The organism is Virgibacillus sp. LDC1 (assembly GCF_025792345.1).
GTDB classification, from domain to species: Bacteria; Bacillota; Bacilli; order Paenibacillales; family Paenibacillaceae; genus Paenibacillus_AQ; species Paenibacillus_AQ lautus.
The window spans coordinates 1,845,488-1,903,158 of sequence record NZ_JAOXLZ010000001.1 but is presented as its reverse complement, the minus strand read 5'-3'; the positions used below and the strand labels follow the sequence as shown (position 1 = coordinate 1,903,158).

The 57,671-nt window shown below is 51.2% G+C and carries 43 protein-coding genes and 1 pseudogene (2 of these 44 running past the window's edge); 37 read left to right on the top strand and 7 right to left on the bottom strand.

The window, feature by feature from the left end; translation table 11 throughout:
• The 10 genes from OHJ21_RS08580 to OHJ21_RS08535 all read left to right on the top strand — a co-directional run.
• A protein-coding gene (locus OHJ21_RS08580; RefSeq protein ID WP_486019823.1) for an alpha/beta hydrolase crosses the window boundary here: on the top strand, positions 1–97 show its final stretch. It extends 683 nt beyond the left edge of the window; 97 of the gene's 780 nt are visible here — the last part of the coding sequence; its start codon lies beyond the left edge, outside the window; it ends in the stop codon at positions 95–97.
• Positions 98–121: 24 nt separating this feature from the next.
• A complete protein-coding gene (locus OHJ21_RS08575) occupies positions 122–2,470 on the top strand; it encodes an ABC transporter ATP-binding protein (protein ID WP_486019822.1) in 2,349 nt (782 codons plus the stop codon).
• On the top strand, positions 2,467–2,997 hold the full coding sequence (locus OHJ21_RS08570; protein ID WP_486019821.1) for a DUF1854 domain-containing protein: 531 nt from the start codon (positions 2,467–2,469) through the stop codon (positions 2,995–2,997). Before OHJ21_RS08575 ends, OHJ21_RS08570 begins: the two co-directional genes overlap by 4 nt.
• Positions 2,998–3,020: 23 nt before the next feature.
• Entirely contained in the window at positions 3,021–5,234 is a 2,214-nt protein-coding gene (locus OHJ21_RS08565; RefSeq protein WP_486019820.1) for an ABC transporter ATP-binding protein, read from the top strand.
• A gap of 235 nt (positions 5,235–5,469) precedes the next feature.
• Positions 5,470–5,616: a hypothetical protein gene (locus OHJ21_RS08560; RefSeq protein WP_486019819.1), complete on the top strand. Its 147-nt coding sequence runs from the start codon at positions 5,470–5,472 to the stop codon at positions 5,614–5,616.
• Positions 5,613–5,816, top strand: a complete 204-nt coding sequence (locus tag OHJ21_RS08555; protein WP_486019818.1) for a hypothetical protein — start codon at positions 5,613–5,615, stop codon at positions 5,814–5,816. Before OHJ21_RS08560 ends, OHJ21_RS08555 begins: the two co-directional genes overlap by 4 nt.
• Positions 5,817–5,952: 136 nt before the next feature.
• Complete coding sequence (locus OHJ21_RS08550) at positions 5,953–6,345, top strand: carbohydrate ABC transporter permease (RefSeq protein WP_486021013.1); 393 nt, start codon at positions 5,953–5,955, stop codon at positions 6,343–6,345.
• Positions 6,342–8,210 carry a beta-L-arabinofuranosidase domain-containing protein gene (locus OHJ21_RS08545; RefSeq protein ID WP_486019817.1) on the top strand — a complete coding sequence of 623 codons (1,869 nt, stop codon included), beginning with the start codon at positions 6,342–6,344 and terminating at the stop codon, positions 8,208–8,210. Before OHJ21_RS08550 ends, OHJ21_RS08545 begins: the two co-directional genes overlap by 4 nt.
• 196 nt (positions 8,211–8,406) lie before the next feature.
• A complete protein-coding gene (locus tag OHJ21_RS08540) occupies positions 8,407–10,305 on the top strand; it encodes a family 43 glycosylhydrolase (RefSeq protein ID WP_486019816.1) in 1,899 nt (632 codons plus the stop codon).
• A 351-nt stretch (positions 10,306–10,656) separates the two neighbouring features.
• Positions 10,657–12,048 carry an ABC transporter substrate-binding protein gene (locus OHJ21_RS08535; protein WP_486019815.1) on the top strand — a complete coding sequence of 464 codons (1,392 nt, stop codon included), beginning with the start codon at positions 10,657–10,659 and terminating at the stop codon, positions 12,046–12,048.
• 95 nt (positions 12,049–12,143) lie between these two features.
• On the opposite strand, the gene OHJ21_RS08530 is transcribed toward OHJ21_RS08535, so the two are convergent.
• The gene (locus OHJ21_RS08530) at positions 12,144–12,926 is read right to left on the bottom strand and encodes a helix-turn-helix domain-containing protein (protein WP_486019814.1); all 783 of its coding nucleotides are present in this window, start codon (positions 12,924–12,926) and stop codon (positions 12,144–12,146) included.
• A gap of 237 nt (positions 12,927–13,163) precedes the next feature.
• On the opposite strand from OHJ21_RS08530, the gene OHJ21_RS08525 reads away from it, so the two are divergent.
• From OHJ21_RS08525 to OHJ21_RS08485, 9 genes are all read left to right on the top strand, one after another.
• Complete coding sequence (locus tag OHJ21_RS08525; protein ID WP_486019813.1) at positions 13,164–13,883, top strand: sugar phosphate isomerase/epimerase family protein; 720 nt, start codon at positions 13,164–13,166, stop codon at positions 13,881–13,883.
• Positions 13,884–13,967: 84 nt separating this feature from the next.
• Positions 13,968–15,236, top strand: a complete 1,269-nt coding sequence (gene xynC / locus OHJ21_RS08520; RefSeq protein WP_100539384.1) for a glucuronoarabinoxylan endo-1,4-beta-xylanase XynC — start codon at positions 13,968–13,970, stop codon at positions 15,234–15,236.
• Positions 15,237–15,584: 348 nt separating this feature from the next.
• The gene (locus OHJ21_RS08515) at positions 15,585–17,900 is read left to right on the top strand and encodes a helix-turn-helix domain-containing protein (RefSeq protein ID WP_486019812.1); all 2,316 of its coding nucleotides are present in this window, start codon (positions 15,585–15,587) and stop codon (positions 17,898–17,900) included.
• A gap of 273 nt (positions 17,901–18,173) precedes the next feature.
• The gene (locus OHJ21_RS08510) at positions 18,174–19,148 is read left to right on the top strand and encodes an ABC transporter permease (RefSeq protein ID WP_207797500.1); all 975 of its coding nucleotides are present in this window, start codon (positions 18,174–18,176) and stop codon (positions 19,146–19,148) included.
• 24 nt (positions 19,149–19,172) lie between these two features.
• Positions 19,173–20,093 carry a carbohydrate ABC transporter permease gene (locus tag OHJ21_RS08505; RefSeq protein WP_015735508.1) on the top strand — a complete coding sequence of 307 codons (921 nt, stop codon included), beginning with the start codon at positions 19,173–19,175 and terminating at the stop codon, positions 20,091–20,093.
• A gap of 53 nt (positions 20,094–20,146) precedes the next feature.
• A complete protein-coding gene (locus OHJ21_RS08500; protein WP_486019811.1) occupies positions 20,147–21,805 on the top strand; it encodes an ABC transporter substrate-binding protein in 1,659 nt (552 codons plus the stop codon).
• Between the two features lie 207 nt (positions 21,806–22,012).
• Complete coding sequence (locus OHJ21_RS08495) at positions 22,013–22,204, top strand: hypothetical protein (RefSeq protein ID WP_394055762.1); 192 nt, start codon at positions 22,013–22,015, stop codon at positions 22,202–22,204.
• Positions 22,205–22,393: 189 nt separating this feature from the next.
• Positions 22,394–22,537 carry a hypothetical protein gene (locus tag OHJ21_RS08490; protein WP_486019810.1) on the top strand — a complete coding sequence of 48 codons (144 nt, stop codon included), beginning with the start codon at positions 22,394–22,396 and terminating at the stop codon, positions 22,535–22,537.
• A 32-nt stretch (positions 22,538–22,569) separates the two neighbouring features.
• The gene (locus OHJ21_RS08485) at positions 22,570–24,879 is read left to right on the top strand and encodes a glycoside hydrolase family 95 protein (protein WP_486019809.1); all 2,310 of its coding nucleotides are present in this window, start codon (positions 22,570–22,572) and stop codon (positions 24,877–24,879) included.
• Between the two features lie 39 nt (positions 24,880–24,918).
• Here OHJ21_RS08485 and OHJ21_RS08480 read toward each other — a convergent pair whose 3' ends face one another.
• Positions 24,919–25,794, bottom strand: a complete 876-nt coding sequence (locus tag OHJ21_RS08480; protein WP_100537259.1) for a helix-turn-helix domain-containing protein — start codon at positions 25,792–25,794, stop codon at positions 24,919–24,921.
• Positions 25,795–25,963: 169 nt separating this feature from the next.
• Between OHJ21_RS08480 and OHJ21_RS08475 the strand changes: the two genes are divergently transcribed.
• The 4 genes from OHJ21_RS08475 to OHJ21_RS08460 are packed head-to-tail and all read left to right on the top strand — an operon-like array spanning position 25,964 to position 31,947.
• Positions 25,964–26,839 (top strand): fumarylacetoacetate hydrolase family protein, encoded by an 876-nt coding sequence (locus OHJ21_RS08475; protein ID WP_486019808.1) that lies wholly within the window; start codon positions 25,964–25,966, stop codon positions 26,837–26,839.
• Positions 26,840–26,864: 25 nt separating this feature from the next.
• Entirely contained in the window at positions 26,865–28,331 is a 1,467-nt protein-coding gene (gucD, locus tag OHJ21_RS08470) for an alpha-ketoglutaric semialdehyde dehydrogenase GucD (RefSeq protein ID WP_486019807.1), read from the top strand.
• A 16-nt stretch (positions 28,332–28,347) separates the two neighbouring features.
• Complete coding sequence (locus OHJ21_RS08465; RefSeq protein WP_009593088.1) at positions 28,348–30,324, top strand: YjhG/YagF family D-xylonate dehydratase; 1,977 nt, start codon at positions 28,348–28,350, stop codon at positions 30,322–30,324.
• Positions 30,325–30,372: 48 nt separating this feature from the next.
• Positions 30,373–31,947: a glycoside hydrolase family 43 protein gene (locus OHJ21_RS08460; protein WP_486019806.1), complete on the top strand. Its 1,575-nt coding sequence runs from the start codon at positions 30,373–30,375 to the stop codon at positions 31,945–31,947.
• A 554-nt stretch (positions 31,948–32,501) separates the two neighbouring features.
• Here the strand turns inward: OHJ21_RS08460 and OHJ21_RS08455 are convergent.
• Entirely contained in the window at positions 32,502–33,989 is a 1,488-nt protein-coding gene (locus OHJ21_RS08455) for an alpha-N-arabinofuranosidase (protein ID WP_486021012.1), read from the bottom strand.
• A gap of 279 nt (positions 33,990–34,268) precedes the next feature.
• Here OHJ21_RS08455 and OHJ21_RS08450 point away from each other — a divergent pair, with 279 nt between their 5' ends.
• The 6 genes from OHJ21_RS08450 (at position 34,269) to OHJ21_RS08425 (ending at position 43,056) form a co-directional block, all read left to right on the top strand.
• Positions 34,269–35,978 carry an extracellular solute-binding protein gene (locus OHJ21_RS08450; protein ID WP_486019805.1) on the top strand — a complete coding sequence of 570 codons (1,710 nt, stop codon included), beginning with the start codon at positions 34,269–34,271 and terminating at the stop codon, positions 35,976–35,978.
• 88 nt (positions 35,979–36,066) lie between these two features.
• Entirely contained in the window at positions 36,067–36,969 is a 903-nt protein-coding gene (locus OHJ21_RS08445) for an ABC transporter permease (protein ID WP_100537252.1), read from the top strand.
• A 12-nt stretch (positions 36,970–36,981) separates the two neighbouring features.
• Positions 36,982–37,860 carry a carbohydrate ABC transporter permease gene (locus tag OHJ21_RS08440; RefSeq protein ID WP_100537251.1) on the top strand — a complete coding sequence of 293 codons (879 nt, stop codon included), beginning with the start codon at positions 36,982–36,984 and terminating at the stop codon, positions 37,858–37,860.
• Between the two features lie 263 nt (positions 37,861–38,123).
• On the top strand, positions 38,124–39,632 hold the full coding sequence (locus OHJ21_RS08435) for a sensor histidine kinase (RefSeq protein WP_486019804.1): 1,509 nt from the start codon (positions 38,124–38,126) through the stop codon (positions 39,630–39,632).
• 3 nt (positions 39,633–39,635) lie between these two features.
• Positions 39,636–41,354, top strand: a complete 1,719-nt coding sequence (locus tag OHJ21_RS08430) for a response regulator transcription factor (protein ID WP_486019803.1) — start codon at positions 39,636–39,638, stop codon at positions 41,352–41,354.
• 442 nt (positions 41,355–41,796) lie between these two features.
• Positions 41,797–43,056 carry an FAD-binding protein gene (locus tag OHJ21_RS08425; protein WP_486019802.1) on the top strand — a complete coding sequence of 420 codons (1,260 nt, stop codon included), beginning with the start codon at positions 41,797–41,799 and terminating at the stop codon, positions 43,054–43,056.
• A 243-nt stretch (positions 43,057–43,299) separates the two neighbouring features.
• Here OHJ21_RS08425 and OHJ21_RS08420 read toward each other — a convergent pair.
• A pseudogene (locus OHJ21_RS08420) lies at positions 43,300–44,089 on the bottom strand (aldo/keto reductase); the annotation flags it as partial.
• A 93-nt stretch (positions 44,090–44,182) separates the two neighbouring features.
• A complete protein-coding gene (locus tag OHJ21_RS08415; protein WP_486021011.1) occupies positions 44,183–45,025 on the bottom strand; it encodes a helix-turn-helix domain-containing protein in 843 nt (280 codons plus the stop codon).
• A gap of 117 nt (positions 45,026–45,142) precedes the next feature.
• Here OHJ21_RS08415 and OHJ21_RS08410 point away from each other — a divergent pair, with 117 nt between their 5' ends.
• From OHJ21_RS08410 to OHJ21_RS08385, 6 genes are all read left to right on the top strand, one after another.
• Positions 45,143–47,395 (top strand): FAD-dependent oxidoreductase, encoded by a 2,253-nt coding sequence (locus OHJ21_RS08410; RefSeq protein ID WP_486019801.1) that lies wholly within the window; start codon positions 45,143–45,145, stop codon positions 47,393–47,395.
• Positions 47,396–47,447: 52 nt separating this feature from the next.
• Positions 47,448–48,992 (top strand): response regulator, encoded by a 1,545-nt coding sequence (locus OHJ21_RS08405; protein WP_486019800.1) that lies wholly within the window; start codon positions 47,448–47,450, stop codon positions 48,990–48,992.
• Between the two features lie 41 nt (positions 48,993–49,033).
• Positions 49,034–50,815, top strand: coding sequence for a sensor histidine kinase (locus OHJ21_RS08400; protein WP_486019799.1), 1,782 nt, complete (start codon positions 49,034–49,036; stop codon positions 50,813–50,815).
• A gap of 283 nt (positions 50,816–51,098) precedes the next feature.
• On the top strand, positions 51,099–52,001 hold the full coding sequence (locus OHJ21_RS08395; RefSeq protein WP_326113766.1) for an ABC transporter permease: 903 nt from the start codon (positions 51,099–51,101) through the stop codon (positions 51,999–52,001).
• Positions 51,995–52,855, top strand: coding sequence for a carbohydrate ABC transporter permease (locus tag OHJ21_RS08390; protein WP_486019798.1), 861 nt, complete (start codon positions 51,995–51,997; stop codon positions 52,853–52,855). Before OHJ21_RS08395 ends, OHJ21_RS08390 begins: the two co-directional genes overlap by 7 nt.
• A gap of 32 nt (positions 52,856–52,887) precedes the next feature.
• Positions 52,888–54,426, top strand: a complete 1,539-nt coding sequence (locus OHJ21_RS08385; protein WP_486019797.1) for an extracellular solute-binding protein — start codon at positions 52,888–52,890, stop codon at positions 54,424–54,426.
• Positions 54,427–54,476: 50 nt separating this feature from the next.
• Here the strand turns inward: OHJ21_RS08385 and OHJ21_RS08380 are convergent, their stop codons facing one another.
• Complete coding sequence (locus OHJ21_RS08380; protein WP_326113627.1) at positions 54,477–55,274, bottom strand: AraC family transcriptional regulator; 798 nt, start codon at positions 55,272–55,274, stop codon at positions 54,477–54,479.
• Positions 55,275–55,394: 120 nt separating this feature from the next.
• Here OHJ21_RS08380 and OHJ21_RS08375 point away from each other — a divergent pair, with 120 nt between their 5' ends.
• Together OHJ21_RS08375 and OHJ21_RS08370 are read left to right on the top strand one after the other, a co-directional pair.
• On the top strand, positions 55,395–56,210 hold the full coding sequence (locus OHJ21_RS08375) for a phytanoyl-CoA dioxygenase family protein (RefSeq protein ID WP_486019796.1): 816 nt from the start codon (positions 55,395–55,397) through the stop codon (positions 56,208–56,210).
• A gap of 960 nt (positions 56,211–57,170) precedes the next feature.
• Positions 57,171–57,461 (top strand): hypothetical protein, encoded by a 291-nt coding sequence (locus OHJ21_RS08370; protein ID WP_486019795.1) that lies wholly within the window; start codon positions 57,171–57,173, stop codon positions 57,459–57,461.
• 57 nt (positions 57,462–57,518) lie between these two features.
• On the opposite strand, the gene OHJ21_RS08365 is transcribed toward OHJ21_RS08370, so the two are convergent.
• Positions 57,519–57,671: the 3' portion of a hypothetical protein gene (locus OHJ21_RS08365; RefSeq protein ID WP_243390883.1), read on the bottom strand. It continues 153 nt past the right edge of the window; only the last 153 of its 306 coding nucleotides appear in the window; its start codon lies beyond the right edge, outside the window; it ends in the stop codon at positions 57,519–57,521.

Sequence of the window (57,671 nt, the reverse complement as noted above, 5' to 3'; positions counted from 1 at the left end):
TCCACATATTTGGTTTGAGGAACCTGGCGGACATGATTGGTCCGTATGGAAGAACGATTTGTATCATTTTTCACAGCACCTTTTTAAAGATAGCTAATGTGCAAGGAAGCCTTGCCCGTTTATGGCCGGGCTTTTTACTTTCAGCCAAAATGAACGAAAGGGTAAAATCATGACGTTACTGCCGAAGGACATCGTGTCCATGTTGGACCGAAACGGTACCACCGAAGCTGCGGATCTGGTGCACTGGATGGCGTGCGACCGGTTGCCGGACGGCGGATTTGCAGACAGCTATCTCGTCTTGTCCCGGGAATATCTCCACATCTTTCGAGGCACCAACATTTCGAAGGAGAAGACGTTTTCGGGTTATGCAGCCAGAAGGAGCAAGGACGCTGGCAAGCCGGGGCAAGATCGTTCCGGCGATTGGGCTTGGGAGCGCATTCCCCTCGAACGACTGGAAGCCTTGACCATCGTCAATCAGGTCGCTTCCGGCATGGTCGTTGCCAAGGAGCAGGAGGAGCGAGTAATCGGTGCATTTACAAGCGGTCAAACGAATCAGGCCGTCCGGTTTGCGCAAGCCTTCGATAAATTGAAGAAAAACGAGTTGTATGAGCACTTTGACCATGGGGAGGAATCGGTTGAGGCTTCCTGCCCGACATGCGGATTGATGTACCCTGAAGAAGGCAGGCCATTTTGCCCGAAATGCATGAAGAGGCATGCCGTCTTCGCACGTTTGCTGTCGTTTGCGGGCAAGTATAAGCTGTCCATCTTTTTTATCGTGTTGTTTATGCTGCTCAATTCGGCGACCGGTCTCGTCATTCCTTATTTTCAAGGCATGGTGCTCTTTGATCAGGCGGTTGCCGGAAGTGGCGCTTTTGCGGGGAAGATCGGTCTTGTCATTGTGATCATTCTCGCATTCCGAACGCTATCGCTGTTATTCGGGGTCTTGTTCGGCACCATTATCGCAAAACTGGCGGCAAAGGTCGCATTCGATTTGAAATCGGCCGTATTTACCGCGTTGCAGCGGTTGTCGCTCGATTTTTTCATGCGTAGGCAGACCGGTCATCTCATGACCCGAGTGAATAACGACGCACAGGAACTGCAATATTTCTTCGTAGACGGGCTTTCTTATTTCATAGTAAATGCGTTGAACATCATCGGCATCACCGCCGTGCTTCTTTGGATGGATTGGCGGCTTACGCTGATTTGCCTGCTGCCGATGCCACTGGTCCTCTGGCTTGTCCGGAGCGCGTTTCCGAAGCTGTGGCGCTTGTCCTGGCGAAGGCACCGCAGGGTGAGCGCCCTGAATTCAATCATCAGCGATTCGGTTCGCGGCTCGCGGGTCGTCAAGGCATTCGGTAAAGAAAAGGTGGAGATCCGCCGCTTTCAGCGGGCGAACGATGCATTCTCCGGGGCCGAACAGCGTTTCAACAAATTGAGCGGAACCGTGTTCCCGGTGCTCAATTTCCTGACGCAGGCGGGCGGGATCTTGATCTGGGCGTTCGGCGGTTGGTACGTGATGCAAGGCCGGATGTCGTTCGGCGCCGTGCTGACGTTCGTCAACTATATGATGATGCTGTACGGGCCGATTCAGTTCATGAACAATATCGTCGGCTGGTGGTCCAATTGCATGGCGGCGGCGCAGCGTATCTTCGAGATCCAGGATGCCGTGCCGGATGTAGCCGAGCGTCCTGGCGCCGTTCATTTGCCGGCGATGAAAGGCGATATCGTGGTCGATAACGTTTCGTTCGGCTATGAGCCGAACAAACCGATTTTGAAGCAGGTGTCCTTTTACGCGAGATCGGGGCAGATGATCGGCGTTGTCGGCCATTCGGGTGCAGGGAAATCGACGCTTGTCAATCTGGTGTCGCGATTGTACGACGTAACCGAGGGGGAAATCCGGATCGACGGCGTCAATGTCAAGGATCTTTCGACAGCTTCACTGCGGCGTCATATCGGGATCGTATCCCAGGATGTCTATGTGTTCTCGGGCAGCATCGCCGAAAATATCGCGTACGCCGATCCCGATTGCCAGGCGGAGGACATTCTGCATGCGGCCAAAATCGCGAATGCGCACGATTTCATCGAAAAGCTGCCGGACGGCTATGATACCCAGGTCGGATCGGGCGGTTACAGCTTGTCCGGCGGGGAGAAGCAGAGGCTTTCGATCGCCAGGGCCGTGCTGCACAACCCAAAGGTGCTCATTCTAGACGAGGCGACCGCCTCGCTCGATACGGAGACGGAGCTGCAAATTCAGCAGGCGCTCGATTCGCTTGTCAAAGGACGGACGACGATCGCGATCGCCCACCGGCTGTCCACGTTAAGGCAAGCCGATTTTTTGGTTGTGATGGATAAAGGTGTCATCGTCGAAGCGGGCACACACGACGAGCTGATGGCGATGGAGGGCGTCTATAGGGAACTGGTCCGCAAACATGACGAAGCGCTCAGAATGAAGGGGGAGATCATCGCATGACGACGATGGACGAACATCGGGGGACAGAGCTGGCGGATGCGGCGGGCATCCGATATTTGACCCCGGGCAATACGGATTTCACGGAGACGAACGGACGTATGCTATCGGTCTGTACCGGGGGCGAAGTGCATTCGCCGGTTTACGTGCATTGTTCCTTTCCGCATACGAACCAGCGCTCATTCTTGTCGATTCGTACGGGTGATAACAAGGAGATCGGCATGATCCGCCATCTTGACGATTTTCCCCAAGGCACGGCCTCCCTGATTGAAAGGCAGATGATAATCCGCTATTTTACGCCGGAAATCACAAAGGTTATTGCCGTAACCGAGGAGTTCGGCTATTCCTATTGGGAAGTTGCAACGACTGCCGGACTGTGCCGGTTTACGGTGCGAAACGGCAGCGGCAACGTCAAGTTCGCCGCGGAGAACCGCCTGCTGATTATCGACGTCGACGGAAACCGATTCGTCATCCCGCAGGTGGACCGTCTGAGCGACAAGGAATACCGAATGGTCGAAATGAGATTATAAACGGCGGTAACGGAGGAAAATCGATGAATTTTAATTTCACGCTTTCAGAGCAGGATCTAGCGGCGGTACGGCAAGTCGTCGGAGCGGAGATCGCTTATTGCGTCCCGGCCGACCTGTCGCTGGAAGGGCGGCGGGTGGAAGGCTATCTTGCGATCGGCGGTGGCAGTTGGGCCTATGTGCAAGACGGCCAGGTGCGAGACGAGGGAAACATCGCGGACGCCAGCGATTATAAGCTGGTGCCGTTCGTTGGCAATGCAGTGCTCGAAGCCACGGAGAACGAGACGAAGCGAATCGTCGTCCGGGTGACGATGCAGCATGCGGCCAGGTACGGCTATATCGCCCAAATCTTGAATGACATGGCTGCCGCTCGCCCCATCCGTATTTATCATGATGAAGCGGATCCGGTTTGTGCAGCTTGCGGACGATCGCTCGTCCCGGGTACGCGGGTGTGTCCCCGATGCATGAGCAGAACAGCCGCTTTCAAACGACTGCTTCTCGTGTCGAGAAGGCACTGGCGAGGCTTAATGTTTGGGCTTGGCGTTCTGATCGTCGCTTCGGGACTGGCGATGGCTGGACCCTATTTCCAGAAGTTACTCGTCAACGCTGCGCTGCTGCCCCTCGCCGGGCAAGAAGCGAACGTTAGGGTGTTCTTCCTTGCCCTCGCCGGGATGCTGTTCGCCCTGGCCTTCGGCGAGCTGCTCGGCATCGCCAAAAACCGGATCATGGCCAGCGTCAGTACGGGCATTGCGGCCGATTTGCGCAAAACGGTATTCGATCGGATTCAGAACATGTCGCTCGGATTTTTGACGTCCCAGCGAGCAGGAGAGCTGATGAACAGGGTGACGGCCGATACGGACCGCATCCGTCATTTGATTCAGGAGATGTGCACAACGGCCATCTACCAACTGATCATCCTGGTTGCGTCAGCGGCTCTGCTCTTTACCGCCGATTGGCGGCTAGCGCTGGCCGTGCTCCTTCCCGCTCCGTTCGTTGCTTATCTGCACTACCATATTTGGAGACACGTGCTGCACAAGCTGTTTCACAAGCAGTGGCGAATCTCCGATAAGGCGAACTCATTTCTTCACGACGTTCTAAGCGGCATCCGGGTCGTGAAGGCGTTCGGCCAGGAAGAGCGGGAAATCCGCAGATTCCGGAAATACAACGGCGAATTTGCCGCAGCCGCGATCAAGAGCGAGCAATTGTACAGCGTTTTATCGCCGATCTCGAATTATTTGATTCAGATCGGCCAATATCTCGTCCTCATGATCGGCTGCTACATGATTATCGGCCGGGAAATGAACGTTGGCGAACTGATTCAGTTCAGCGCTTACGCCGCAATGATATTCGGGCCGATCTCCTGGTTGATGTTCATGCCGCGCTGGATCGCGAATGCCGTCATATCAATGCATCGTGTATTCTCGGTGATCGACGAGCAGCCGGAAGTCATCGATGCAAAGAACGCGGTGGGCCACCGGATTCGGGGCTCGATCGAGTTCCGCGACGTTTTTTTCGGTTACCGATCGTATGAGCCTGTTCTGAAGGAAATCAACCTCACCGTGAAGCCGGGGGAGATGATCGGACTCGTCGGCCATTCCGGATCGGGCAAATCAACGACGATCAATCTGATTTCCCGTTTTTATGATGTGAACGAAGGGGAGATTCGGATCGACGATATCGATATCCGGATGATCCGGCAGGAAGATTTGCGCTCGCAGATCGGAGTCGTGCTGCAGGAGACGTTCCTGTTCAGCGGGACGATCGCGGAGAATATTCAATACTCGAAGCCGGGCGCGAAGCCGGAAGAGGTTATTGAGGCGGCCAAAATCGCCAACGCGCACGATTTTATCATCAGCTTGCCTGACGGTTACGACACGAGGCTGGAAGAGAACGGGAACAATCTGTCGGGAGGCGAGCGTCAGCGGATCGCCATCGCGAGGGCCGTGCTGAACGATCCGAGAATCCTCATTCTGGACGAGGCGACGGCTTCGCTTGATATCGAGACGGAAGCGGCCATCCAGGAGGCACTGAGACGGGTGACGAAGAATCGCACGACGATCGCTATCGCGCATCGTCTCTCTACGCTGCGAAATGCCGACCGGCTTATCGTCCTTGACAAGGGGCGGATCGCCGAAATCGGCACGCATCGAGAATTGATGAAGAAGCAGGGAATTTACTACAATCTGATCTCCGCCCAGCGCGGCATGTCCCGCAAGAGGGACCCTTCCGTGGTGGTATGACGCCGCCAGATGCTTACTGTGAAATAGACGATATGGAAAACACAAAGATGGATCTTTATGAACGTTGGAGAAATTGAGCCAAGTTTCCTATTCTGAGCTGCTGCCCGACATAGTAAAGATTACACTGAACTGTTCATCCGGGTGACCCTAAGTCTGCAAGATAGCCTGGGAAAAAACACGCTGTCGACCGGAAACAGGCTGAAACGGTTTAAGGGAGGGCTGAGAGGATAACGGTTTGATCGAACCTATTTTCAATTCGGCCGATATTTACTTATTACCTCCAGCCAGCCGGGAGTGGATGGATGATTATGAGAAAGTGGTGCCGGGTCATCGCACATTTCCCATTTGTTTGCGTTTTATCCGTGCGAAGGTATTAACGTGAATTCCACGCCCGAGCTGACTGCAGCGGCTCGAACGACATGGATCGCAGGCTGGCTAACGGCGTCGGACATACCGCTGGAGCCGAGCGTGGTTCATCAACTTCTGGGTACAACCGTTGGATGCCGACAAAGCTTACAAATACGTAAGAGCGATGCTCCACCACTCCTCTGGTTTGATCCGTCTGCTGTCCGTTTTGCGTAACAGCTGGAGCGATGGGTAAGTTAGAGGGCTGCTGTCACGCTTATCCCGACTTTTCTCGGCAAATGGTGGTCGAATCCAACAGTTATTTGCCCTTGATTTTGCCAGCCTGGTTCGGTGGCGGAGCGTTTAACATTATATTAATAAGGCAGTTCATAGAACGATCCCTAAATCACTTGACGAAGCAGCTCTTGTTGACGGAGAAGGTTATTTTTACATTTTCACGCATGTTATTTTTCCTTTATCCAAATCGGCCGTCATTGTGGTTGCGCTGTTTCAGTTTCTGGGTGTGTCGAACGATTTTTTGGGCCCGCTTGTTTACATCAACAAGGAATCTAAGTTCACGCTGGCGCTTGGCCTGCAGCAATTTATTGGCTATTACACAGCTCAATGGGAGTTGTTGATGGCGGCGGCCACGATGGTTCTCGTTCCGCCTATTATGCTGTTTATGTCAGGACAAAAGTACTTTATTAAAGGCATTGCGGTATCCGGGCTGAAAGATTCCGACATATCGAAAGGAGGAACTCAATGAAAGCATTGAGAGGCAAACAGGTCATTTTGAAAGAGCAAGAACTGATTCGCAGGGAACGAGCGAACAGAAGCTATCTGATGAAGCTGGACAGCGGTCATCTGTTGTTTAATTATCATTTGGAGGCCGGAAGATTTCATGGAAGAACGATTCCCGAAGGTGCGCACGGCGGTTGGGAAACGCCGGTCTGCCAATTGCGCGGCCATTTTCTTGGTCATTGGTTGTCTGGTGCGGCGTTGCATTATGAAAAAAGCGGCGACATCGAATTAAAGGCCAAACTGGATGCTATTGTGCATGAATTGCATGAATGCCAACGCGATAACGGCGGTCAGTGGGTCGGTCCGATACCCGAAAAATATCTGCACTGGATTGCAAGCGGAAAAAGCATCTGGGCGCCCCAATACAATTTGCACAAAATATTAATGGGGTTGGTCGATGCCTGGCAATATGCCGGTAATCGGCAGGCCCTGGATATCGTGGATCGGTTCGCGGACTGGTTTGTCGAATGGAGCGGCACATTCACAAGAGAGCAATTCGACGATATTCTCGATGTGGAGACAGGCGGAATGCTTGAGGTTTGGGCCGATCTGTTGCACATAACCGGAGCGGACAAATATCGTGTGCTGTTAGACCGGTATTATCGCAGTCGGCTGTTTCAACCCTTGCTGGAGGGCAAGGATCCACTTACGAATATGCATGCTAACACTACGATACCGGAAGTGCTCGGCTGTGCGAGAGCTTATGAGGTTACCGGAGACGACAGGTGGCTGTCCATCGTCCAAGCGTATTGGAATTGCGCTGTAACGGAAAGGGGAAGCCTTGCGACAGGCGGTCAAACCGCTGGAGAGGTCTGGATGCCGAAGATGAAGATGAAGGCACGCCTAGGTGACAAAAATCAGGAGCATTGTACTGTCTATAACATGATCCGACTAGCAGATTTCTTATTTCGTCAATCTGGCGACCCTACCTACGCGCAATATATCGAGTACAATCTATACAATGGCATTATGGCGCAATCCTATTATCAGGAATATGGTTTGACTGGTAGTCAGCATAACTACCCTAGAACCGGCCTGCTGACCTATTTCCTCCCCATGAAGGCCGGTCTGCGCAAGGAGTGGAGCACGGAAACCGACAGCTTCTTCTGCTGCCACGGCACGATGGTTCAGGCGAATGCGGCCTGGAACATGGGAATTTATTATCAGGACGGGGATATCGTCTATATCAGTCAATATTTCGATTCCGAGTTGGACGCAAGTATCGCTGGAACCCTCATACGGATCGTACAGACGCAGGACAAAATGAGCGGTAGCCTCCTATCCTCGTCTAACACGGCCGGGTACCAAGCTATTAATGATACAGCGTCGATAAATGAAAATATACCTACTTTTCGCAAATACGATTTCATCGTATCTGCTGCCGCACCGACAACGTTCACGCTCCGCTTCCGCATACCTGAGTGGATCATGGCGGGAGCATCCGTGAACGTCAATGACGTTCTGCAGGGGACGACTCTGGACAGCGAGAACTTCTATGACATTCACAGAGAATGGAAGGAAGGCGATACCGTCTCGATTATGCTGCCAATCGGCATTCGGTTTGTTCCGCTACCGGACGACGAACGAACAGGTGCCTTCCGATACGGGCCAGAAGTGTTGGCAGGCTTGTGCGAATCAGAACAGCAGCTCTATATGAGGGATGAGGATATTGCGTCCGCTATCGAGAACGAAAATGAACGTGAATGGGGGAGTTGGCGGTATTTCTTCAAGACAGTCAACCAGGAACCTGCCATCACGTTCAAACGAATTCGGGATATCGGGTACGAACCTTATCAAATTTACTTCAAAGTAACGCGTACAAAATTATAGTGAAGAGAGAAAAATAAAATATTCTGTGTGTCCAGCCGATCAACATCCATTCCTGCGATAGATCTAGGCTGATGACTAGTACGATCAAACAGGCGGATACTGAGATCGGTAAAATTGCCATTTCCGTAATGGAGATTTGAGAGATGTAAGCTGTCGGAGGTCTCACATAACGTTCCTGTTCGACGGGACGATCGGAGTGAATATTCATTACTCGAAGCCTACTGCAAAGCTGGAAGAGATTATTCTTGAAAAGCCTTATCCGTTAGGAGGGAAGGAGCAGCGTATGGAAAATGAAATTCTCAGCGTTCTCTGCTATACGAGAGAACCGCTTGAACCGGAAATCTATTCCCCGAAGCTTGCATATAGCATGCATCTCGCTTACACCGAAGACGGGATGAGTTATCGGGAGCTTAATCACAACTCGGGGGTGCTGTTCGCTAAAGCCGCCGAGCTCTCAAACGCCACGCTGTCCGCCAAGAGTTTGAAGAATCCGTACCTGTTCCACATGGCTGACGGAAACTTTGGCGTACTGGCCATTCGGACGGAAGCGGACGGTTCTCCCGATCAGCAGAGCAAGGGCTCGGTGCTTTTGTTCACTTCCCCGGACTTGCTGCAGTATCGGGAGCTCGGTCTGTTGAACCTAACGAACGGGCTTCATGTACAAGATATTATGTGCGAATATGAACATGCTTCCAGAAGGTATATCCTTCGTTGGCGTGAAGAAGACGGAAGGTATTATCAAAGGGAAATGGCGGACGTGACATGCCCGGACGACGCTGCCAAGCCGAAGCCGTGCGAAGCTTTCACGCTAAGCCCGAGACGCGTCGACATTGAAGGAGCAGTGCCCCGCAATGCGATAGGTGTATCGCGAGGCGTGGCTCAGAGGCTGATTCATAAGCTTACGGTACCGGTTCATGTGCGTAATGAACTGCCGGAGCGTGTGGCCGTTACGTCCAAAGAACAGTTACAAGCAGTTAAAGTGACGGCGATATACAGTGATGGCACAACCGCGATCAAGCCGATTGAGTGGGATGCGTCCGAGATCGATTGGAGCCGTCCCGGAACTTATCGCATTTCTGGAAGCATTCGGCAGGATCGCTATACGTTTCCGATGGCGACGAACCTTGCCGACCCTTGCATTGCGCAGTGGGACGGAAGGTATTATTTTGTCGCGACCAATGATGCCGACGGCAACCATACGATATCGATCCGGGAGGCGGATTCCATATTCGGTCTGGTCTCGGCAGAAGAAACCAAAATCCTGGATACAGGCATGCATGATCATCTGAAGCGATTTCTGTGGGCGCCTGAACTTCATGGCATCGGCGGCGATCTGTATATTTTTCTTGCCGGCAGCAGCGGCGAATTCAAAGACATTCAATCGCATGTTATGCGGTTAAAGAATGGCGGCAATCCGAGAATGGCTGCGGATTGGGGGACCCCAATCCGGGTCGCCAGGAATGACGGAAGCCCGCTGTTTCAAGCCGGCATAACGCTGGACATGACCGTATTAGAGCGGAAAGGCCGTTTATATGTGCTCTGGGCGCAAAGGGAATTGGTACCGCATGACCTGGGCTCGTGGATCTATATCGCCGAGGCGGATCCGAGGGAACCGTGGAGACTGATATCGGAGCCTGTCCTGCTGTCCAAGCCCGATTACGGCTGGGCGAACAATCAAACGTTCGTGGAGGAAGGGCCCTTTGCACTCATGACAGACCGGAAGATCTTCGTGACGATATCCGGTGCTCTGGTCGATGCCACGTATTGCGTCGGCATGCTCAGCGTCAATTCTGACGCTGATTTGCTTGACCCGAACCAATGGACGAAGCGAAATTACCCGCTGCTAACCTCCAGAAGCGTGCCGGGCGAATACGGGCCAGGACACAATTCTTATGTGAAGGACGAGGAAGGAACGATCTGGAGCGTATATCACGCTCGTCCAGGCATCGGCCAACCCCGCTGCTCGGGTCTCCGTCGCGTGCATTTCGACGTTGACGGTGAACCAATGCTGGGCTTGACGGAAGAGAAGGACCTGAATCCAGCGCTTGCGTCCGTATACCTGGATGTGCAGGTGGAAGCATTGGTGGAAGGATGACGGAACAACAACTTATCTGGGTTTGTGCGAATTGTTGAACATGAAGAACAAAAGAAGCGCCGTGTTCCCGTGTGCGGGTACGCAGCGCTTCTTTTGCGTTTTGACGACGTGACCCGAGGTTAATCCTTTGCCAATGATGAATTCAGATTGGGCACACCGTCTAGCCGACGCTCATGCTCTTTCCACTTTCCGGCCCTTTGCGTTGCCCAGAGCATCAACACTTTTAGTAATTACAAATCATGTTTAGTTTCTCTCTGGTCCGTTAACGCAAGCAGTTATATGATCTTGGTAGCTACAAAATGTAAGCGCTGCAACATGGATGCAGCCATGACCAAGGGAGGGGAATAACGCATGTGGATGCGAAAGATCAGCCTGCTGTTCTGCAGTCTGATTCTGGTGTTCATGATGGCATGCAGCAGCGGTTCGGGCGGTGATCTGAAGTCGAGCGAACCCGGCATAGCGAATGAGGCCGTCAACGAGCCTGCAGTGAAAGACGAGGAACCGGCAGACCAACCAAGCGGCCAGGAAGACATAACCGGTACGCCGGAAATGGATTTTGATATGGGCGGCAGCACCATCAAATGGGTGTCCTGGTATGACGAGTCCATTCAGGAAGACAACCCTGACAACATTAATCGGAAACGAAATTTGGAAGAGTTAATGGAAAAGCATAATTTTAAAATGGAATACGTAACCGTGGATTTCGGCGAGTATCAGGACAAGGTGACAGCTTCGCTGGTAGCGGGCGAACCGATCGGCGATATCATCCGGGTTGCAAGGCCATGGATGATTCCGACGCTGGTCAATCAAGGTTTGTTCGCGCCAGTGGATGAATACACCAAGAATGAGAAGGTATTCATCCAGCAGTATACGAACGAGTACTCCCAATACGAAGGAAGGGGCTACGGGTTCAGGACGGGGATCAACGGCGCGTCATCCGGCATTTTCTATAACCGCACGTTAATGAATCAATTGGGCATGAAGCCATTGCAGGAATACGTGAACGAAGACAAATGGAATTGGGATACGTTCATTCAAGTCGCGAAAGAAGCGAACAAAGATTCAAATAACGACGGCAAGTTGGATATTTGGGGTCTTGCAACCGCTTCCCTGCTGGTTCCTGCCATGGCTTCGAACGAAGCGAATCTGGTCATTCTCGATAAGCAAGGCATTGAGGATCCAAAAACCTTGGAAGTGCTGAACTTCTTGTCGCGCCTCGCAACCGAGGCGGTCGGGAGACCAACGGAAGGGGGAGACTGGACCGAGCCGGGCCAATTTTTCCGCCAAGGCAACACATTGATGTTTGCAGGCAGCGATTATGAAATGGAAAACTTCAAGAAGGACATGCCGGATTACGATATCGGCTTTCTCCCATTCCCGAAAGGGCCAAGCGCAACAAGTTATCATTCGCATAATACGATCCCAAACTACTTGACGATTCCAAGCGCGGTGGAGCATCCCGAACGTCTGGTCTACATTTATGAGAAAATCAACGATATCGACTCGATCTACGACTATCCGAAACAATCTACGCTGGAGACTTTATTCAGCAACGAGGACGATATTGAAAATGCCAAGATGGCCGGTGAGAGCATTAAAGTGATCGATACCGACAGCGGATATCCATCGATGCCTTATTACGAGTTTATAGGGGAAATCATGGAAGGCATCCCGGTTTCGACGGTCGTCGAGAAATATAAAGGACCGTTCCAGTCAGCGATTGATGCGGTTTGGAAAAAGTGAGCAGGGATCGTCAAGCATAACAGCTGCCCTCGCATCCTCTTTCGATTAGGAGGGCGGCTTCAGGTAAAGCCATTCGTGTTGGAAAGCGATTTCGATTAATGCCTCTTAATGGCAGAGGGAGGATAGCCTTTCGATTCCTTGAACACTTTGCTGAAATAGGAAAGGTCATAAAAACCGCAGCATTCCGCGGCTTCCGTAACAGTACAATTGCCGGTCGCCAGCATGATTTCAGCATTATTTACGCGAACGCGCTGCAGGTATTCCTTGTAGGTCGAACCGGTGTTCAGCTTGAATAGCTTTCCAAGGTAGACGGGGTGGAGATTGAGCTGCTCGGCAAAATCGTTTAACGTCAAGTCTTCCGCATAGTGCTCTTCGATGCATGCTGTCAGTTTCTTGATCCGCGGATCCATCTGCATCGTCGTTTGGCGATGCATGCAGCGGAGCAGCCGATGGAGAATGAGTTCGAACAATGCGCGCGCATGGATCATATAAAACGGTTGTTTATTCATCCACACGAGGTTGAACTCACGGATGTAGGCAAGAATCTCCTTGGTGATCAATTTCTTTGTGACCACGCCAAACGGAAGCCGGATATAATTATGCGGATCGGCCCAGAAAAAATTGAACGGATACGCATGCATGGGCGACTCCTTACATGTATGGGCTTCTCGTACGCTTCCTCCGGGAACGTATACCAGGTCGCCTGCTTCGACTGCAAATTTTTTGCCGTCAATGTAGTAGTTTGCCCGGCCCTCAACAACGAACGTCAAATCATGAAATCCGATTCGGGACTTCTTAATTTTCCAATCCGGATAACATTTACGGTCTACGAACAGAAAGATATTCGGTACGAGATGAGGGTGATATTCAAGCTCCATGCGAAAATCGCCTCCTTTTAAAAAAATTGTAACGTCCTAATGAACTTTTACAACCTGTGATTGGATTGTAATTTTACCATGGAATCGCCGCTTGCTATTATCGAAATTTTCAGCTAAGAAAGGGAATGGTCGAATGATCACGTTAACCGGGTTTGCGGATGAGATCTCCCAGGATTTGGAGGAACAGCTGGATGTCCTTGACTCCGAAAGCATCCGTTATCTTGAGCTTCGAGGCGTATGGGGGAAAAACGTGCTGCAGTTAACGGAAGAAGAGTTGTCTGGCATAAAAGAACGATTATCGCAGCGGGGGGTCGGAGTCTCCTCAATCGGATCGCCGATCGGGAAAATCCAATCACCGACGACTTTGAACCTCATCTCGAACATGCCAAGCATGCCGTTCGTTTGGCTAAGTATTTCCAGGCGCCTTATGTCCGCGTGTTTTCCTTTTACATTCCCGACGGAGACCACGAGAAGTATCGGCTAGAGGTAATACGGCGCATGCTTCGGCTCGCTCAGTTGGCAGAGCAGGAAGGCATTGTACTGCTTCATGAGAACGAAAGCCATATTTACGGAGACACCGGCGAGCGATGCTTGGAGTTGCTTCAATCAGTTTCGTCCCCCCATTTGCGGGCGGCATTCGATCCGGCGAATTTCGTGCAGTGCGGCGTGAAACCCGTAGGCGAGGCCTACCCATTGGTCGGCGACTATACGGCGTATATCCATGTCAAAGACGCCATGATGGGGAAGGGGATGGTCGTGCCCGCAGGCGATGGAGACGGCGAGCTACGTCTGCTCCTTCAAGAGCTTAGCCGCAGGCGGTATTCCGGCTTTCTGTCTTTGGAGCCGCATCTGCGGGCCGCCGGAAGGTTCGAGGGATTCACCAATCCCCAACTATTCGTCGAGGCTTCCAAAGCGATAAAGCGATTGCTAACTGAGGAAGGGATGGAGTGGAATTGAAAGGTCGGATATGAATTCAACCGAGTGCATCCTGACACGAATCCAAAAAAAAATTTTGGGAGGAGCAGTCTCATGAATCGTTTCTTGATTTCACGTTATAAGAAAGCCATAAGTGCATGTTTGGCCCTTGTCCTTGCGTTGTCTCTCATGGCGGCACCTGGCGATGTTGCCGCAGCCAGCGACGCCGTTGTGAATGTATCGTCGGAGAAACAAGTGATACGCGGTTTCGGAGGCATCAACCACCCGGCATGGATCGGAGATTTGACGGCAGCACAGAGAGAAACCGCATTCGGAAACGGAAACAACCAGTTAGGATTCTCGATATTAAGAATCTACGTGCACGAAGACCGAAATCAGTGGTACCGTGAACTGGATACGGCCAAACGAGCGATTGCCCTTGGAGCTATCGTATTCGCTTCGCCATGGAATCCGCCCGCCGACATGGTCGAGACCTTCAACCGCAACGGCGATACGTCGGCAAAGCGACTTCGTTACGACAAGTATGCCGCTTATGCCCAGCATCTTAACGATTTCGTAACCTACATGAGAAACAATGGCGTGAATCTCTACGCGATTTCCGTCCAGAACGAGCCCGATTATGCGCATGACTGGACGTGGTGGACGCCGCAGGAAATGCTTCGCTTTATGAAAGAAAATGCCGGATCGATCAACAGCAGAGTGATCGCACCGGAATCATTCCAATATCTGAAAAATATGTCGGACCCGATTCTAAATGATCCCCAGGCGCTTGCCAATATGGATATTCTTGGCGCTCATCTGTACGGTACCCAAGTTAGCAATTTCGCGTATCCACTATTCAAACAAAAAGGAGCGGGAAAAGACCTCTGGATGACCGAGGTGTACTACCCGAACAGCGAAAACAACTCGGCAGATCGCTGGCCCGAAGCCCTGGATGTGTCCTACCATATCCACAACGCGATGGTAGAGGGAGATTTTCAAGCTTACGTATGGTGGTATATCCGCAGATCCTACGGTCCGATGAAAGAGGACGGCACGATCAGCAAACGCGGCTACAATATGGCTCATTTCTCCAAATTTGTCCGTCCCGGCTATATCAGGGTGGATGCTTCGAAAAATCCAGAAACGAACGTTTACGTATCAGCCTATAAAGGCGACAACAAAATCGTTATCGTTGCCATAAACCGGAACAACTCCGGGGTCAATCAAAACTTTGTCCTTCAGAATGGATCCGTTTCGCAGGTATCCCGATGGATCACGAGCAGCAGCAGCAATCTCCAGCCAGGAACGTCTCTCAATGTAACAGGGAGCAATTTCTGGGCTCATCTTCCCGCGCAAAGCGTTACGACTTTTGTGGGTGAACTCGGACGGTAACACATCGTTTACGGTACTGTTAACAAAGCGTATGATAAGGGCTGTCTTCAAGTCACAAGGGTGACTTGGAAGGGCAGCTCTTTGTTCTGGGCTGGTAATCAGTAAGGAAATCCACGAAGTGCCGACACACAGCTCGCAGTGGTTCCTGCCAAACCCCTTAATGTTTATATTAGCTCTGATTGATCATATTGCCTCGTAAAGGAATTTGCGTCCTTTCGCTCCTAGCCTATTGCCATATCGTATGCAATTGTACTCCGAGGAAGGAATTGTACCTTTTTCTTGCGAACAGTCAAGTGTATCATCGAATTGCTTCAGTTTTGAAAACGCTTTCTATTGAGGAGGGTACATATGCAGCGTTTATGGTCCAAGTTCTCCCCCGTGTTCCGCAGATTTCTGATTTCCTACCTGATTGTGCTGTTAATCCCCCAAATCGCAGGTTATGCATCGTACAGGGCTTCGATTGAAGTAGCAAAATCAAGCTCGATCGAAAACAGTCTGAGTTCATTGAATCTGGGAAAAGAGATCATCGAGCGGCATCTGGTGGAGGTGGAAGCTTTCACGAAGCAGCTTGCGATCAATCAGGATTTATATCGTCTGATCGCCGATCCCAAGCCGCTCGACAGCAACAACGTTTACGGCTTGGGGAGGATGCAGCGCAGTCTGTCCATGTACAGCAGCACGAACGATTACCTGTCCAATTTCTTCATCTACATACGCAATTATAACGCCATTATTACGCCGAGCACCGTCTATTACCGGCCTGAGCATTATTACGAGGCGAATCGGCTTGAAGGAATGACGTTCGAGGAATGGGAAGAGGCCGTATTAAAGAAACCTCATCTAAATGAGTTGATTCCGCTTAAGAAATATAGGCGGGAAATCCGCGATTCGGTGTTTGTCGAAATGCCGGCAGTCACGTTTCTCCAGTCGATACCGCTTAACAGCTTCAACAATCCACAGGCGATGATCGGCGTTATGATCGATGAAGATCATATGGGCAGCCTGCTGCAAAACATCGTGGACCAATACGGCGGCTGGGCGGTGGTTGCGGACCGGGAAGGCAGCTTGATCCTGTCCCGCGGCATCGGCGAAGAGGAAGCCAAGCGCTTCACCGAAGCTCCGGGAGACGAAAACGGCGAAGTCAGCCCAACGGGCGACGGCAGACTGTTGATTTCCATCCGGTCCGACCTGAACGGGTGGACCTATATGGCCGGAATACCCGAGCAGGTGCTGTTGACGAAGGCCGACAAAATCCAGCGGGTCACGACGACGTTTACGCTGGCTGCGCTGGTCATCGGTTTGCTGATCGGACTTGTGCTCGCGTACCGGCACAGTGCTAAGCTCCATTCGCTCCTGTCCGTGTTTCGCGAGCAAAACCACATTTCTCGGGAGAAGATCGGTAACGAGTATGATTTTCTGGCCGGCAATATCGCGGCGCTGATCGCAAACAATGAATTGCTGGAGTCTTCACTGAACGATCAGCTCCCGCTGCTTAGGGATGCGTTTATCAAGCGGCTGCTGACAGGCGACTTCTATACGCTGCGCGAGATCGAGGCGGTCTCCGGTCAAACCGGAGTCCGCCTCCGCGGCGAGCATGGACGTGCAGGGATTCTAAAAGTTGCCGGATATGGCAGCGCTGACAGTGAGGAAATCATCCAGGAACTCAGCGTCGCAAGGTTGATCGTCCGGCAGGGCTTGAGCCGGCTGGAACCCGATGTGCTGGTTACGGACTGGGGTTCGGACCAGATCGCTTTCGTGCATGCGCTTGCCGGAGAGCCGCTGGACGATTTACATTGTCGCCTGGAAGCCGGTTTGCTCGAACTGGTCGATACCGTATATCGGCAGCATCGATTGTCGATCACGATCGGGCTGGGTTCGGTGTTCGACGCGTGGAACGGCGTAGCTGACTCGTTCAACGAAGCGCAGCAAGCGTTGGAATATGCCGTCCACACTGGGGCAGTCGGCATCACCCGGTTCGAGGATGCGATGAAAGCAACGGAGCTGTACTATTATCCGATTGAATCCGAACAGCGTATGCTCAATACGCTTAAGGCGGGTGAACTGGAGGAAACAAGCCGCCTTCTTGACCAGCTGTTCAGCCGGAACTTTGAAGAAAGGGAGCTGTCGTACGATATGACGCAGCAGTTTGTGACGGAGCTCAAGGGAACCTTTTTGAAGCTGGCCGAACAAAAAATATTCCACGACGAGTCGTTGACCGACCATATCAAGGAACAGATCGCGGCCGTTACGACGACGGACGGGGTCGATCAGCTCAGGGACAGATTCGGGAAGCTCATTCATGATATCTGCATGGACGTCCGGAAGAAAAAATGCGACATGCATGCCGAGACCGTGGGTGAGATCATCCGCTATATCCACGAGCGTTACTCCGACGCAGAGTTGACGCTTTATCGTATCGCGGAGCATATTGGCAAGCCCGAAAAGTATATCTCCCAAATGTTCAAGGAACATACGGGAACGAATCCTTCGGACTACGTTGAGCTGGTGAGGATCGGCAAGGCGGCCGAGCTGCTGCAGGAGAACCTATTGACGATTGACGAGATCGCCGCGCAGGTGGGGTATAACAGCGCACATTCATTTCGGAGGGCCTTCAAGCGGGTTCGCGGCGTGTCGCCGAGCACATTCCGGCAAATGGCCGATTAAGGAGACGGCGATCTCGCCAATCTTTTACGTAAAAGGAGGTCAGCCGTCTGCTTAATCGAAGGGGATCGAACGTGTTGGCGGACGCTTTTTAATCGAATCCGCCTAATGAAAAACCTAGTAAAATCAAGGCTTGGAAAGCATCCGTTTCCGAAATTGTACGGCAAGGGAGAAAGTGTGCCTTTACGAAGCCGAGCGTGCAATTTTATGATTACGCACAAGAAAGCGCTGCCAAATAAGTTCTGGCTTCATTGGCAGCTACTCATCGAAGGAGGGATGGAACTGAGTACTCTATTTTCCAAGTCCAAAACGGTCAGAGCCCCGAGCGGCAAGCGCTCGGAAATCGGAAGAGCCGCCTATCGAAGCTTCAGAAGACATTGGCAGCTGTATCTGCTGGTCATTCCGCCGGTCTTGTACTTCATCATCTTCAAGTACTTGCCTATGGCAAACACCGTGCTAGCATTCAAGAATTATAACGTAATGAAAGGGATTTGGGGGAGTCCATGGGTCGGCACACAGTATTTCGAGATGTTTTTTCGCAACCCTGCGTTCGTGACACTGATCAAAAATACGCTGTACATTTCGTTCTATCAATTGATCGTCGGGTTTCCGATCCCGATTCTGCTGGCGTTGGCCTTGAACGAGGTGAAGAGCGCAAGGTTCAAAAAAACCGTGCAGATGGTCACCTATGCGCCATATTTTATCTCCACGGTGGTCATGGTGTCCATCATCATGCTGTTCCTGTCCCCGCGTCTTGGGATCGTGAATACCATTGCTGGCGCGCTTGGCTTTGAAGCGGTCAATTATCTTGGAGAGCCTGGCATGTTCCGCACGATCTACGTGCTGTCCGACGTATGGCAAACCATGGGCTATTCCGCGGTGATTTATCTTGCTGCTCTGGCGGGAGTGGACCCGTCATTATATGAAGCGGCCAAAGTGGATGGCGCCAATCGGTTCCAGAAAATCCTGAACGTCGATCTTCCCGGCATTCTGCCGGCCGCGGTCATCATTCTGATTCTCAGTGTAGGCAACATCATGGCACTCGGCTTCGAGAAAATGTACTTATTGCAGAATCCGCTGAACTTGTCCTCGTCCGAGATCATTTCCACGTATGTGTACAAAATCGGATTGCTGAACGCGAACTACAGCTTCGCCACGGCGGTAGGATTGTTCAATTCATTGATCAATCTGGTGCTGCTCCTAGTCGTCAACGCCATTGCCAAGCGGGCATCCAATACCAGCCTCTGGTAAATTTCACAAAAAGGAGTGAGTGACATGAACGCATTGCGGGCCCATTCCGGAAGCCGACGGAGCGTGAGGATCAAGGAGTCGCTGGGGGACCGTATTTTTCTGAGCGTGACCTACATCTTGCTGATCTTGGTTTTAATTGCCGTCTTGTATCCGCTTATTTACATCGTAAGCTCGTCCCTGAGCAGTCCAAGCGCCGTCTCTGCAGGCAAGGTGTGGCTGTGGCCGGTCGACGTATCGCTGGCAGGGTACGAGGCGGTGTTCCGAAACGGCCAGGTGCTGACAGGCTATGCCAATTCGCTGTTTTATACCGTTGCCGGTACGTTCATCAGCGTATCCCTGACCATCATGGTCGCTTACCCGCTGTCGAAAAAGTCATTCTTCGGCCGCACGCCGCTTATGGTTTTCATTACTTTCACCATGCTGTTCTCCGGCGGGTTGATCCCGACCTATCTGGTCGTCAAATCGATGGGCATGATCGATACCCGCTGGGCGCTGCTCATTCCGAATGCCGTTTGGGTATGGCAGGTCATTATCGCCAGAACCTTCTTTCAGACCTCGATCCCGGATGAGCTTTCCGAGGCGGCAGACATTGACGGGTGCAGCGACATCCGCTACATTTTCAGCGTCGTTCTTCCGCTTGCCAAACCGATTATCGCCGTGCTCTCGCTTATGTACGCGGTGGGGCAGTGGAACGCCTATTTCGATGCCTTGATCTACTTGAAATCGCAATCGCTCTATCCACTTCAGCTCATTCTCCGCAGCATTCTCATCCTGGGAAGCGGAACGGGCAATATGGACGCCGGGGAGATGGTGAAGCAGCAGCAAATGGCCGAGCTCATGAAATACTCGCTTATTGTGGTGGCAAGCCTCCCGGTGCTGGTGATCTATCCGTTCGTGCAGCGCTATTTCGTGCAAGGCATGCTGATCGGCTCCGTGAAGGGCTGATCGTGGGCAGAGCCCGTTATGTTGCATTACCAATTCATGAGGGGGAGATTGATTTGAGAAAAACAGCAACTCGTCTGCTTGTTCTCATACTGATGCTTAGTTTCGTGCTTGCCGGATGCTCCGGCGGAAATGACAACCCGGGAAGCGCAGGGAAGGAAGGCGGCATGCCGGACTCCGGCGAGAAGGTAACGATCAACGTTTTTGCCCATCAAGGATCGGATATGGATCTGAAAACCAACAAGTTTACGAAAAAAATGGAAGAGCAATTCGGCATCAAATTCAATTGGACAACCGTTCCGTTTGACGGCGCGGCCGAAAAACGGCAAATCTCGCTCGCGTCCGGCGACTATCCGGATTTGTATATGCTTATTCCATGGGTAGACCGTTTCTCGCAGACGGACTTATTGAAGTTTGGACAGCAGGGAGTGATCATCCCGCTGAACGACCTGGTCGATGAGCATGCTCCGCACATTAAGGAAGTGCTGGAGAACAACGAATATTATAAAGCGATGAACACCGCGCCGGATGGCAACATTTACGGATTGACCGGCTTAAACGAATGCTTCCACTGCTCCTACCCGAATAAAATGTGGATCAATACGAAGTGGCTTGATCAGCTCGGGCTTGCGCAGCCGACGACGCCGGAAGAATTCAAAGCGGTTCTCGAGGCCTTCAAGACACAGGATCCGAACGGCAACGGCAAGGCGGACGAAGTGCCGCTCAGCGGATCCGTCGAAAATTTCGGCGTTCACGTAATCCCGTACCTTATGAACGGCTTTATATATAACGACGACAGAACATATCTCATCATGAAGGAGGGCCAGGTAGACACCGCCGCGAACAAACCGGAATGGCGGGAAGCGCTGGCCTACATCAAATCGCTTTATGATGGGGGGCTCATTGACCCGGGAGCCTTTACGCAAAATGCAGGCGCGTACAAAAAAATCGGGGATAACGCGGACGCACAGCTGTTGGGCGCCGGGGCCGGCATGCATCCCGCCTTGTTCCTGACGACGGGAGAAGACGCGCCGTACAGCAAGGACTATAACCCGCTTTCGCCTTTGCGAGGACCGCATGCCGATTATGCAACATTCAACTATCCGATTGATCCGGGCGCATCCTTCGTCTTGACGAATAAAGCGAGCAAAGAGGCCCAAATTGCCGCCATTCAAATGCTGGACTATTTCTACACGCAAGAAGGCGCGATGCTTTCCTACCTCGGTGAAGAAGGTAAAAGCTGGCGCAAGCCGCAGGATGGAGAAATCGCGCTGAACGATAAAGTGGATCCGCTCTATAAAGCGATCCCGCTTGAACCCGGGGAGCAGCCCCGCAATGACAATTGGGGAGCATTAACCCAATATAACCATCACCGGGCATACCGCGATGCCGAGGTTCAGGGCACAGATATTTACGCCGATGACGGTTACGAACGCCGCCTGTACGAGGCAACGCTATTGATGGAAGGCAAGGAGCCGCAAGATATCTTCCCGCACTGGGCGCTTTGGGTCGACCCGCTGGTTGCCGACGAAGCCAGCATGATGCAGACGAACATCAAGGACTATATTGACCAGAACGCCTTGCTGTTCATCACCGGTGCCAAGAGCCTAGATAAGGATTGGGATGATTACTTGAAAGGGCTGGAGGGTCTGAACATGCCGCGTTATATTGAAATCATGCAGGCTGCTTACGATTCATCGACAATATCGAAATAAACCGTGGCCCGATAAGCCCGGCTTCTTGGAGACAGGAGTCTTCGCTCAGGACGCGGGGGCTCTTGTCTTCATTATTTTTAAAGTTCGGCGTTTAAGTGATCTTCGATTTGGGACCGTGACATCAAAAAAAGGTACAAATATGCGGGATTCGGCAATTTCTATTCGGTTATCGGATGTTACAACAAGGTGGAATGGAGGTTGTGTTCGATGCGCATTGACGCCCATCAGCATTTTTGGAAAATCGAACGCAACGATTACGGATGGATGACGCCCGAAATTCCGGTGCTTTACCGCGACCATTTGCCTTCCGGTCTCAAACCGCATTTGCAGAGACACGGCATCGGCCATACGATTCTTGTTCAGGCGGCGCCGAGATCGAGGAAACCGAATTCACTCTGAAATTAAGCGAAACGGCCGTACGGGCAGCGCCTCGTCGATGGAAAGCGCCTTTGGGCTCGTCGGCCACGGCGGTTCCTAGACGTTTGTCGGGTTGGTAAAAAGCACGATTACCTTTAACGATCCCGATTTTCACGCGCGCGAAAAGACGGTGCAGGGTAGCCGAATGCGACGCGGGAGGACTTCGAGCGGGTGATTGCGGCCATAACCGGCGGCTGCATTGACATCGCCGATTACATTACCCACCGAAGCTCGCTCGAGGACATGATCGACAGGTTCGACAGTTGGCTCTTGCCGGAATCGAAGGTGATCAAGGCGTTGGTGGAGCTGAACTAGTTCAAATAGCGATAGCGGATTGGAGGAGAAGCATGACAAGTTTGAATGGCATGGAACTGAAGCATCGCTTGTGGTATAGGAAACCGGCGGCCGAATGGAATGAGGCGCTGCCGATCGGAAACGGCCGGCTGGGCGCGATGATCTTCGGCGGCACGGCCGAGGAGAAGCTGCAGCTTAACGAGGATTCGGTATGGTACGGGGGCCCGCGCGACCGCAACAACGAAGATGCGCTGCCCCATTTGCCCGAGATCCGCAAGCTGATTATGGAAGGCAGGCTGCAGGAAGCGGAGGAGCTGGCGGCGATGACGATGGCGGGGCTACCCGAAGCGCAGCGGCACTATGTGCCGCTCGGCGATCTGCTGCTGTCGTTCGGCCAGCATGGCCAGCTTGCCGAGGATTACATGCGGGAGCTTGATTTGGAGCGCGGTGTATCCCGGGTCAGCTATCGGATCGGCGGGATCAGGTATACGCGCGAGCTGTTTGCCAGTTATCCGGATCAGGCGATCGTCATCCGCATCACCGCCGACAAGCAGGAGGCGGTCACGTTCAAAGCCCGGTTCAACCGCCGGAACTGGAGGTACGTGGAGAAGACGGACAAATGGGAGGCGAGCGGGCTGGTCATGCGCGGGGATTGCGGCGGCGAAGGAGGCAGCTCCTTAAGCGCCGTCTTGAAGGCGGTCCCGGAAGGCGGCGTCTGCCGCACGCTTGGCGAGTATTTGCTGGTGGACGGCGCAAGCTCGGTCACATTGCTGCTTGCCGCCGGAACGACGTTCCGGCATCCCGACCCGGAGCTTGACGGCAAACGGCGGCTGGAGGAGTTGAGCCGAGTTCCGTATGCCGAGCTGTTAGCCCGGCATGTCGCCGATTACCGCGAGCTGTACGGACGGGTCGAACTGAAGCTGCCCGAGGATCCGGACAAAGCCGCGCTCCCGACCGATGAACGGTTGAAGCGGTTCCAACACGGCGAGGAAGACCACGGCCTGATCGCGACCTATTTTCAATTCGGGCGCTACCTGCTCATTGCCTCCAGCCGGCCGGGCTCTTTGCCCGCGAATCTTCAAGGCATCTGGAACGATAGCTTTACTCCCCCATGGGACAGTAAATTCACGATCAATATTAACACGCAGATGAACTACTGGCCTGCGGAGATCTGCAATCTGTCCGAATGCCAAGAGCCTTTGTTCGATTTGATCGAAAGGATGCGTTTGCCTGGGCGGGTCACGGCAAGCGTCATGTACGGCTGCCGGGGATTCACGGCGCATCACAATACGGATATATGGGCGGACACGGCACCGCAGGACACGTATCTTCCGGCTTCATTCTGGCCGATGGGCGCCGCCTGGCTGTGCCTGCATCTGTGGGAGCATTACCGATTCGGTCAGGACCGATATTTTCTGGCGCGGGCATACGAGACGATGAAGGAGGCGGCGTTGTTCCTGCTCGATTATTTGATCGAGGACGGCGAAGGGCGGCTCGTGACTTGCCCTTCCGTTTCCCCGGAGAACCGGTATAAGCTGCCAAACGGCGAGACGGGGGTGCTGTGCGCCGGGGCCACGATGGATTTTCAGATTATCGAAGCCCTGTTTAAGGCTTGCATCCGCAGCGGAGAAATCATCGAGAGGGACGAGGCGTTCCGCGAGGAGCTCGCTGCCGCCTTGAACCGGCTGCCCAAACCGCAAATCGGCAAATATGGACAAATTCAGGAGTGGATGGAGGATTACGAGGAGGTGGAGCCCGGACACCGCCACATCTCCCATCTATTCGGGCTTTATCCGGGCGAAGGCATTAACGTGGATTCCATGCCGGAGCTGGCCGCAGCGGCTCGGACGACTCTGGAACGCAGGCTGGATAACGGCGGCGGACACACCGGCTGGAGCCGGGCGTGGATCATCAACTTCTGGGCACGGCTGTTGGATGCCGACAAGGCTTACGAAAACGTAAGAGCAATGCTCCATCACTCCACGCTGCCTAACCTTTTCGACAACCATCCACCATTCCAAATCGACGGTAATTTCGGCGGCACGGCGGGTATTGCCGAGATGCTGCTGCAAAGCCACGCCGGTCGAATCCGGCTGCTGCCCGCTTTGCCTGACAGCTGGAGTGATGGGGAAGTCAGAGGTCTGCGGGCACGAGGCGGCTTCACCTTGAATTTCATCTGGACGAAGGGACAGGTAACTGAAGCGGTCGTGACCTGCGCGGTTTCCGGTCCGTGCCGATTGGAAGCTCCTGGACTTGACCCCGTTTCGTTTACGGGAGAAGCCGGCCGGTCTTACACGTTCACCCAGAAAAGGGATGAGAGAGCAACAATTAACTTTATTGCTCGTGATACGCATTCTTCATGAGGTTACTGATCCGGCATAAGCTAATGACCGTTGCTGGACTCAGTTTCTGTATTCACTGGGCGCCATCCCTGTCCACCGCTTGAACTGGCGGCTAAAATGCGCATTGGTCTTATATCCTAGCATCATCGCGATATGGTCCATGCTTAAATCCGTTTGCTTTAACAGCCGCTGAGCTTCGCCCAAAAGGGTTTCTGACAAGAACTTGCGAGGTGCTTTGCCGTACACTTCACGAAAGATCCGATTGATCTGGGAGGGACTAAGATTCAGCGACTTGGCGATGTCCTGGATCCAGGTTCGCTCGCTTTCCTGAATTTCACCATGAAGATGAATATATCGCACGGAGTCCTCTATTTGGTCGGCCACCTGACGGGCAATGGCTTCTTTTCTTGTCAAGGTTACGGATACGTTCTGAGACAACTGGCCGACCAGGGTGCCGAGCAGTTCAAAGACGGCTGCATGCACTTTCATCTGTTTGAAGGCCGGTAATGAGCTGGACAAGTGCTCTCTGGCCAGATCAAATAATGTAGATAGAGAGGAAGACAGTCCCTGGGCCAATGCCGAATCGGCCGAATAATAAATGTCCTTGCAGCGGTTGAGTTCTCTGCAAAACGAAGTATCGTGTACGCTGAAATGAACGGAAAAGTAAGTGAAGCCCTGCGTTCCGGCGCCGGTGCAGGAATGAGTCATACCGGGATGGATGAACAACAGGTCTCCGGCGGACTGTCTGTACAACTGTCCGTTGACCACCATGTTCATCTCGCCATCCATCAACCAGTGGATCTCATACATGGAATGCTCATGAGACGGATAAGTCCAGTGGGAATCCACCTTTCTTGCGTGCAGTCCTAATAATTGAAAAGACATCCGAACATCGGGCAGACGGCCTAAATATACAGCTTCTGAAAGCTTGGTCACAGCAACCTCCTCGAAAAAATCTGAATTCCAGATACGGATACATTTATATTAACAGAATTACAATGCGTGAAAAGGATAAATCGACGTCATGATTAGCACATCGTCAGGGACCATCTGTGATGCTAAGGTAATACTATCAACCCAAAGGGGAAATGGGAGGCAAGCCTGAATGAGAATAATTCGATTTCTGGACGGGCAACAGAAGCGGCTGGCAGCAGTTACGGATGATGAAAGAGTCTATCATCTGCCACAGCCGGATTTTATGACTCTGATCCATCAAGCCAGGGAGCGTGGGATCTCTCCTGTCCAACTGGTTGAAAGCGCTTTTAGTCCGGTGAATGAGTTGGCTGGTGACTGGACTTCTCTGCACCTTGTCACGCCAGTGGAAGCACCGGAGGTATGGGCGGCAGGCGTTACGTATCAACGAAGCCGCGAAGCACGAAATTATGAAGCAACGGATGGAAAACTGGATGCGGAGACATTTTACGATAAAGTTTATGAGGCTGAGAGGCCTGAGATCTTTTTCAAATCCACGGCTGCCCGCACCATCGGACCGAACGAGGCCGTCACGCTGCGCAGTGATTCCACATGGCAGATCCCTGAGCCTGAGCTGGGATTGGTGCTTGGCGCAGACGGCAGCATTGTGGGATATATCGTCGGCAATGACATGAGCTGCCGCGATATCGAAGGGGAGAACCCGCTGTACCTGCCGCAAGCAAAAATATGGCGCAATTCCTGTTCCATCGGACCGGCCATCCGGCTTGCGGAAACGGTACAGAATCCATATGCATTCAGCATCGTCTGCGAGATTTATCGCGAGGGTCGCATTGTCGTTAAGAGCGAGGCGAGTACGAGTGAATTAAACCGAAAGCTGGATGAGCTGGTCTCGTTCTTGGCAAAGGACAACGATTTATTCGATGGTACGGTGCTTTTGACAGGCACAAGCATTGTGCCGCCTAATGATTTTACGCTTGAGCCCGGGGACCGGATTGCCATTTCGATCAGCAGTATCGGAACGCTGGTGAACCGTGTCTTATCAAATTAGTTTTTAATAAGGAGGACATATTTCCATGACGGCATTTCAGGGAGAGCAAGTATACAGGAACTATATCAACGGAGAATGGATAAAGGCTGCGTCCGGAGAAACCGAACCCAGCATCAATCCGGCAAACCGGAATGAGGTAGTCGGTTATGTGCCGGTTTCCAATATAGAGGATCTGAACCGTGCTGTCGGAGCGGCCAAAGCAGCAGGCCGGGATTGGCGGAGATTAACCGGCGCGGAACGCGGCAATGTTCTGTTTCGGGCGGCGAATGCGCTGGAACTCCGGGCCGAGGAGGTCGCCGAGGCGATGACCAGGGAAATGGGTAAAACGCTTGCTGAAGCTAAAGGAGAAACGATGCGCGGCGTTGCGATCCTAAGGTATTACGCCGGTGAAGGGATGCGAAAAATCGGCGATGTCATTCCTTCCACGGACAGCGAAGCGCTGATGTTTACGACACGCGTACCGCTTGGCGTCGTGGGGGTCATTGCTCCATGGAATTTTCCCGTAGCGATTCCGATTTGGAAGACGGCCCCGGCTTTGATCTACGGCAATACGGTTGTGTTAAAGCCGGCACAGGAAACAGCGGTCACGGCAGCCAAAATCATGGAATGCTTTGAGGAAGCGGGAATTCCGGCAGGCGTTCTCAATCTTGTATGCGGCAGAGGATCGGTGATCGGATCTGCGCTTGCCGAGCATCCGGATGTCAACGGGATCACGTTCACGGGTTCCAACGAAGTCGGAAAGCGTGTCGGCGCAGCCGCATTGGAACGCGGGGCCAAGTATCAACTTGAAATGGGCGGCAAAAATCCGATCATTATCGCGGCAGATGCCGACCTGGACTTGGCAGTCGAGGCCACCATCAGCGGCGGCTTGAAATCCACCGGCCAGAAATGCACCGCCACCAGCCGGGCCATTGTTGAACGAAAAGTATATGAAGCCTTTAAAGAAAAGCTCCTGTCGCAAATCCGGGAGATCCGATTGGGCGACGGCATGTCATCCGAAAGCTGGATGGGCCCGTGCGCGAACGAAGGACAGCTCGAAACGGTGCTGAGCTATACTCAAAAAGGGCAGGATGAAGGTGCCGTACTGCTGACCGGCGGAAAAAGAGCGGACGGTCCAGGGCTTGAAGATGGATTCTATGTCCAGCCGACCGTATTTGAGGGTGTCGAACCGCATATGTCCATCGCCCGGGAAGAAATCTTCGGCCCTGTGCTTGCGTTGATCGTAGTGGATTCCCTGGAGGAAGCCATAAAGACGGCCAATGACAGCGACTATGGCTTGAGTGCCTCCATCTATACGCAAAATGTCGGGGCAATGCTGTCTTTCATCCGGGATATGGATGCCGGATTGGTCAGGATCAATGCGGAAACGGCCGGCGTAGAACTGCAGGCACCGTTCGGCGGGATGAAGATGTCAAGCTCGCATTCCAGGGAACAGGGTCAAGCGGCGATCGAGTTTTTCACTACCATCAAAACAGTCTTCGTAAAGTCATAAGTTGCAGGAGGGTGCCATGCACGAACCGATTATGTCGATTATGGGGGAGAAGGACTCAAATTGTTTCGATATTATAGCGCAAGCTCCCGGGGCATCGGGACGTCTGCCTTTAACCGATGATTTGCTGCGGAACGCTCCGAGCGGCGACTTGTTCGGCATGTCCCAGAATGTGGGAATGGGCTGGAAGCCCGGGGAATTGAACGGAAAACAGTTTCTGATCCTGAGCACGCAGGGCGGAATTCGCAATGAGGACGGCAGTCCTGCAGCCCTCGGTTACCATACGGGCCACTGGGAGGTCGGCCTGCTCATGAAGGCTGCGGCGGAAGAGATAGCGAGCCGCGGCGGAATACCGTTTGCCGGATATGTCAGCGACCCCTGTGACGGCCGATCACAGGGCACGACAGGCATGTTCGACTCGCTCCCGTACCGGAACGATGCCGCTCTCGTGTTCCGCAGACTGATTCGTTCCCTGCCGACGCGCAAAGGCGTGATCGGCGTCGCCACCTGTGACAAAGGTCTGCCGGCGATGATGCTTGCGCTTGCAGGCATGCCGAAGCTGCCCGGAGTGATCGTTCCCGGAGGCGTCACCCTGCCGCCTGTCGATGGAGAGGATGCAGGCAAAATTCAAACGATCGGCGCACGGTACGTCAGCGGCGAACTCTCGCTTGAAGCGGCGGCGGAGCTTGGCTGCCGGGCATGCTCTACACCGGGGGGAGGCTGCCAGTTTCTGGGCACGGCGGCAACGGCCCAGGTCGTCGCCGAGGCGATGGGCATGACGGTGCCGCATGCCGCGCTTGCGCCTTCCGGGCAGCCGATCTGGATCGAAATGGCGCGCCAATCCTCACGCGCACTGATGGTGATGGAGTCCGAAGGGCTGAGAATGGCGGACGTTGTCACCGATGCGGCGATTCGCAATGCGATGGCTGTTCATGCCGCGTTCGGCGGCTCTACCAACCTGCTGCTTCACATTCCGGCCATCGCCCATGCAGCCGGTTTAACCGTGCCTGCGGTGCAGGACTGGATCCAGGTCAACAAAGATGTGCCGAGATTGGTCAGCGCCCTGCCGAACGGCCCGATCTTCCACCCGACCATTCGGGTGTTTCAAGCTGGAGGCGTGCCCGAAGTGATGCTTCACCTCAGGCAGCTTGGCGTACTGGATGAGTCCGTGCTTACCGTAACAGGTACGACGCTGAGCGAGGTTCTCGACTGGTGGGAATCGTCGGAACGCCGTCATCTGCTGCGGAAGCAGCTGAAGGAGAAGGACGGGATAGATCCGGACAGTGTCATTATGAGCGTTGAGTATTCGCGGCGTCTTGGCATTACCTCTACCGTGACATTTCCAACAGGGAATATCGCTCCGGAGGGCTCTGTGATCAAATCCACGTCGATCGACCCTACGGTACTGGATAACCATGGCGTGTATCGTCACAAAGGAAGAGCAAAAGTGTTTACAACCGAACGCGAAGCGATCCGTGCAATTAAGACTGGCGGTGTTCTGGCAGGCGACGTCGTCGTACTTCTCGGGCGGGGGCCGTCAGGGACCGGGATGGAGGAGACTTACCAGCTTACGTCTGCGCTGAAGCATCTGCCATTCGGCAAATACGTGTCGCTCATTACCGATGCCCGGTTTTCCGGTGTTTCCACCGGGGCGTGCATTGGCCATGTTGGCCCCGAAGCGCTGGCAGGCGGGCCGATCGGCAAGCTTCGGAACGGTGACTTGATCGATATTGTCGTGGATCGCAACACGCTGGAAGGCAGCATGAATTTTGTCGGTGAAGGGGAAATCGAGGTTTCGCCAGAGGAGGGAGCTCTCATCTTAGCACAAAGGCCCTTCCACCCGGATATGCGGCCTGATGAAGCTCTGCCGGATGACACCAGGCTGTGGGCTGCGCTGCAGTCCGTCAGTGGAGGAACATGGAGAGGGAATGTGTACGATGTGGAGCGGATCATAACCGCTCTGGAAGCCGGCAAAAAAGCACTGGGCTGGCATTGAAATCAAACATTTTTGTACAAACATCATTTTCATACCGGAGGTTGCTTCATGCATATGATCACGAACCCCGTTCTTCGCGGTTTTCATCCCGATCCGTCCATATGTCGGGCGGGGGAAGATTATTATATCGCCACGTCGACCTTTGAATGGTTCCCGGGCGTACGGATTCACCAATCCAGGGACCTGGTTCATTGGAAGCCAATACAATCTCCACTGACCCGGACATCGCAGCTGCATATGGATGGCAGCATCGATTCCGGAGGAGTATGGGCTCCCTGCCTTACCTATGACAACGGTGTGTTTTACCTGATTTACACGGATGTCAAAAGCCGGATCGGCGCTTTTAAAGATACCCATAATTACCTTGTGACGGCAACGGATATCGAAGGCCCTTGGTCCGAGCCGGTGTATTTGAACAGCAGCGGATTCGATCCATCCTTATTTCATGATGAGGACGGACGCAAGTGGTTGGTCAATATGATTTGGGATCACCGTAAGGGAAAGAACCGGTTCTCGGGCATCGTGCTCCAGGAATTTTCCGTTAAGGAACTAAAACTGATCGGGCCCGCTGTTAACATATTCAAGGGCACAGAATTAGGGCTGACGGAAGCGCCGCATCTGTACAAATATAAGGATTATTATTATTTAATAACGGCTGAAGGGGGAACCGGTTACGAGCATGCGGTGACGGTAGCACGCTCCCGCACGTTAGAGGGACCTTATGAAGTCGATCCTGCCAATCCGATTCTGACTTCATACGGCAGGCCGGATTTAAAGCTCCAGAAGGCCGGTCACGGTAGTCTCGTCGAAACGCACACCGGTGAATGGTACATGGCCCACCTCGTCGGCCGGCCCTTCAATGTACAGTTTTGCACACTTGGCCGTGAGACGGCTCTGCAGCAATGTATTTGGAGCGAGGACGGCTGGCTGCGCCTTGCGAGCGGTGACCGTTATCCCGAGGTTCAGGTGCCTGCGCCGAAAATCAAGCCACACCCTTTTGAACCGGCACCGGAGATGGACCACTTTGATCAACCCATGCTCCGGAGCGATTGGAATACGCTTCGTATTCCGCCGGATCCGACTTGGCTGAGCCTTGGGGAACGTCCCGGTTACTTGCGCCTGCGCGGCATGGAGTCGATGAGCTCAACGCACAGGCAAAGCATGGTCGCCCGAAGACAGCAGGGTTTTGCGTGTGAAGCCGAAACCTGTCTGGAGTTTGAACCGGACCATCCGCAGCAAATGGCAGGGCTGATTCTGTATTACGATACGAAAGACTATCTTTATTTACGGATAACGTATCACGAAGAGAAAGGAGTGTGCCTCGGAATCATTCAGTCGCGATACGGGTTATACGACGAGCTGCTGGAGGATATCCCGTTGAAATCGGTGAGCTTGATCCGGTTAAAGGTTGTGATCGATCATGACCGTGCCTGTTTTTACTATGGGTTACATGATGATCCGTCCTGGCATCCGGTAGGCGGATGGTTCGATATCACGCATCTGTCGGATGAATCCCCTGAATATATCCGGTTTACGGGAACCTTCATCGGTCTTTGCGTGCAAGATCTTGGCGGGACTCGGAAACACGCTGATTTTGATTATTTTGTATATAAAGAAATGTGAATGGCAATCATCGAGATCATTCGAAAGCATCCAAAGGCATTGTTGATGCTATTGTGAACAGAGAGGATCTTGTGAAAAGGGGTTAAAAACACTCAAATTGAAAAAGAAAAGCGAGAGCAGTTGAAACGCAATTTCAACGTAACGCTGACAAAGATCTCGGGATACCGCTCGGACGTGCTTGGAGGAGGGCTGTTGTATTCAGGGCCAGAACCAGGGAGGCAAGCTGTAGGGAAGGTAGGAGACGGCAGGTGCACGTCAGCATATAAAGACCATATCAAGTTGGTGATTGTGGCTATCAACAAAAACAATGCCGGACGGGCCAAATTTCTGGGCAACCTCTCCACAGGCGGTATCAGACCATTAAGTGCACCCCTTAGAATAGACATTGGAATCCCCTGGCGATTCCGATGATTCTAGGGGTGCATTTATGATGCAAATAAATTACAAATTTCAAGCATTTTCAGAAGACTCAAGTAAGAAACCACCGTCTCATGTGTAGGAAAATGGAGCTATCGACAAATCAACGAACTCGGCCACGAGTTAGCATGGATGCATTAAGACAAAACGATTTCAGCAACGCAGCAGGCAGGAAGGTGCATATCCAGACGGTTGTCCTTAATTGGCTTGACCGGCATCTTTTTTATTTCGACTTGTGGGGGATGTCCGAACGCGTTGTTGCTCGTCATGGTCCCAGAAATGTAACGAACTTCGGCAGAGGAAAACGCTTGACCATCTAACACGCAAAGGAGCTGCTGTGACTCATCTGCGGACAAGTTCACCACTGTGGCGTGAACGCGGTCGTCCGCCCGTTTCGATGCGCTGACGTGCAGAGCCGGCACCTCGGCATCGGTTGTACCCGTTAGCTGCTGCTGGATATAGCTCTCGATCAGTGTCGAATCTTGATGCCCTTTATAGAGATCGAATACATGGTACGTCGGTGTAAGCACCATATCCTCGCCTTCCGTCAGGATGACCGATTGGAGCACATTGACCAGCTGCGCCAGATTGGCCATTTGAACCCGATCGCTATGGGCGTTAAATATATTCAGGGACACCCCGGCGACAATGGCGTCTCGCATCGAATTTTGCTGGAACAAGAATGCCGGGTGAGTCCCAGGCTCCACCTCATGCCAGGTTCCCCATTCGTCGATAATGATCGACACCTCGCCTTTGGGGTCATAGCGATCCATGACATGTTTATGCCGGGTAATTAATTCATCCATATACAACGCCCGGCGCAGGGTTCGATAATATGTCGGCTTATCGAACTCCAGAGCCGGACCTTTGCGCTCCTCGGGATATTCGTCAAATTTGTAATATCCCGGCATGGTGTAATAATGCAGAGACAATCCATTCATATGGGTGCCCGCTTCGCGCATCAAAGTTTCCGTCCAGGCATAATCGTTACCATCGGCACCGCAAGCAACCCTGAAAATCCGATGATTGCCGTAATTGCGAACATAAGTGTTGAATTGCTTGTACACATCGGCATAATATTCCGGCCGCATTTGCCCGCCGCATCCCCAATTCTCATTACCGATGCCGACATATTCAACCTTCCACGGTTCGTGCCTGCCGTTCTGGCGTCTCCAGTTCGCCATTGGCGAGTCTCCGTCAAAGGTCATGTATTCAATCCATTCGCTCACTTCTCTAGGTGTACCGGAGCCGACGTTGGCCGCGATATAAGCCGAGCAGCCGATCTGCTCGCATAGATCCAAAAACTCGTGGGTGCCAAATGAATTGTCCTCTACCACGCCGCCCCAGCCTGCATTCACGATGCGCTTGCGCTCAGCACCGACGCCGTCTTTCCAATTGTAATATTCAGCGAAGCATCCTCCTGGCCAGCGCAGCACCGGCACCCGGATATGCCGCAATGCCTCCACAACGTCGGTGCGTATCCCGCGGATATTGGGAATTGGGCTGTTTTCGTCGACATAAATGCTGCCATAAATACCTCGTCCCAAATGCTCTGAAAAATGCCCGTAAACATTTTTGTTGATTTTTCCGTACTGCCGCCCTGAATCAATGAACAGTAACGCCATTGCCTTCCTCTCCATTCGGAATAATATATGTTGCCAGACCTGTGAACTTCCTTGCGATGTTCCATTATAGCGCTTTCATTTTAACGGTTCAACCCGATTTCACGCTCCCGAACGAGGTTGTAAAAAGATGATAAACTTGTTGAAAACTGCGAGCATGGGGTGGGACAAATGCGTAAACAAATGTTAGAAATGTAACAGCTCGCCTGTATTCATCCCTAAATTTCAGGGTTAAAATGAAACGTGATTCAAAGCAAAAACGATTTCAAGGGGGTTATTAGCATGAAACGAAGGGTTTACCCGAAAGTCGGCCTCATCTTAGCGACAATACTTTTAACAGGAGCGATCGCCGCATGTAGTTCCGACTCAAACAATCCACAGTCGACCAATCCGTCAGGAAGCAGTTCAGGCAAATTATCTGAAGGGGGAGCCACCGCAGCGGAAGGACCGTTCGGCAAATATGAAGAACCGCTTACGATTCGATTTGCCCGCGATGTAGACAACGATATGCAGGATAACATCATACCCAAAACACCTGGCGAAACAGTGGAAGACAACCGTTGGTTGAAAGCGTTCTCGGAAAAACTAGGAATCAACGTAAAATACGATTGGACGGTCAGCGGCGGGGATGCTTATACCCAAAAGGTTAACGTAACGTTGACATCTGGGGATATTCCGGACATGATTCGCGTCACAGCCGCTCAAATGAAACAGATGGCTGAAGCAGATATGATCGAGGATCTCACACCGTACTGGGACGAATATGCTTCTGACCAAATGAAGGAGCTGTACGCGGTGCAAGGGCCTGCGGTCCTCCAGGCCGCTACGGTTGATGGTAAGATGATGGGCCTTGGTCCGCCGGAGGTATACGGAGACGGTGTATTTATCTGGCTTCGTGCCGACTGGTTAGAGAAACTCGGGCTTACAGAGCCCAAAACGATGGATGATGTGATTGCAATCAGTAAAGCGTTTACCACGCAGGACCCGGACGGGAACGGGGTCAATGACACCTACGGTCTAGCCATTACGAAGGATCTGTACGGCGGAGCCATGGGGCTGGAAGGATTTTTTGCCGGATACCACGCGTACCCGAACATGTGGATCGATGACGGATCGGGAAATCTGGTTTGGGGCAGTACGCTTCCTGAAGTAAAGGAGGGATTGAAAGCGCTGTCTTCGATGTATAAGGCCGGTGAAATCGACAAGGAATTCGGAGTTAAGGACGGCGGCAAGGTGGCTGAGACGATAGCCGCCGGCAAGGTGGGCATGGAGTTCGGGCAACAATGGAATCCGATGTACCCGCTCATTAGCAACTATCAGAACGATCCGGGTGCAGATTGGAAAGGCTACGCCTTGGTTTCGGTGGACGGGGAACCGGTGCTGTCACCTCAGAAATTTGCTGCATCGGAATTCTGGGTCGTCAGAAAAGGATTTTCCAATCCGGAAGCCTTGGTGAAAATGTTTAATTTGCACATTGAGTTGAACTGGGGAGAAAGCGGAGATTTCGATTATTATTATATGCCTTCCGCCAATGACAGCGTAGGCGTGTGGAAATATTCGCCGGTACAACCCTACCCACCATTTAAAAACGTGAATGCGTTCCAGGAAATCGAGGAGGCGCGTAAGAATAAAACCTTGGATCAGCTAACCGGCGAGGCACTGTCGATTCAGAAAAATATGGAAGCCTTCAACAATGGAGAAACCACTTTATGGGGATGGCCTAAAATTTATGGGGAAGACGGCGTGTTCCAGCATAGCGTGAAATACCTGGAGAACGACCATTTCATGCTTGAGGCGTTTGCCGGACCGCCTACCCAAACAATGGCGGAAAAGCAGTCCACACTAAAAGCACTGGAAACCGAGGTGTTTGTCAAAATCATTATGGGCGCCACTTCGATTGATGAGTTCGACAAGTTTGTAGAGAACTGGAATACGCTTGGGGGAGCCGATATGACCAAAGAAGTCAATGAGTGGTACGCATCTGTAAAATAAGTGCCTAGGACCATGCGAAAGGATGCTGCATTGACCAAGGGCATCCTTTCCCTTCCTCATTCTCATCTTAAGAAACGGGTGATTTATGATGCAAAAAAGAAGCTGGAAAAGGGAATTGCCTCTGCATGTTATGATTTTGCCGGGTTTTCTATTTTTGCTAGTATTCAATTACCTTCCCATTGGCGGAATCATTATTGCGTTCCAAAAATTTATACCGGCGAAAGGTTTGTTCGGCGATCAGGATTGGATTGGTCTGCGCAACTTCGAATATGTAATGAACCTGCCGAGCTTCGATAACATCATGTGGAATACGTTTTATATCGCGATGATGAAAGTCATTCTAGGACTGCTTGTTCCCATTGTAATTGCGATTCTATTAAACGAGGTCCGGCATATGGCATTGAAGAGAGGTGTGCAGACCGCCATTTACTTGCCCCATTTTTTATCCTGGGTAGTATTGGGCGGAATCTTTATCGAAATTCTGTCACCGAATGACGGCTTGGTCAACCGGGCGCTTCAATCGTTCGGGATTGAACCGATCTTTTTCCTTGGGGACAATCGGTGGTTCCCAAACACCATGATTTTGACAGACGTATGGAAAGAGTTTGGATACGGAACCATCATCTATCTGGCCGCGCTTACAAGCATCAATCCGAACCTGTACGAAGCGGCGCAAATCGACGGAGCGAGCCGTTGGAGGCAGACGCTTCACGTGACGCTGCCTGGGATGCAGATGGTTATTGTATTGCTTATGGTTCTTAATTTGGGGAATTTGCTGAATGCCGGATTTGACCAGATTTTTAACATGTACAGCCCGATGGTATATGAAAGCGGGGATATTCTCGATACCTTCGTGTACCGCATCGGACTGCTGGATGCGCAGTTCGGGGTTGCAACCGCAGTAGGATTATTCAAGTCCGTTATCGCGCTTGTTCTCGTGTCCGTCTCCTATTACATCGCGTATAAAGTTGCGGACTACAGGATTTTCTAAGGAGGGACTGATATGCCTGTAAAAAAGAGGCTGGATTGGTTTGTCGTGTGCAATAGTATATTCTTGATCGCAGTCGGAATGCTGTGTCTGATTCCGATGATACACATCCTGGCCGTGTCATTAAGCTCCAGCGCTGTCGCTGCAACAGGAACCGTAACCTTGTGGCCGAAGGAATTTACGTTGAAATCCTATGAATTTGTCGCACATCGTTCAGCCTTTTGGCAATCGATGCTCGTATCCCTGGAGCGCATCGCTTTGGGAGGGACGCTGAATCTCGTTTTGATCGCTACAGTCGCATATCCACTTTCGAAAGAAAAGGGAGAATTCCGGCTGCGCACCTTTTATTCATGGGCCTTTTTTATTACAATGATATTTGGGGCTGGATTAATTCCGTCTTATATGGTTGTCAAACAGCTCGGGTTGATCGACACGATCTGGGCGCTGGTCTTCCCAACTGCGATTCCTGTATTCAGTGTCATTTTGCTGTTGAATTTTTTTCGAGCAGTACCAAAGGAACTGAGTGAGGCCGCGTTTATCGATGGTGCCGGACATTGGCGAACGCTGTGTCAGATTTACGTTCCGGTATCCTTGCCGGCTCTTGCGACCATTCTGCTATTTTCACTGGTCACGCACTGGAACAGCTGGTTCGATGGGTTAATCTATATGAACGATCCCAGCCATTACCCGATCCAGAGCTACATTCAGACGATCGTCGTTCAGCGCTCGTTAGCCACGATGACGCCGGAAGAGGCCAAGCTGATGGCGGACATTTCGGATAAGACGCTGCGTTCGGCCCAGATTTTCCTTGGAGCTCTGCCGATCATCTGCGTGTATCCGTTCCTGCAGCGTTTCTTTGTCAAAGGAATTGTACTCGGGAGCGTGAAGGGATAAACACGAAAGGCCGACCTCGTTTCCCGCAATAATAATCGTGAATAAGGGAGGGAGGGCAGATCAAGAACAGCATTTTCGCACGATTGATCGCGTCCTTCTTATTGGCGATCGTCCTAATTATTTTCTTGGGCATCTATATGTACAATTGGAGCCTGAACACCGTAAAAAATGAAATTATTAATTCTTCGACTGCACAGGTTTCGTTTTATCTTACAAGCCTGGAGGAGGAGATCGAACGCATTAAAATTTTGCAACACGAAAGCTTGACTGATGAATACCTGGGCAAACTCGCGGTACGGTATTCCATCATGGACGAGTATGAAATCATGGAAAGCATGCGAAAGCTCCATCAGCGTCTCGTCACTATTCATAACAGCAGCTCCTACACCTCAAATGTAAGCGCACACATTTTGCCGATTCAAAAAACCATTTCCTCCACCGCTACCGTAAGTCCGATCGATATGAACAAATTCGATCAGATTCGCGTTCCGGCGGGGGAAACTGGCGCGCAGCTGGTACAATACAAAAATAATCTTTACATAACCACTCTACATACCGGAAATGCCGGCTTGCCTCAAAAGTACATGATCGAGATTGAACTCGATACGACGGCGTTTCAAGAGGCGCTGGGCCAGTTTCATACTTACGACAACAGCGGATCCTTTTTAATTGATCTCACGCACGATATCGTCATTAGCGGCAAAGGCAACGATGCAAATGTACGTTTACAAGATTTGGCGGGAAACTACCATGAACTTAAGAGCGGGAACGTCATATACAGCAACATAAACGGTCAGAAAATGTATGTGGTGTCTGTCAAATCGGATTATTTGAATATGCTCTTACTGCGTTATATTCCCCAAGAGCTGATCTTTGTGCCGTTGCGAGATTTTTATATCTGGCTGTGGGTATTCACCGGTGCAGGCGCAATGATTATGTTGTTTTACTCTATCTACACCTATAACTTAATTCATAAGCCCATGCGTAAGCTTGTCGGATCGTTCCGACACGTCGAGAGCGGAAATTTTAACGTCTCGATCCACGTAAACAGCAAAAACGAGTTCGGTTATCTTTATCAAGGCTTTAATTCGATGGTACAGAACGTATCTGCATTGATCGAGCAGGTATACAAGCAGAAAATTCTAAACCAGAGGGCGGAGCTAAAGCAATTGCAATCGCAAATTAGTCCGCATTTTTTATATAACAGTTTATTTTTGATTAACACGATGGCCAAACTAGGGGACGATAATTTAATCCCTTTTACTAAGCTGCTGGGTGATTATTTTCAGTTTATTACAAGAAATGCTTCGGATTTTTTACCGCTGCGTGAGGAAGTAGAGCACGCACGGACCTATAGCGAGATTCAGTTCATGCGTTTTCCGAGCCGGCTGACGATCCATTTTGAAGATCTTCCGGATGAGGTCAAGGAAATACAGGTGCCTAGATTGATTCTTCAACCGATTCTTGAAAATGCATTCAAATATGCTGTGGAACAAACCAAAGTCAAAGGCTTGATCACAATGCGCTTTCAGCAGGACGATCGCGCTTTGCGTATTATCGTAGAGGACAACGGAACGGATCTGTCGGAATCCAAATTATCCGCGCTCCAAAAGCTCCTTTTCGATACGACCAATATCGAGACCTCAGGTCTGATTAACATTCATCGCCGGCTTCGTTTGATATATGGCGACGAACACGGCCTCATTTTGGAAAGAAGCGCAATGGGCGGCTTGAAGGTGACGCTGCAACTTGACCCGAAAGCGAGTGTGTAAGGGATGTACAGACTCCTGATTGTTGATAACGAAGAGATCATAGTGAATCATCTTTATGAAATTTTTCGAGGATTTGACCATTTGGATCTCGATGTCTATAAAGCCTACGGTGGAGAAGAAGCCATCGAGTGGCTCAACCGTACAAGAATTGATATCGTGTTGACCGATATCGACATGCCCCACATTGATGGTTTGCAGCTCATGGAGGAGATTTTTCGAAGCTGGCCTCAGTGCAGAGTGATTTTTTTAACAGGACACAGTGAATTCAGATATGTATACAAAGCGATTCAGTATCAGGATGTCAGCTATATTCTAAAGACCGAGAATATCGACAAAGTGATTCAGGTGGTCGAAGAGACCGTATCAAAAATCCGCCAAGAAATTAAAACGGAAGATTTGATCCGGGAGGCCAAAGAGCAAATAAACATAGCGCTGAATTTGTTTCAAGAAGATTATCTTCTAGGTATGTTAAAAGGCAGCCGCGGGTTGCAAGCCAGCCAATCACAGTTCGAAGAATTGTCGATCCCGCTGAATGTTAAGTGGCCGGTTGCCCTGGTCGTGGGCAAGATCGACAAATTCCCCGACTCTACCGGTTATATGCAGAAGATGCAGCAAATCTATGCCGTACGTCAAATCATGCACAGGTACTTAGCCACCCGTGTCAATTTTGTGATTGTGCTGGATGATAGTCGCAGATTCGTGATTTTTATTCAGCCTAAGGAGTCGTTGTCCGCTACCGGTATTGAGAATGCGGAGACGATCCTGCAGACGTTCAATAAAACAGTGTCGTTCCTTAAAGGAATATTGGAGGTCATCCAGTCGGCATGCCAGGAAAATATCGGAATTCCGATCAGCTTTACAATCGGCAGCCAAGCGGATGGGTGGGAAACGGTTTCCAATAAGTATCACTCGCTCCACCACTTGCTCAATTACCGGATCGGACTCGAAAATACAGTTCTTCTGATCGACGATGTGGTTAGTCATGATGAACCCGATGAGGCAGGCAATGTTCAGGGTTTGAAGGAAGAGGATCTCGAAGGAGAAAGGCTTGCGCGGGTGCTTAAGTCCAACGATCTTTCGCTTATCGAGCAATATCTGGAGGCAGGACAAAGGAGTAAGTATTTTGAAGCCTTGGAGCTGCTTCTTGCTCCTATCAGAGACGTTCGCACGAAGAATAATGCTTTTGCCCAGGAAATTTATTACACCGTGTCCTTATATTTGATGTCCTATATCAATCGATGGGCACTCAATGAGAAAATTGAAGCTCAGGTGGGTCAAAACAGACTGATGCGGATCGATTTTTTTGACAGCTGGAGCGAAGCTTCCTTATATTTGACGGAGTTATCGTCTGTGTTGTTTGACATGCAAAAAGTAGAGCAGAAAAAACGCGCGGATCATATCATCGATTTTTTGCAGGAATTCATTCGGAATCATTTGGATGAAGACCTGTCGTTGGTGCGATTGGCGGAACAAGTATATTTGAATCCGTCATATTTATCCCGCATCTACAAAAAGGAAACCGGAAACAATCTGACGGAGTTTATCGACTCCTCCCGTCTTATGCAAGCGAAGCGTTTACTTCATAGCGAGAATCTCCGAATCGGTGAAGTTGCCCGCCGTGTAGGCTACGAAACCGCCTCCTCTTTTACTCGTTTTTTCAAAAAGGCTACCGGCTGTTCACCGCAGGAATACAAGGAAAAGCATTTGATCCAAAAGCCATAGCGGCATGCCAGGTGGGGTGGATAGAGCTGTTGCTCCTCATCTAGTGCGTCAGCGGGGTGAGGGGTTCAGCCGATTCTTCATTCTTGAAATATCCGTAGCAATATAATCCAATCCGAAACAATCTAACTTATAGTTGAACCGACATAATGCCCTACATGCTTGCAACTACAAGATCAGAGATTAGATAAGTATCTAGTTATGTTTCCATACACTTTCATTAAGCTAACGGGCAGGAAAGCGGAACACGATGCCGAATACCTAGTTTTAAGTTGACTTACCTGTTGATTACTGGTGAATCAACACAAAGATGCGATAGCCTGTGTTTGTTAAAGTTTATGAGTACCGATTCAGTTTGACAGATAAGAACTGTATTTGGACAATCAGGTAAACCAATGATCAATAGATTTAAGACAAAACCAGCATATTAAATAGGAGAGTTCATATGGGAGATAAGCTGAACTGGGCCGGGAATTATCGCTACTGTTCGATGGAGTTGCTTGAGCCCAAAAATCTAGAAGAGGTTAAGGACCTGGTAGTTAGCCGTACAAGCATACGCGTGCTCGGCTCGCGTCACTCTTTTAACGGGATTGCCGACACCGGGGGCTGCCATCTTTCGCTTCGAAAGATGAATCGGGTAATCGATCTCGACCGTGTACAGAGAACCGTAACCGTCGAGGGTGGCATTCGGTATGGCGATCTGTGCCGATATTTAGATGATCATGGCTATGCGCTGCATAATTTGGCATCGCTGCCGCACATAAGCGTGGCTGGCGCCGTGGCGACAGCCACGCACGGCTCGGGCGATCTGAATGCAAGCCTGGCGTCTTCCGTACGTGCTATCGAGCTAATGAAAGCGGATGGAGAAGTTACGGTACTCACGCGCGGGATAGACCCCGAGTTTGATGGGGCAGTTGTCGGACTCGGGGGACTGGGAGTCGTCACAAAGCTTAAACTGGACTTAGTACCCTCGTTTCAGGTAAGTCAGACCGTATATGATCGTCTACCTTTTTCTGCACTGGATCATGGCATAGACGAAATTTTATCTTCCGCATACAGCGTCAGCTTGTTTACGGATTGGGCAGAGCCCATATTCAATCAAGTGTGGGTTAAGCGAAAGGTGGGAAATAACGGGGAGGACGAGGCATCTTCCGATTTCTTCGGGGCTTTGCCAGCTCCGGAAAAACGGCATATGGTACCTGGTCAATCTGTGGTGAACTGTAGCGAGCAGCTAAGCGTTCCTGGACCATGGTACGAACGGTTGCCTCATTTTCGCATGGAATTTACCCCCAGCGCGGGCAACGAACTGCAAAGTGAATATTTCGTTCCGAGGCGGCATGCGGTCGAAGCGATGCGTGCGCTAGGTAAACTTAGTGATAGAATTGCGCCTCTGCTTTTCATCACCGAGATACGAACTATTGCCTCGGATACCTACTGGATGAGTCCATGCTACCGACAAGACAGTGTTGGTTTGCATTTTACATGGAAGCCGGATTGGGCGCGTGTGCGCCAGTTACTTCCGCTTATAGAACGTGAACTCGAACCGTTTGGAGCACGCTCACATTGGGCGAAACTGTTTACGATGGAACCGGAAATGATGCAAGCTCGGTATGAGCGGTTAGCGGATTTCCGTCAGCTGCTGCTTCGATACGATCCAATAGGGAAGTTTCGAAATACGTTTTTGGATCATTACATTATGCATTGATGGTCCCAAAATGAGTTTTTCGCATGGTCTAATTTGTTCATAAAAATCGTGAACTTAGTTTTACTGCAAAGTTTTCAATCTGAACTCCTGTGTTTTTTAATAGGTATATGATTTAATGCAGCCTAAGATCAGGATACAGGTTCACTATTCTAGAAATTTGCAATCAAGTGCAGAAAAAGGACAAGGGGACCCCGCCCTGTCCTTTCTTAATAGATGAGAGTAAGTTTGCGGTTCGATCTAGGTTTACAGATCTACTCTCCAATTGCCCATCATCTTGGCTACTTCCGGATCGCGGTATGATAAGAAAAGACTTTTCCGCGTATCGAGAGTAGAAATTTGTTCGATATCGTCTGCGCTCAACTCAAAATCGAAAATGTTGAAGTTTTCAACGATCCGCTCTTTGCACACCGATTTTGGAATAGCAACGACTCCATGCTGAACAAGCCAGCGAAGCACGACCTGGGCTACGGACTTGTTATGTTTTTCTGCGATTGTGGCCAGCACTTCGTTGCCGAACAAGTTGTTAAGTCCTTCAGCAAACGGGGCCCACGACTGGTGCTGCACTCCCTGCTCTTTCATAAAAGCGGCGCTCTCGATCTGGTGGAAGAATGGGTGCGTTTCGATCTGGTTGACCGAGGGCAAGATTTCGTTATGCACGATGAGGTCCATCAGACGATCGGGCAGGAAATTGCTGACACCGATCGGCTTGATCTTGCCCTCGCGGTACAGATCTTCCATCGCATGCCAAGCGCCGTAGTAATCGCCGAATGGCTGGTGAATTAGATATAGATCGAGATAGTCGAGCTGTAGCTTCTTCAAGGATGTGGCAAACGCCACCTTGGCACTCTCGTAACCGGCATCCTGAACCCAAAGCTTGGTTGTGATGAACAGCTCCTCACGCGGTACGCCGCTGCGCTTGATCGCGCGTCCGACCGCTTCCTCGTTTTAGATAACCGGCGGCGGTGTCGATCAAGCGATAACCGGCCATCAGCGCTTCATATACCGCGTTCTCGCATTCTTCCGAACCGGTGATCGTCTTGTATTTAATCGTGTCGTACCGTTACAAGAACAATGTTACATTACCGATATGACTTCATCGACGGCTGCAGATGTCAAGTGGCAGGCATTAGACCCGGTTCGTTTTCCGGTAAGCGGAAGGACTGACTTTCATCAGCTTCGTGAACACGCGGCTGAGGTAGAAGCCATTGTTGAAGCCGCAAGCTAATGCGATCTGCTCTAAATTCAGATGGGTATCGACGAGCAAAGACTTTGCTTGCTCCAGCCTAATGTGGCTTAAATAGCGCGAAGGCGTCATCCCCACGCTTCGGGTGAATCTGCGGGTGAGCTGGACGGGACTGATGCCCAGCTCGTCCGCAAGCACCAGCATGCTCATGTCCTTATAGGCGTTCTGCTGGATATAGAGCCGTGCCTGTTCCATCAGAGGATCGGCAGATTCTTTGTCTTCGCCAACCACGCCGGCTGCTATCGACTGCAAACAAAACAGCCAAATATCGTTCAGCGCATGGTTTTGCCAATAGCTCCGCTGATCGATCCCCGCGGCAGCTTCGTCCTGCCGCTTGAAACATCTCAAATTATCGGCAAACCTTTCTTTATGCGTGACGGTGGGCTTGTAGGCAGAAGCCGCCAAACGAAGGTGGACGTCCTGCTCTGCCTCTTTCCCTGCAACCGCCTCTCCCGATATAGAGCCTAACGAAAATCCGATGAAATGAAAGGACGGCGGATGAATAACGTTGCGATGAAAATCGACGCCCGGCGGGCAAACGATGACGTCGCCCATCTGCGCCGTACCCTCGCTATCGCCGATCCCATAATGGAAGCTGCCGCCCTCCACCGCAAATAGAACCCAATGTCCATAGGTATCCACGCTGTATTGAAATTGCTTCTTATGATTCCAAAAGACATGATGTATTAGACTAGGATATAGGATGGGGCTTCGATTTAACATCATCACGGCAATCATCCTCCAGAATGAAATAAAGTATATGCCAATATGATAGCGCAGTGCATGTTAAATAACGACCCCCTCGATTAAGATGATAGTAATTCTAGGAATGGGGGGATTCGATTGAAGTTTGAATTAGTAAAATCCGACATTACCGTTATTGGCGGAGGCCTGGCAGGCGTATGCGCTGCCGTTGCAGCTGCACGTCTTGGCCAAACCGTGTCGCTCGTGAACAACAGACCCGTACTCGGAGGCAATTCTAGCAGCGAGGTACGGGTGTGGGTGTGCGGTGCTACGGCGCATGGTACGCAGCGTTACGCGAGGGAAACCGGCATCATGGGGGAAATGTTCGTCGAGAATCAATTCCGGAACCCGGATGGAAATCCGTATTTATGGGATCTCGTCGTACTCGAGACGGTCCGAGCAGAGCCGAACATTGCCTTGTTTCTCAATACGGATGTGCACGAGGTCGAAGCGGAGGGCGCGGAGGAGGAGCGCATCATCAAGTCGGTCACGGGCTGGATGATGGGCTCCGAGCGGAAAATCCGGTTTGAAAGCGATATGTACATAGATTGTACAGGTGATGGCCTTGCGGGTTTTTTGACAGGCGCTAAATATCGGATCGGCCGCGAGGCCGCAGAGGAATACAACGAGGACTGGGCACCGGAGACGGCGGACGATATTACGCTTGGCAGCACGCTCCTGTTCTATACGAAGGAAGCCGATCGGCCGGTCAAGTACATTCCGCCGAGCTTTGCGAAGGACATTACGCAAACGGCGATCCCGATGAAGCGGATCATTCGCAGCGGCGACTCCGGCTGCCACTATTGGTGGATCGAATGGGGCGGGGAGCTGGATACGGTGCATGATAATGAACGAATACGCGATGAGCTCTGGTCGGTCATTTACGGGATATGGGATTATATCAAAAACTCAGGCAATTTCGATGCCGATCGCATGACGCTGGAATGGGTCGGATCGATCCCTGGCAAACGGGAGTACCGCCGATTCTCTGGAGATTATGTGTTGAACCAAAACGATATTATCGAGCAGGTGCCCTTCACCGATCGCATCGCCTTCGGAGGCTGGTCGATAGATCTTCATCCGCCGCAAGGCATGTATTCGACAGAGAGCGGTTCAAAGCATTTATTTTCGGACGGCATCTATCATATTCCATTTCGGTGTCTGTACTCCAGCAACGTCACTAATCTGATGTTCGCAGGCCGCGATATCAGCGCAACTCACGTCGCATTCGGTACGACGAGGGTAATGGCAACCTGTGCCGTCATCGGCGAAGCAGCCGGAAGCGGTGCCGCACTGTGCGTGCAGAAAGGGATATCGCCGCGTGTGTTGCACCGTGACCATATGAACGACCTGCAGCAGACGATGATCAGGCAGGATGCGTCGATTATCGGGATCGCGGCAGACGACCCTTACGATCTCGCCAAATCGGCCCGCATTACGGCATCCAGCACCATGACCAAAGTGTCGCTGACGGACTCAACCTATACACACCCGTTGGACAAAGAACTGGGCATCCTGTTTCCCGTGAATCCCTCGCTTGAATCAGTGGCGCTGCTGATCGATGCGGCAAAGGCTGCTACTCTTGAAGTGGAGCTGTGGCATACGGAAAAAGGTGAAAATTACGTGCCAAAGCAGATGGTGGCTGAAGCATCGGTGTCAGTAGCCGAAGGTACATGGCAGTGGGCTAAGCTGGACTTAGTTTGGCAGCCCAATGCACCCTGCAATGCATTCCTTATTATTAAAGCAAACGAAGCGATTCAACTTCACGGATCGGATTCTCCGATGACCGGCGTGCTGTGCTTTGAGAAAGGGCCAAAGCCGATCGTCTCGACTCTTTTAGAGGATCGTCAGCCGGATCAGCCGGTCGTACAGTGGAGCATGCGCCGTTGGAACCGCAAGCCGCTATGTTTGCAGGTTACGCCAAATACGGAAGCGTACGCTGCCGCAGCGGTGACGGACGGGTATATTCGGCCGTTCGCCGGTCCGCATTTATGGATGTCCGAGCCGATGTCTCCAGGCAATCCGGAATGGCTGCAGCTGGAGTGGGCTGAAGTGCAATCGATCGCCGAGATCCACGTCACCTTTAACGACGATGTTAATGAAGACTTAATAAATTTGCACCATCACCGCACCGCTTTCGAAGCGATTCCTGAGCTCGTCCGAGCTTATCGGATAGAAGCGCTCATCGGTGAGGAATGGGTCACGCTGGCTGAAGAGAAGCACAACCATAAGCGCAAAAAAGTGCATAAGCTCAGCCGTTCCATCTCGTCGCATACGATTAGACTATGGATCGACGAAACAAACGGAGGACCACGCGCGGAGGTTGCCGAAATAAGAGTCTATGCTCTATAATGGAATAAATAAAATGATAGCGCTTACATTTTGATCTAAAGGAGAGGATATCATGGTCATAAAGCCGCTTGGCGTATTGATCGTCGAAGATGAAATTCCTCTGCGCCAAGAGCTTCGGATATTTCCATGGGAGGCGTGCGGAGCCGAATGGATAGGGGAAGCGAGCAACGGCTCGGAAGCGATGCAGCTATGTGCTGAACGCACGCCAGATGTCGTGATAACGGATATTACGATGCCGGTTATGGACGGTATTGCTTTCATTCGGGAGCTCCGGAAGCGGCACCCGAACGTACAGATCATATTGTTAACCTGTCACAGCGATTTTCATTACGTACAAGAAGCGCTCCGTCTTGGAGCGCTTGAATATATTTTGAAGGTGTCACTGGAGGAAGAAGAGCTTAAGCTGGCGATGGGCAAAGCGAGAGCTGCGGTCGCCAAGGAGCGCATGGTGCAGGAGCATGCGAGAAGGGAACAGAGGCAGCTGCAAACCGCCTTGTTCGGCAAGCTGCTTCATGGGCAAGAGCCAGCCGGCTCCGATTGGCAGCTGATGACGCTAAGTGAAGATCGTCCAATTCGACTGGTACGGCTTATGTTAGACATTCCTTCATTAGCCTATCTAGCTGTGAAGGAAGCGGTTCAGCAGAGGCTGATCGAGCAGGAAAAAAGGGATCCAAACTGGCTGACTTGGCTGACGGTAAGGGAGCGGGAATATTTTGTTCTGCTTGAAGGCAGAACTTCTCCCAATGCTGTTCTTGAGTCACTCCGCACGGTTGTTCAACATTTGACGGAGCTGTTGAATCGGGAAGAGGCCAAGCAGGAGCGGTGGGCGACAGCATATGCCCTTTTTAGCAAACCGGTCACATCGAAGGAAGAAGTTGCATCAGCGCTCGCCTATTCGAACGAGTGGAAAGATGCGTTGTTTTACGACCGATGTCCCGAGGAAAGCACTGTGTACACTCAGCATTCGTTGCCTCTATCGGATCTGACGGAAAAGAAAACGAAGGAATTAAACGAGCTGCTGAGAAAAGCAACATTGTCTCCTGCGAGCTTGAAGGAATGCTTGCTTGGCGAATTCAGGGAATGGTGCATCGCAGAGCGAGTGAAGCCAAATCAACTGAAGGAGCGGGTACTCCATTGGCAGGTTGATTGGCACAGGCAGCAAGAGGGCGCTGTGCTGAGCGCAGCTCGAATGGGGCTATTAATGGATGCAGGAACATTAGCTGAGATGATCGCCAATATGGTTCAGGATATGGAAGCTGCCGAGCTTGGGAAGACGCGTTCGCGCTTTGAGATTCGATTGGCCGTGCAATGGATCAAAGACCATCTCAAGGAGCCGATCTCGCTGCCCGTTATCGCAGAGCAGGTAGGGCTGAGCCCACATTATATTAGCAGATTGTTTCGAGAGGAAACGGGGAGTACGGTTAATCAGTATATTACCCGTCTTCGTATGGAGAAGGCGATTGAGCTTCTTAGGCATTCGAATAAGAAGGTATATGAGGTCGCAGAAGAGGTCGGCATTCCGAGCTACCGCTATTTTACCGTTACGTTTCGAAATTGGACCGGGGTATCGCCGACGGACTATAAACGGAATGGCTGAAAGCACGGGAGGGTGAGAACGAGCGCGAAGGAAGGGTGGAAATGACGAAACTGTTTCATTGGTATGCCAGCCTTGGTCTCGCTACCAAGCAGTTTATTTATTTGTTCATCGTGACGCTGCTGCTCGTTCAAGTGCTTGCCTGGCGCAATCTCCACGAGGCTGAAAGTCTGCTTCAGAATCAAGTCATTCGCGATGCAGAGCTGCTCGTCAGCCGGACGAATCAATATATCGATGCAAGTTTGGACAATGTGGAAAATATGCTGCTGCTACTCTCGACCCGCGCCGATTTGCTGGAGGAAGGGAATGAGGTGGCAGCCGTCGAGACGCTTCGCAAGTTTGCGGGGATTAACAACTCCATTGCCAGAACGTTGTACATGATTCGAGCTGACGGCCAAGTATTTGCAAGCTCGCAGGTCGTTTATGACATCATCGGCAATCCAAAGCTGAATCAGCTCTATGAGCTGGCGCTTATTAACTACGGGGCCATTAACGTGAGCGAACCTTATGATTCGCCAATGTCGGGGCGAACGCTTGCTTACGTATTGCCCATTGCGGATGCTGACAATAAGGTGAAAGGTGTCGTCGTCGCCGAACTTAATCTCGATCTGCTCACGGAGCGTATTGCGCCGATGATCTATCAATCTTATATACTGTTCACGAAGGAAGGCAGCGTCATTAATCGGCTGGATTCCCGCGATAAGCTGCTCCCCTTCCAAGCCGCCTCGTATCCGCCGAAGCTGGAGGAGAGCTTTCGCGGGCAGCTCGCCTTGCTCAAAGTCGGCGTAAGCGGCATAGAAGGGGATTCCTTGAATCCGCTCGTTGCCGTGAAGTCGACCAAAAACCGTCTAGGCTGGTCGCTTGCGGCGTTCATCGAAGAGGATTATTTCTATCAGGACCTTCAGAGGCTGAACAACAACTACCGGACCGCGAGTATCGTATGGATCATTATGCTACTGATCAGTGCGTATCTGCTCAGCCGATCGTTCACGCATCCGATTCGCCGATTTGTCGAGAAGATGGACCGTCTTAACAACTTTGAGGTTGTGGCGAAGCTGCCTGTTACGAGAATGGACGAAATCGGCAGGCTAACGCAGAGCTACAATGCCATGCTCGAGAGGATTCAGAGCCTGCTCCAAAAGACGAAAAATGCGGAGGAGCAGAAGAAAGAATATGAGCTGAAGATGCTTCGAAGCCAGATTGCACCCCATTTTCTCTATAATACCCTTGCCTGCATAAGCAGCTTGGCAAAGCAGCAGCGGATCGACGAGCTGCGCGATACGATTCGATCGCTGGTCAAGCTGTTAAGCTTCAGCTTCGACAAGCAATCGGAATACGTATCGCTTGAGGAGGAGCTGGAAGGGCTGCGAATGTACATGCATATTCAGCAGGTGCGCTATGGGGAGCAATATCGGTTTATGATTGACATCAATCCTGACCTTCTGCAGTATCGCATCCTTAAGCTGACGCTGCAGCCGCTCGTAGAAAATGCACTCTTCCATGGACTAACGCCGAATCACGGCGGGCTTATCGTTGTGAAAGGCGGGCTGAGGAAGGGTGTTCTAAGACTCTATGTGCGCGATAACGGGATAGGCATCAAGCGGGAGAAGCGGAGCAGGCTGCTGTTGGAAAATCAGGACGGTGAGCAGCGCTCCTTGTACCGGTTTACGGGCATCGGGCTGCGGAACGTGCATGAGCGGATTCGGATCCATCACGGCGAGACGTACGGCTTGCGGATCGGCAGCGCGGAGGGGGCAGGAACTGTTGTCCGCGTCGAAATGCCCGCCCTGACGGAAAGCGACGAACGATTAGGTATTTGGCGTTAACCATAAACGATACCAAGGCTGTTACGTGGTTTCTTCAGACCATTCGTGACAGCCTTTACTCATTTATCGTTGATATTGATGCAGATGGATCCATATTCGATGTTAATGATGATGAAGGAAATGCTTACATTTTTTACGTTTTTGTGTATATCGAGAAGATGTCAGGACCTTTATACTTACCTTAATTGGAAGCGCATTCAAACTAGGGAGGGATACGATGGAAGCCAATCATAGCCTAACGCCAGCCCCTCGGATACGGTTATCTCCGCGGACAAGGCTGCTCATGTTTTTAAAGTTAGCATGGCGGTTTAAAGCCTTTTACGTCATGCTGCTGCCCGGCATTATTTATTTTGTCATATTTCGGTACTTCCCGATGTACGGAGTCATTATCGCTTTCAAAGATTTTGCGATCCTGGACGGCATAACGGGCAGCTCGTGGGTCGATCCGTGGTATAAGCATTTTCAGAGCTTTTACGAGTCGCCTTACTTCAGCCAGCTGCTGACCAATACGCTGTTGATCAGCCTCTACAAGCTGTTATGGGGGACGCTGCCACCGATCATGCTGGCCGTACTGCTGAACGAATGCCGCGTTCGCTGGCTGAAGTCGATCGTACAAACGCTGACCTACATGCCGCACTTCTTGTCTTGGGTCATTATTTTCGGCATTCTTTTGACGCTCTTCTCCCAGAACGGTGGTCTCATCAACCGCTGGATTGTGGAAGCGGGGGGAAGCTCCATCCCGTTTCTGACCTCGACGGAATATTTCCGCAGCATACTGGTCGGATCGGAGGTATGGCAAAATCTCGGCTGGGGTGCGATTATCTATTTAGCCGCGATGGCAGGTATCGATCCGACGCTTTACGAGGCGGCGAAGGTGGATGGTGCGAGCCGAATGCGAATGATCTGGCATATTACGCTTCCTGGCATTAGAAGCATTATCGTCCTGCTGTTCGTTCTGAAGCTTGGCCATCTGCTAGACGCAGGCTTTGATCAAATTTACATTCTGTACAATATTCAGGTGTACCCGGTTGCAGACATCATCGACACATGGGTTTACCGAACCGGTCTGCAGCAGCTTAATTTCAGCTTGGCGTCGGCAGTCGGATTGTTCAAATCGGTCATCGGACTCATCCTTGTGCTAGGTGCTAACCGTGTGGCTAAGAAATGGGGTGAGGGCATATGGTAAGAGGCCTCGATGATAAAATTTTCAACACAATTATATACGTTATTCTCGGACTATGCGGACTTGTCGCCATTCTTCCGATCCTTTATGTCGTATCCGTTTCCATCACTCCGTTCGGAGAAGTGCTGCGTAACGGCGGATTCATATTGTTCCCGAAGGAAATTACGTTCTCCGCTTACCGCACGCTGCTGACGGAGTCCAATATTCCGAAGGCGTTCCAAATAACCGTTCTCATTACGGTGATCGGAACAGCGGTCAATCTCGTCTTGACGGGACTGATGGCGTACCCGCTCAGCCGCCGGAATTTGCCGGGAAGAAACTTTTTTCTGCTCCTGATCGTGTTCACCCTGTTGTTCAGCGGAGGGCTTATTCCGACCTATCTGGTCGTTAAGTCGATGGGACTGCTCGATTCTATCTGGGCGATGATTCTGCCCAATGCAATCTGGAGCTTTAACGTTCTTATTATGAAAAGCTTTTTTGAAGGGCTGCCGGAGGAGCTGTTCGAGTCGGCCCGAATGGATGGAGCCAAAGAGTTCCGCATCCTTCTGCAAATCGTTACGCCGCTTTCCGTACCTGTCTTGCTGACGGTTGGCTTGTTTTACCTGGTCGGCCATTGGAACGAGTTTTTTCAAGCGATTTTTTATGTGACCGATCGCACGCTGTATCCACTGCAGGTCGTCGTCCGGGAGATTCTGATGCAAAGCCAGCAGCCGCTCGAGAACGCGGAAAATATGATGCCGACGCAGACCATGCAGATGGCATCCGTCATGATTGCGAGCTTGCCGGTCATCGTGATCTATCCGTTTCTTCAAAAGCATTTTACAAAAGGGATGCTGCTTGGTTCGATTAAAGGTTAACCGATGAAACCAATCAGAGAGGGGTTAAGATCATGAAGAAATTAGGGACTTTGCTAGTAGCCGTTTCATTAGCGGGAGCCATGCTTACGGCTTGTTCGGGGGGGAACAGCAGCGATAATCCGAGAAACCATTCGGGCGTTTCCGCCAAGCCCGGAGCGGAAACGACGGAGCAGCCTAGCGGCAAACCGGTTAAGCTCGACATTATCGAGACGGGGAACAATCTTCCGTCGCCCGATAAAGACATGATTAAGCAGGAATTGGATAAGGCGCTGAATATCGACCTGAACCTGACCGTGTATCCAGCAGCGGACGATTACAATAATCAACTAAACGTTCGGATGTCCTCGGGGAACTTTCCCGACCTGTTCATGGTCGACCGGCAGCAGCTAATTCAATTTTCCAAGCAAGGGCTGCTGCTCGATCTGACGCCGTATATGGATAAGCTGGAGCAAACGGTAGCGTTCATAGGGGAGGACAGCGTCAAGAAGGGGATGGTCGACGGGAAAGTATATAGCATCTCCAAATCTCCGCAAATCCCTTACAACACCTTATGGATCCGCAAGGATTGGCTCGACAAGCTGAAGCTGGAAGTGCCGACGACCGTGGAGCAGTTGGCTTCCGTAGCGGAAGCGTTCACGAAGAACGATCCGGATGGAAATGGCAAGCCGGACACCTTCGGTCTAACGGGCGGCAAGCTGAGCGCATTCTCGACCGTTTTCGGAGCCTTCGGCGTCGGAATGCCAGGCAACTTCTACGAGAAGGACGGCAAAGTCGTCAATGCGCTGCATGAACCGGCAATGAAGGATGCTTTGGCCTTTATTAAGGACATGACCGCATCCGGATCGGTTGATCCGGAGCTGCTCGCCAATAGCGGATTGCAGCATCAAGAGAAGGCGATCAAAGGGCAGGCGGGCATCGTCTATATTGATTGGCCGAACATGACGAAGGAGCAGTTCGTGGAACAAATCAAAACCGTTAATCCGAATGCGGAATGGCTGCAAATCGCCGCTCCTTCGGGTACAGGAGGACAATTCGACGGTTCATGGGATATCGGCGCGGCGCCTGGGAGATATGCCATTCCGAAAGCGCTTGAGAAAGACCCTGAGAAACTGCAGCGGGTGTTCGATCTGCTCAACTATATTTCGAATCCGGACGGAGGCTCAATGCTCGTGCAGTTCGGGGTGAAGGATACGCACTTCACACTTGAGGACGGCAAGCCGAAGATGACGGACAAAGCGGGCGAGGTTGGTCATTCCTGGCTGTACCAATTCACCGGCAGACCGGAAATGGAATATTTACAGGCGAAGTTCGCCGCTCAATCGGCTGCAATCGAATTCGCGAACGATCAACCCCGTATTGAAGCATTGAACGGATTTATCGACAATCCAGAGGGATATAACCCAGCCGATGCGAACCGGTACATGGAAGAGGAGATCGCGAAGTTCATCTACGATAAACGTCCATTGACCGAATATGATGACTTTATCAAGACGCTGGAAACGTCTATGAACTACAAAGCGTTAGTGGACAGCGCCATGGAACAGCTTAAGGCGCTCGGTTACGGGGACTAAATAACGGGAACGAAAGGCCGACCTCATTCGATGCAGGTCGGCCTGTTTTATCATACGCTATGTGTTTTTCGGTACGACGAAGGATTGACGCCGCACAGCTTTTTGAAGCTTTTGCTTAAATGATGTTCGTCGGTAAATCCGCAGTGCTCAGCGATTTGGGCAAGGGTAAGCGAAGAGTATACAAGGAGCTGCTTCACCTTGTCCATTCTAAGATTAGTCGCGTAGGCACTTGGCGTTATGCGGAACTCGCGTGTAAACAGTCTTGTCAGCTGAACCTGGGTAAGACCAAGCTCCACAGCGACCGACTTCAACGATAGGCCGAATTCTGCTTGCTGCTGAAGCAGATGCAGGGCTCGCCCAAGGGTCGGATCCTCGCTGAACAAGGTCATCGTATGCTGCTCGGATTGCTCGATCTGAAGCAAATAGAGCAGATCCCTGAGAAGATGTTTCTTGTACGTATGACCAATCCCTGCATGCAAGTATTGGGCTTCGCGAAATTGAGAGAGGGTGGATTGGAAGCGTTTGTTGTTCAATAGCCGAAGTTTGCCGAAAGTCGGAAAATCGGCCGCTCTCGGCGGCTCCTCTAGGGAATTGATCCATTGAAACCCCATGAGATGGAACGATAAACCATCCGTTTGCCGGTAGAAGGTTAGATCGGGCGGGCATAACACGATGTCATCCTTGACCGCCCTTCCGCTTTGGCTGCCCATTCTGTAATTAAAAGCGCCTTCTTCGACGATGAACAACGCCCAATGATCATACGTGTCATGCGTTTTCTGAAATTGAGGGGTATCCTTCACGTAGACATGGTATTGCAGATCGGGATCCAGAAATCGGCTGAACTCCATTGCATGACAACACCTTTTCATAGATTGAAATTATATACAAGGAAAATCGATTTTTCTTACATTATAACATGATGGTTCGCCAAATATAATTAAATAAAATACAAGTAGGAGGTATAAAGGATGAAGACAGCCCATTTGGAAATACCGAAATTAATGGAGCAATTTCATGAACAGGGGTATTTGGTTATACCAGATATTTTGTCGCAGGAACAGGTGAGCCGGCTGAATGCCGCGATCGACGAAATTGTCTTGATGGAACCAGAAGCGCTTTCACATAATATTTATAACAGCGTAGAACGCCATGCCGAGATCGCTGCATTAATCGATCAGCCTGCCATTCTTCCATTAATCGTTAATTTGCTTGGCCACAACATTCAGCTTCACATCTCCCACCTCACGATCAGACAACCGAATCCAAGCGAAGCCCAAACGGCCACGCACAGCTTTATCGATTGGCATCAAGACGGTCCGCATCCGCAGTTTCCTGTCATTAACGGCTTGACGGCAACCTATTATATTAAGGTTTGCTATATTTTGAGCGATATGTCGGAGCCGGATCGCGGCAATACGAAAGTGATTCCGGGCAGTCACAAGCAGCCGTACAACCCGAATCACAAGGATGTGCGCCAGCAGCTTGACGGGGAGGTACAAGTGTGCGGAAAACCAGGTGACGTCTTCGTGTTCGCCCAAAACTTGTGGCATGCTGGTTCGCCGAATCGTTCCGCATTCACAAGAAGACAGCTGTTCCTCGGCTACAGCCCGATCTGGATGCGTCCAATCGACTATCATTCGGCGTCTGAGAGCCTGCTGAAGGACGCCGATCCGATACGCCGCCAGCTGCTTGGGCAGATCAGCGACAACAAATTCAATTATTACGTTCCGCAGGATTCGATGGTGCCTCTCAAATCCATGCTGATCCATCCATCCTCGCAGTAGCTATCACGATCCATTCGAATGGGAAGGATGAACGATGACTGTAGTCAATATCGCTTCCGATTCAGCAAATCCGCAATTGTATTGAGCTGACTGCCCTTATCTGGAGGGGGTTCTGCCTCATATTCACTAATTGTCAAGAACAAGACAAGAACGGAATAACATTCTCGATACATTTTTCATCAACGACGGTAGACGCCCATTTATTAAACTAACGGGCAGAATAATATAATACGTTTAGAAATATAGCTAACTGCTAAGTGTTCATGAACATGGGATGCTACGAGCGACAAATCGAACGTAGATATTACTCATGATTAGGAGGTCTTCGACCTACATTAGCTTTGTCGGATATATCCTGTATTGTAATTTGATCAAAACTCTTTTCGGCTACTAGCCCAAACGGTAGTTTCGTTTAAACAGATTCGCTAGACATAACGAGAAGCGTTATTTAAAAGTAAGAGTCTCATAGCGAGGGAATGAAGGCAGCCCATTAGGGCTGTCTTTTTTTACGCGGATCTCCGTCCGGATATGAGGGAGCGGCGGCGTGCCGGTTGCCCGGGCTTCAGCCTGTGGGCGCACGCTTGACCCTTAAAATTTTAATTAGGACCTTCCTTATTGGCAAAGGGACGACAGTGCGTACTTTTTTCTAAATAACCTACCTTACCGTAAAGTAAGGTAAATGTAAGATAAACCATTGGTTTGTTTTTTTCTTATTCAATATGATATTTACAACCATGGAACTGAGTTGTACCCAATTCCCTTCTGAAGGCGTATTACATTCAAAAAATTAATCGTATGCTTCATAGCAAATCGCATGTAAAAAGCAATCCAATAACATTAAGAAGGGATCAATTATGACTAACAACCAATATATTACAAATGCCATAAACAAAGCTAGTAAAGACAGAGACATAACAAGGAAATAAAATCATTCATTTTCAATTTACAGGTGGAACAGATGTGCAAAACATGTATCTGTCCATACCTGGTGGTCGTGTTCAAAAAACAAAAGTTGGTGAAGAATCCTTTACCATAGCTGAATCAATGGAAACTTTTTATTACAAACAAGCAGGTATTCCAAAACAAGGTTTGGATGTCTTTGTAGAAGTTAAGGGGAATCAGCCTGTAGAGTTTACATTTGGTTCAGAACAACATCCGGATCCAGAATTTCGTTCCAAACGTCCGCCACATCTAATTACAAGTGGACTGTTTGATGAAAGTATTTTTGTGATTAAACGTGTAACTTATTAATCCTTAAGCAAAGAAGATGTTATCCTGATTCTAAAATTTTTCCTTAGGAGAGTGACATTATGAATGATACATGGAACCCCGAATCGCCAGGCGTGCTGCGCCTTCCTTCAGGTCGACTTGTCCGCGGCCGAGCACTAAGTCATCCTCTTCCCCAAGGGCTTCAACCCACTTTTGCACTCTATCTGCTCGGGCGACCACCAGCGCCGGTTG

Coding starts and splice junctions, on each gene's coding strand:
- OHJ21_RS08575 (WP_486019822.1), top strand. CDS start 122: ATGGCCGGGCTTTTTACTTTCAGCCAAAATGAACGAAAGGGTAAAATC.
- OHJ21_RS08570 (WP_486019821.1), top strand. CDS start 2,467: ATGACGACGATGGACGAACATCGGGGGACAGAGCTGGCGGATGCGGCG.
- OHJ21_RS08565 (WP_486019820.1), top strand. CDS start 3,021: ATGAATTTTAATTTCACGCTTTCAGAGCAGGATCTAGCGGCGGTACGG.
- OHJ21_RS08545 (WP_486019817.1), top strand. CDS start 6,342: ATGAAAGCATTGAGAGGCAAACAGGTCATTTTGAAAGAGCAAGAACTG.
- OHJ21_RS08535 (WP_486019815.1), top strand. CDS start 10,657: ATGTGGATGCGAAAGATCAGCCTGCTGTTCTGCAGTCTGATTCTGGTG.
- OHJ21_RS08530 (WP_486019814.1), bottom strand. CDS start 12,926: ATGGAGCTTGAATATCACCCTCATCTCGTACCGAATATCTTTCTGTTC.
- OHJ21_RS08525 (WP_486019813.1), top strand. CDS start 13,164: ATGGGGGAAAAACGTGCTGCAGTTAACGGAAGAAGAGTTGTCTGGCAT.
- OHJ21_RS08515 (WP_486019812.1), top strand. CDS start 15,585: ATGCAGCGTTTATGGTCCAAGTTCTCCCCCGTGTTCCGCAGATTTCTG.
- OHJ21_RS08510 (WP_207797500.1), top strand. CDS start 18,174: ATGGAACTGAGTACTCTATTTTCCAAGTCCAAAACGGTCAGAGCCCCG.
- OHJ21_RS08505 (WP_015735508.1), top strand. CDS start 19,173: ATGAACGCATTGCGGGCCCATTCCGGAAGCCGACGGAGCGTGAGGATC.
- OHJ21_RS08495 (WP_394055762.1), top strand. CDS start 22,013: ATGCGCATTGACGCCCATCAGCATTTTTGGAAAATCGAACGCAACGAT.
- OHJ21_RS08485 (WP_486019809.1), top strand. CDS start 22,570: ATGACAAGTTTGAATGGCATGGAACTGAAGCATCGCTTGTGGTATAGG.
- OHJ21_RS08475 (WP_486019808.1), top strand. CDS start 25,964: ATGAGAATAATTCGATTTCTGGACGGGCAACAGAAGCGGCTGGCAGCA.
- gucD (WP_486019807.1), top strand. CDS start 26,865: ATGACGGCATTTCAGGGAGAGCAAGTATACAGGAACTATATCAACGGA.
- OHJ21_RS08465 (WP_009593088.1), top strand. CDS start 28,348: ATGCACGAACCGATTATGTCGATTATGGGGGAGAAGGACTCAAATTGT.
- OHJ21_RS08460 (WP_486019806.1), top strand. CDS start 30,373: ATGCATATGATCACGAACCCCGTTCTTCGCGGTTTTCATCCCGATCCG.
- OHJ21_RS08455 (WP_486021012.1), bottom strand. CDS start 33,989: ATGGCGTTACTGTTCATTGATTCAGGGCGGCAGTACGGAAAAATCAAC.
- OHJ21_RS08450 (WP_486019805.1), top strand. CDS start 34,269: ATGAAACGAAGGGTTTACCCGAAAGTCGGCCTCATCTTAGCGACAATA.
- OHJ21_RS08445 (WP_100537252.1), top strand. CDS start 36,067: ATGCAAAAAAGAAGCTGGAAAAGGGAATTGCCTCTGCATGTTATGATT.
- OHJ21_RS08440 (WP_100537251.1), top strand. CDS start 36,982: ATGCCTGTAAAAAAGAGGCTGGATTGGTTTGTCGTGTGCAATAGTATA.
- OHJ21_RS08430 (WP_486019803.1), top strand. CDS start 39,636: ATGTACAGACTCCTGATTGTTGATAACGAAGAGATCATAGTGAATCAT.
- OHJ21_RS08425 (WP_486019802.1), top strand. CDS start 41,797: ATGGGAGATAAGCTGAACTGGGCCGGGAATTATCGCTACTGTTCGATG.
- OHJ21_RS08415 (WP_486021011.1), bottom strand. CDS start 45,025: ATGATGTTAAATCGAAGCCCCATCCTATATCCTAGTCTAATACATCAT.
- OHJ21_RS08405 (WP_486019800.1), top strand. CDS start 47,448: ATGGTCATAAAGCCGCTTGGCGTATTGATCGTCGAAGATGAAATTCCT.
- OHJ21_RS08400 (WP_486019799.1), top strand. CDS start 49,034: ATGACGAAACTGTTTCATTGGTATGCCAGCCTTGGTCTCGCTACCAAG.
- OHJ21_RS08395 (WP_326113766.1), top strand. CDS start 51,099: ATGTTTTTAAAGTTAGCATGGCGGTTTAAAGCCTTTTACGTCATGCTG.
- OHJ21_RS08390 (WP_486019798.1), top strand. CDS start 51,995: ATGGTAAGAGGCCTCGATGATAAAATTTTCAACACAATTATATACGTT.
- OHJ21_RS08385 (WP_486019797.1), top strand. CDS start 52,888: ATGAAGAAATTAGGGACTTTGCTAGTAGCCGTTTCATTAGCGGGAGCC.
- OHJ21_RS08380 (WP_326113627.1), bottom strand. CDS start 55,274: ATGGAGTTCAGCCGATTTCTGGATCCCGATCTGCAATACCATGTCTAC.
- OHJ21_RS08375 (WP_486019796.1), top strand. CDS start 55,395: ATGAAGACAGCCCATTTGGAAATACCGAAATTAATGGAGCAATTTCAT.